This is a genomic window from Albimonas sp., assembly GCF_055129145.1.
In genome coordinates this window covers 1-49914 of sequence record NZ_JBSRTQ010000014.1, presented here as the reverse complement: position 1 = coordinate 49914, position 49914 = coordinate 1, and the positions used below count along the sequence as shown (strand labels likewise).

Genomic DNA, 49914 nt, shown 5'->3' with positions numbered 1-49914 from the left:
CCGTCTGCATCCTCTTCGCCGGCCTCAGCGGTGACTTCGGACGCTGGGTCCGCATCCGGGGGCGTACCACGGGCACTCGGATCCGGCACTTCGATCTCCACCAGCCCCTGTGCCGCTGCCCGGCCAAGTTGCATCATCAGATCCGCCTCTGCCTGCACGACCCGTGGATCCGGCAGGCTCGGCGCCAAGAGAGGCACCGTCGACGAGGGCGAGGGAGGCGACGCAACGCCCAGCTGGTCGGACCAGAACACGTCCAGCCGCGGCGGCGGCTCGAGCGTCGGCCCCAACCACTGACCCCAGGCTTTCGAGCGTGCGGTGACCGACCGGCCGGACCTCCCAAGGGGGTCCGGCCTTTTCGTATCCGGGCGTCCCGATCCCGGCGAAGGAAGCCGCGCCATCTCCGGCGCGCCGGCGGCGAGGTCCCGCCCGCGCGGCCTGCGAGCGGCGGCGCGGGTCGGACCGGGGCGAGACGGCCGCGGCATGTCTCGTTCCAGCCCGCGCCGACGGCCCGACCGCCGCGCGGGCGCGCGGGCGCAGTCGGCGGGACAGCCGTCGCGCGGCTCCCGCCCCCGCCGTCGCGCGCCGGCGGCAGGCTTGCGCGCCACGTCAACCGCCAAGCGGACGCGCCGCCGCGTTGACCCCGGCCGGGCGCGGGGCTAGCCCTTGTCCGGACCTCTCCACTGAGGAAACAGGCCATGAACGATCCTCTTTTCGTCGAGTCGGGCGCGCTCGCCTTTCTCGTCGACGTCGCGATCCTGCTGGCGCTGATCTATCCGGCGAACCTGATCGCCTATTTCGGCCTCGGCTTCGCGCTCTTGCGCCTCAACGACCGCAACCCCGATCGCCGCATCCAGAAACGCCGCGACGGGCTGAAACGCGCCTTGCCCGAGATGCGCGAAAGCTGCATCTCGATCCTGGTGACCTCGACCCTGCTGGCGCTGGCGCTGACCCTGCAGGGCCACGGGATGACCCTGTGGACGCCGTGGAGCGGGATCGTCGGCATCCTCGCCGGGACCGCGCTGATGGTGGTGGGCTACGACACCTACTACTACTTCGCCCATCGCGCGCTGCATTCGAAGCCGCTCTACCGCTTCCACCAGTGGCATCACCGCTCGGTCGCGCCGACGGCGTGGAGCTCGGACAGCCAGTCGATCGGCGAGACCTTCCTGATCCAGTCCTTCCAGGTGATCGCGGTGGTCCTGCTGCCGATCCCGGCCTGGGCGCTGATCCTGCATCGGGTCTACGACCATGTGAACGGCCAGCTCGGCCATATCGGCCACGAGTATTTCGCCGACCGCACCACCCGCTTCCCCTCGCCCATGGTGTGCACGACCTACCACGATCTCCACCACGAGAAGTTCAAGTGGAATTTCGGCAACTACTTCTCGTTCTGGGACCGGGTCATGGGGACGCTGGAGCCCGATTACGACGCCCGCGTGGCGGCGCTGGAACCCAAACCGACGAGGCCGGCCGAATGAGCGATGACCTGAAGGGCTCCGCCACGGAGACCCTGGATTTCTCCGACCCCATGCAGCGTCCGCGCTTCGCGGGGATCGCCACCTTCTTCCGCCTGCCCTGGCGCGAGGATTTCGAATCCGACGCCCCGGATATCGGGGTGATCGGCGTGCCCTACGATGGCGGCGTCACCAACCGGCCGGGCGCCCGGCACGGGCCCCGCGAAGTGCGCAACCAGTCGACCCTGATGCGCCGCATCAACCAGGCGACCGGGGCGAGCCCGTTCGAGGCGGCCCGCGCCGCGGATCTGGGCGACGTCATCATCCAGAAGCCCTACGAGCTGGTCGGCGCCCATGCCGAGATCGAGGCGTTCTACCATCGCGTGGTCGGGGCCGGCATCCGGCCGCTGAGCTGCGGGGGCGACCATTCGGTGGCGCTGCCGATCCTGCGGGCGGTGGCGAAGGACCGGCCCGTGGGGCTGATCCAGATCGACGCCCATGCCGACACCGGCGACAATTACATGGGGAGCCGGTTTCACCATGGCGCACCGTTCAAGGTGGCGGCGGATGAAGGCCTGATCGATCCCAAGCGCTGCGCGCAGATCGGGATCCGCGGGTCGCTCTATGACCGGGACATGTGGAAGTTCTCCCACGAGAGCGGCATGAAGGTCGCCTATATCGAGGAGGTCGAGGCCAAGGGCTGGGCCCAGGTGATGGACGAGGCGCTGGCCTTCGTCGGGCCCGGGCCGGTCTATGTTTCGGTCGACATCGACAGCCTCGATCCGGCCTTCGCGCCCGGCACCGGCACGCCCGAGGCGGGCGGGCTGACCATGCGCGAGCTGCAGGGGATGATCCGCAAGCTGAAGGGCGTGGAGATCGTGGGGGCGGACCTGGTCGAGGTCTCGCCCCCCTTCGACGCCGGCGGGCTGACCGCGATGAACGGGGCGACGGCGATGTTCGAGCTGCTCTGCGTGATGGCTTGAGCCCGGCCTGAGGGTCTGGCGCGGACGTTTCGGGACGCGATGGCCGGGCCAGCCGCCGAGCCCGGTCTCGAGACGCTTCGAAGGCGTCGGGGAAAGCCTCGGGCCCGGCGCACCGGGCCCGGCCGAAGCGGCTGGACCGAGGCCGTCCGGCCACGGCGCGGCCGGCTGATGCCTGCATTCGAACTAATTGCTTAATACGCGAAATAGCCGCCGGAAGACGCTTTTCGTGCGCGAATCGGTATTTTGCTCCTATAGTCGCGATGGGGAGCGAAGGGTGGTTGCAGTCACCTCGCGCCCTCACTAGAGAAGCGCGCAAAGCGCCCCCTTCTGCGGGCAAGGCAGAGCAGGCGATGGATAACGAGCACACCACCGCGCTTCGCGGTTTCGACTCTTACGAGATGAAACTCGGCGATGAGCTGCGTGGTCACAGGGCGACGCTCGGCAAATCGCTGCTTGATGTGCAGCGTGAGCTTCGCATCAAAGCGGCCTATATCGACGCGATCGAAAATTGCGACGCCTCCGTGGTCCCCAACAAGGGCTTCGTGCCGGGCTATGTCCGCGCCTATGCGCGCTATCTCGGGCTCGATCCGGTGCAGGTCTACGACCGCTTCCGGGCCGAAAGCGGCTTCGTCGGGCAAAACACCGCCGGAGCCTCGCAGCCGAGGGCGTCAGGCCTTGCGAGACTGGGACTCGGCGGTCTGGGCCTGAGCGCCGGGCTCGCCGGGCTCGCCTTCGGCGGCGCGGCGTCCGGCGGCCAGGGACGCGGCACGGCCCGGCCGGGGCGCGATTCGGCGCTGTCGCGATCGCATTTCGCCATGCCGGTCGGGCGTGCGCGCCCGGTGGGCCTCGGGGTGTCGCTGTCGGACATCGTCTCGGTCGTGGTGCTGGCGGGCCTGGTCTGCGGGCTCGGCTACGGCGCCTGGGCGCTGGTCGAGGACATTCAGCGCGTCGATTTCGCCCCCTCCAACGACCGTCCGGAACTGGCCGAAGCGCCGGCCACCGTCGCCCTGCCCGGCCTCGCCGTGCAGGCCGCGACCCGGGCCTGGCCGGGCTCCGCCGCGGTGAACGGCGCCGACGACGATGCGCAAGGCGGCGACGCCATGCGGCGAGAGGCGGCGCTGGCCGAGCTCTACGCCCCGCGCGAGATCGCGCCGCCGGCCATGGCGCTGCGCGACGGACCGATCGCTGCGATCGATCCGTCGAGCAGCGGGCTCTACGCCCGAGACCCGCGCATCGAGGATCCGCGCATCGAGACCGAAGCCGAACGCACCCGTCTGGCGCTGGCCGACACCGTCGCCGGGCCCATGGCGGGCGAGGCGCATCCGACGGGCGGACTGACCGCGCCCCGGCTGGACGGACTGATCGTGAGCCCGAAGGCCGGATCGAACATCGCCGGCGCGCAGCTGGCGGCGCTGGGCGACGCGGTGCTGCCCTCGGCGGCGCCGGCGTCGGGTGGGGCGGCTCCCCAGCCGCAGGCGGGCGCGACCGGGGTCTGGCTGGTGGCGACCGATCCGGCCTGGGTGCAGGTGAAGGCGCGCGACGGCTCGATCCTGGTGCAGCGGATCATGGAGCCGGGCGAGCGCTGGGCGGCGCCGGCCGACATGACCGGGGCCCGGCTGCGGGCGGGCAATGCCGGCGGCGTGTGGATCGAGGTCGACGGCGCGCTGCACGGCCCGCTGGGCCGTGCCGGCGCGGTGGTGAAGAACGTGCCGCTCGACCCCGAGCGCATCGTCGCAGCCTGGCCCGCGACGGAACCGGCCGCGCCGGGGACGGTCGCGAACTGAAGCGCCGCGCCCCCGGTCCGCCGGGGGCCGCGCGCCGACCGCAGCGCGGGTTTCGGCCGCCCGCCCGCGTGGCCGGTCCCCACACGCCCGTCCCCACACGCCCGAAGGATGTCGGCGCATCCGACGCCGTCTCCCCGCCGCCGGCGGCAGTGCTCCTGCGCCGTTCCTGATGCGCCGCATTCGCCGGCCACGCGCCGCCCGCCATCAAGGCCATCGGCGCGACCCGATCCCCCCCGATCCGCGCCGACGCCGCCCGCCGCAAGACCCCCGCCACCGGCGCTTTCGGCGCCCGGCCGCGCGGGCGCCCCGGCGCAACCCGAGAAACAGCTCTCGCGCGGCCCGACCAGGCTCCCAAGAGGTCCGCCCGCCGTTGCTCTCGCCGCCCCCCCCGGCTACAACACCCCCAGGCAGAAAACACCCGAGCAGGCGCATCCTTGACCGATCCCACCGACCCCCCCGAGACCGGCCCCGAAGAGGGGTCCGACGGCGGCCCCGAAAACGGAGGCGGCCCGCGCCGTCCCGTCTATGACGGGCCGGTGATCGCGGTCGAGGAGGAGATGAAACGCTCCTATCTCGACTATGCGATGAGCGTGATCGTCAGCCGCGCCCTGCCCGACCTGCGCGACGGCCTCAAGCCCGTGCACCGGCGCATCCTCTACGCGATGCACGAAACCGGAAACACCTTCGACAAGTCCTACCGCAAGTCGGCCCGCCCGGTCGGCGACGTGATGGGTCAGTACCATCCCCATGGCGACCAGGCGATCTACGACGCCCTGGTGCGCATGGCGCAGACCTTCTCGATGCGGCTGCCGCTGCTCGACGGTCAGGGCAATTTCGGGTCGATGGACGGGGACAGCCCCGCGGCCATGCGCTACACCGAAGTGCGCATGGCCAAGGTCGCCCATGCCCTGCTCGACGATATCGAGAAGGATACGGTCGACTTCGTCCCGAACTACGACGGCAAGGACCGCGAGCCCTCGGTTCTGCCCGCGCGCTATCCCAACCTGCTGGTCAACGGCGGCGGCGGCATCGCGGTCGGCATGGCGACCAACATCCCGCCGCATAACCTCGGCGAGGTCATCGACGCGACGCTGGCGCTGATCGAGAACCCGGATCTCGAGATCTCGGACCTGATCGAATACATCCCCGGCCCCGATTTCCCGACCGGCGCGCTGATCCTCGGCCGCGGCGGCGCGCGCAAGGCGTATCATACCGGCCGCGGCTCGGTGCTGATGCGGGCCAAGACCCGGATCGAGGAGACGCGCAAGGACCGCTTCGCGATCATCGTCGAAGAGATCCCCTACCAGGTCAACAAGTCGACGATGATCGAGCGGATCGCCGAGCTCGCCCGCGACAAGCGGATCGAGGGCATCGCCCATGTCGCCGACGAGAGCGACCGCCAGGGCATCCGCGTGGTGATCGACCTGAAGCGCGACGCGACCCCCGAAGTCGTGCTCAACCAGCTTTACCGCTACACGCCCCTGCAGACCTCGTTCGGCTGCAACATGCTGGCGCTGAACGGCGGCCGGCCCGAGCAGCTCGACCTCAAGCAATTCCTCAGCGCCTTCATCACCTTCCGCGAGGAAGTGGTGGCGCGGCGCGCGGCGTTCGAGCTGCGCAAGGCCCGGGACCGGGCGCATGTGTTGTGCGGTCTCGCGGTGGCGGTGTCGAATGTCGACGAGGTGGTGCGCACCATCCGCTCGTCCCCCGACCCGGCCACCGCCCGCGCCCGCCTGATGGACCGCGACTGGCCGGCCCATGACATCGCGGCCTATATCAGGCTGATCGACGATCCGCTGCACAAGGTGGCGGACGACGGCACGTATCGCCTCAGCGAACTTCAGGCCCGCGCCATCCTCGACCTGCGCCTGCAGCGCCTCACCGCGCTCGGCGTCTCCGAGGTGACGGAGGAGCTGGAGGAGCTGGCGGCCAAGATCACCGACCTGCTCGACCTGCTCGCCTCGCGGCCCCGGATCATGGCGGTGATCTCGGAGGAGCTGGCCGCGGTCCGCGACGAGTTCGCCACCCCCCGCCGCACCCAGTTCGTCGACTATGACGGCGACATGGACGACGAGGACCTGATCGAGCGTGAGGACATGGTGGTGACCATCACCGCCCAGGGCTACATCAAGCGCACGCCGCTCGAGGATTTCCGCGCCCAGGCGCGCGGCGGCAAGGGCCTCAGTGGGATGAGCACCAAGGACGAGGACGTGGTGACGACGCTCTTCGTCGCCAACACCCACACGCCGCTCCTGATCTTCACCACCGACGGCATGGTCTACAAGCTCAAGACCTGGCAGCTGCCCTCGGGCGGCCGCAACGCGCGCGGCAAGGCCATCGTCAACGTGCTGCCGATCGCGCCGGGGACCGGGATCGCGGCGGTGATGCCGGTGAACAAGCCCGAGGACGAGTGGGAGAGCCTGCAGATCGTCTTCGCCACGTCCGCCGGCGACGTTCGGCGCAACGCGCTGTCGGACTTCACCAACGTCAAGCGCAACGGCAAGATCGCCATGCGCCTGCCGGTCGCCGAGGACGGCAAGGGCGTCAGCCTGGTGCGCGCCCATATCTGCGACGAGACCTACGACGTGTTCCTGCTGACCGCGCTCGGCAAGGCGATCCGCTTCCCGGTGCCGGAGGTCCGCGTGTTCAAGGGCCGCGAATCCACCGGCGTGCGCGGGATCCGGCTGGCCGAGGGCGATGCGGTGGTCTCGATGGCGGTGCTTCGCCATTTCGACGCCTCGCCCGAGGAACGCGCCGGCTTCATCAAGTGGAAGCGCGCGACCGCCCAGACCGACGGCGCCGAGCCGGAGGAGGAGACGGACGAGGAGCCGGTCGACGCCGTGGTGAACCCCGAGCGGATCACCGAGATGTCGGCGGCCGAAGAGATCATCCTCACCATCACCGCGCGCGGTCAGGGGAAGCTGTCGTCTTCGATGGATTATCCCACCCGCGGTCGCGGCGGCCAGGGCGTGTTCGCCATGGACCGGGCGATGCGCGGCGGCCCGGTCGTGGCGGCCTTCCCGGTCAATATGGACGACCAGATCATGCTGGCGACCGACAAGGGCCAGTCGATCCGCTGCCCGGTGGCGGGGATCTCGCTGCGCTCGCGCTCGGCCGGCGGGGTGAAGGTGCTGAACGCGGCGGCCGATGAGACGGTCGTCTCCGTGGCCTGGATCGCCGACGATGGCGAAGCGCCCGACGCGCCGCCCGAGACGCCCGGCGCCGTTCCGGAGGCGGGGGGCCCTGATCTGGGCGGCCCGGATGCGGGCGATGCGCCGCCGGACGCGCCCGAGAACGGGACCGAAGACTGAGGTCTGGAATGGGGCGCCCGAATGGGCGCCCCTTCTGCATTCAGGCCGCGGGCCTCCGCGCCCGGCGTCGTCTCATCGTGGTCAGAACCGCAAGCCCCCCGGCCAGAAGCCCCAGCGGCGCGGGCGCCGGGACCGCCGGGACCTTCGGGCCCGTGCGCGCTGCGCGATGCCGAGCATTCGGCTCGCTCGTCGAGGCGGGACCGGTCTTTTGGGAGGCGGATCGACGCGGCCCCATGCCGGGCGAAAGCCGGAAGGCCGGGAATTCGGCGCCGCCTCAGATCCAGAAGGTCGTTTCCGTCGCCGGCAGGATCACGGTATCGGAAACGAAGGCTTTCGCATCCGCGGACTTCCCATCGCGGGACTTCGACCGATATGCCGACCAGACGGCGATCCGACCCCGGACGCCACGCCTGTCGAAGGACCCATCGCCATGATCTTCAACCTGCCCTGGCTTGCGCCCATCGCGCGCGTGCTGCTCGCCCTGATCTTCATCCTCGCCGGCTTCTCCAAGCTGATGGATCCCGCCGGAACCGCGGCCTACATGGAAAGCGGCGGCGTGCCGGGCATCCTGGTCTGGCCGACGATCCTGGTCGAGCTCGGCGGCGGCCTGATGGTGGCGCTCGGCCTTTATGCGCGGCCCGCGGCGCTGGCGCTGGCCGGCTTCTCGATCCTGTCGGGGATCCTGTTCCACTACCTGCCCGCCCAGTCGTTGGAGGGCTACGAGGCGATGGGTCAGATGATCAATTTCCAGAAGAACATCGGCCTCGCCGGCGGCATGCTGCTGCTGGTCGCGATGGGCCCGGGCGCCTATGCGGTGACGCCGGGGCGGTGACACCGCAACCGGCGCGCTTGCCGCTTGCCCCCTCGCCCCGCGGTCCTGTAAACCGCGGGGCATGACAGACCCCATCCATATCATCGGCGGCGGCATGGCCGGCTCCGAGGCCGCCTGGCAGGCGGCCTCGCTGGGCGTGCCCGTCATCCTGCACGAGATGCGTCCGGTGCGCGGCACCGACGCGCACAAGACCGAGGCGCTGGCCGAAATGGTCTGCTCCAACTCCTTCCGCTCCGACGACGACGAGACCAACGCGGTCGGGCTGCTGCATTGGGAAATGCGCCAGGCCGGCGGGTTGATCATGGAGATGGGGGACCGGCATGCCCTGCCCGCCGGCGGCGCCCTGGCGGTGGACCGGGACCTGTTCTCGGCCGACGTCACCGCGCGGCTGGAGGCGCATCCGCTGGTGACCATCGAGCGGGGGGAAGTGGCGGGGCTGCCGCCCGAAGACTGGTCCTCGGTGATCGTGGCGACCGGGCCGCTGACCTCGCCGGCGCTGGCCGAGGCGGTGCGCGGGCTGACCGGCGAGGACGGGCTGGCGTTTTTCGACGCCATCGCGCCCATCGTCTATTTCGACTCCGTGGACCTTTCGAAGGCGTGGTTCCAGTCGCGCTATGACAAGGGCGAGACGGAGGAGGAGCGGACCGCCTATCTGAACTGCCCGATGGACCGCGCGCAATACGAGGCCTTCATCGACGCGCTTCTGGCCGCCGAGAAGACCGAGTTCAAGGAATGGGAAGGCACGCCCTATTTCGAGGCCTGCCTGCCGATCGAGGTGATGGCCGAGCGCGGGCGCGAGACGCTGCGCTATGGCCCGCTGAAGCCGGTGGGGCTGACCAATCCGCATGATCCGACGGTGAAAGCCCATGCGGTGGTGCAGCTTCGCCGCGATAACGCGCTGGGAACGCTCTATAATATCGTCGGCTTCCAGACCAAGATGAAATACGGCGCGCAGGCCGACGTGTTCAGGAGCATTCCGGGGCTGGAGGGGGCGCGGTTCGCGCGGCTCGGCGGCATCCATCGGAATACTTTCCTGAACGCGCCCAAGGTGTTGGACGGCGAGATGCGGCTGCGGGCCGATCCGCGGCTGCGCTTCGCCGGCCAGGTCACCGGGGTCGAGGGCTATGTGGAGAGCGCGGCGATGGGGCTGCTCGCCGGACGGCTGGCGGCGGCGGAGCGCCTGGGCGGCAAACTGCCCGCGCCCCCCGTCACCACGGCCATCGGGGCGCTGCTCAACCACATCACCGGGGGCGCGGAGGCGGCGAGCTTCCAGCCGATGAACGTCAATTTCGGCCTGTTCCCGCCGCTCGACGGGGCCAAGGGCGGACGGCGCGGCAAGCGGGACCGGGCGAAGCTGTATTCGGACCGGGCCAAGGCCGACTGGCTGGACTGGCTTGGAAACAAGGCCGAAGCCGCGGCCTGAGCTACCAGCGGCCCGTGAGCACACGGGCCGCGAGCCCGGCCCGGCGGCGGAATTCCGACGGCGGGACCTGCCCGAACACCTCGAAGCCCGGTCGGGCGGCGGGGCGCAGGGTTTCTTCAGCCCGGAAGGCGGCGAAAAGCGCCGGGGTCGCCTTCGGGTCCACCCGACGGGCGCGGGCGGTCTTCAGGCGGGCGAGCGCGTCTTCCGCGATGTCTTTCAACGATTTGCGCAGGGTTTCGGGGGTTTTCCCCTCGGCCAGCGTGTTGCGCTCCAACGCCTCGTCGGTCGGGATCGGGTCGCCGCCGCGCGCGTAGAGCGCCGGCAGCGCCCGGATCAGCGCGGCGGCGCCGGCGGCGTGGCCGGCCTCGCGGGCGGCGCGGTCGGTCTCTTCATCCACCGCGCCCAGAGCCAGCGACGCCAGACGCATCAACCCGGCGGCGGTCCCGTCGAGATAGGCGTCGAAGAGCGCGCGGTCGGCGAAGGCGGGGCCGTGGGGATCGTAGGATCGGGCGTCGAACAGGGCCTCGAACAGATCGCGCGGCAGGTCGGCGGCCTCGATGGCCTCGGCCAGCGGCAGCGCCACTTCATGGCGGCGCGGCGGGCGACCCGCGAAGATCTCGTCGAGGGCGTCGCGCCACCATTGCAGGCGGATCTCGGCCAGCGCGGGCTCGGACACCACCGAGGGGATGCGCGCGATCTCCAGGTTGAAGGCGTAAAGCGCGTGGAGGCGGGGCGCGAGCGGTCCCGCCAGCCGCGCGGTCGCCCAGCGGTCGCGGTCGTGATCGTGGACGAGGGCGGCGCAGGCTTCGGCGGTCATCGGCGCCTCATTCGGATTCTTGGTGCGGCGCGCCCCGCCCTCTCCCGCGGCGGGAAAGGGCGGAGCGTTCGGGCCTCAGGCGGCGGGGACGGAGGCGGCGGGCGCCCTTCCCGGGATCGCCGCGGCGTCGGCGTCGTCGCGGATCAGCTTCCAGGTGATCGCGTCGAGCAGGGCCTGGAAGCTGGCGTCCACGATGTTGGGCGAAACGCCGACCGTGGACCAGCGCCGGCCCTCGGCGTCGGTGGAGTCGATGAGCACGCGGGTCACGGCCTCGGTCCCGCCCGAGGTGATGCGGACCTTGAAATCGACCAGCTTCATGTCCTGGATATAGGACTGGTAGCGGCCGAGATCCTTGGCGAGCGCCTTCGAGAGCGCGTTGACCGGGCCGTGATCGGCCTCCGCGGCGTCGTCGCGGCTCTCGGAGACCGACAGCAGCCGCTCCCCGTCCACCACGCAGACCACCACGGCCTCGGAGACGGTGATCGCCTCGCCCCGCGCGTTGATCCGCTTTTCGACGGTGACCCGGTAGCGCTCGATGTCGAAGAAGCGCGGCAGCAGGCCGAGCTCCCGCCGGGCGAGGAGCTCGAACGACGCCTGGGCACCGTCATAGGCGTAGCCCTGGTCCTCGCGCCGCTTCACCTCGTCGAGGATGTGGGCGAGACGGTCGTCTCCCTTCGCCACCGAGATGCCCATGTCGATCAGGCGGGAGCGGAGGTTGGACTGGCCGGCCTGGTTGGACATCGGCACCACGCGCTCGTTGCCCACGACCTCGGGCGGGACATGCTCGTAGGTCTTGGGGTCCTTGAGGATGGCGGAGGCGTGCAGGCCGGCTTTGTGGGTGAAGGCGGCGGAGCCGACATAGGGCGCATGGCGGTTGGGGGCGCGGTTCAGGATCTCGTCCAGCATCTTCGAGAGGCGGGCGAGTTTGGGCAGGTCGGTCACCTTCACGTTGGTCTGGAAGCGGTCCTTGTAGGGGGCTTTCAGCAGCAGCGTGGGGATCAGCGAGGTGAGGTTGGCGTTGCCGCAGCGCTCGCCCAACCCGTTCAACGTGCCCTGGATCTGGCGGGCGCCGGCGTCGATGGCGGCGAGGCTGCCGGCGACGGCCATGCCGGTGTCGTCATGGCAGTGGATGCCGACTTGGCGGCCCGGGATGCGGGCGCAGACCTTTGCGACGATCTCGCCGATTTCCGCCGGCAGCGTGCCGCCATTGGTGTCGCAGAGGACCACCCAACGCGCCCCGCCCTCCAGCGCCGCGTCGAGGCAGGACATGGCGTAGTCGGGATTGGCCTTGTAGCCGTCGAAGAAGTGCTCGGCGTCGAGCAGCGCCTCGCGGCCCATCGCGGTCAGATGGGCGAAGCTGTCGCGGATGGCGTCGCGGTTTTCGGAGAGCTCGACGCCGAGCGCGGTGCGCACATGGTAGTCGTAGGCCTTGCCGACGAGGCAGACGGTGGAGGTGCCGGCGTTGATGACCGCAGCCAGCACGTCGTCGTTTTCAGCGGATCGGCCGACCCGCTTGGTCATGCCGAAGGCGGTGAAGGCGGCGCGGGCGAGGCGGGGGGGCCTGGCGAAGAAGTCCGAATCCGTCGGGTTCGCGCCGGGCCAGCCGCCTTCGACATAGTCGAGGCCCAGCGCGTCGAGGGCGCGGGCGATGCGGGTCTTGTCCTCGGCCGAGAAATCCACGCCGGCGGTCTGCTGGCCGTCGCGCAGCGTGGTGTCGAAGAGACTGAGCGCTTCCCGGGTCATTTCAGGTCCTCCAGGCGGGTCCTGTCGAAAGCGGCGCCGCGCTCGGCGGTGGTGCCGGATTTGGTGGTCTGGACGACGAGGCCTGCGCCGTCGAGCAGCGCGCGGATGCGGTCGGCCTCGGCGTAGTCCTTGGCGGCGCGGGCGGCGTCGAGCCGGCCGCAGGCGGCGTCGATGATCGTGTCGTCGGAGGCGAGGTCGTCGCCCTGCCCGGTTTCGGCCGCGGCTTCGAGGCCGAGCGAGAAGCCCAGCCAGCGCGCGGTTTCGACCACCGGGCGGATCAGTTCGAAATCGGTTTCGGCCGGATTGATCGCTTCGGAGGCCAGCGCGTGCAGGGCGGCGAGGGCGCCGTGGGTGTCGAGGTCGTCATTCAGCCGCTCCAGCACGGACGCGTGCGGGATCAGCGCGGCGGGGGCGATCATCGCGGCGCGGCGATAGCGTTCGGCCAGGCGGTTGAGGCGGGTGACGGCGGCGCGGGCCTGCTCCACCCGGTCCTCTGTCCAGTCGAGCTCGTCGCGATAATGGGCGTTGAGCAGGATGTAGCGGATGACGTCGCCCGACATCTCGGCCCGCTTGTCCTGGACCGTGAAGAAATTGCCCAGCGATTTCGACATCTTGCGGCCGTCGACGCGGATCATGCCGTTGTGCAGCCAGATCTCGGCGAAGCCATGGCCGGGGTCGGCGCAGCAGGACTGGGCGCGCTCGTTCTCGTGATGCGGAAAGAGCAGGTCGGAGCCGCCGCCGTGGATGTCGAAATCGGTCCCCAGCAGGGCCTTGGCCATGGCGGAGCACTCGATATGCCAACCCGGACGGCCGCGGCCCCAGGGGGAGGGCCAGCCGGGCTGCGCGTCGGTCGACGGCTTCCACAGCACGAAATCCATGGGGTGTTTCTTGTAGGGCGCGACCTCGACGCGGGCGCCGGCGAGCATGTCTTCGGTGTCGCGACCCGAGAGCGCGCCGTATTCGGAGTAGGAATCGACGTCGAAAAGCACATGGCCCTCGGCCTCGTAGGCGTGGCCGTTGGCGATCAACGTCGCGATCATCTCGACCATTTCGCCGATATAGGCGGTGGCGCGGGGCTCGTCATCGGGCAGCGCCACGCCCAGCGCCGCCATGTCCTCGTGATACCAGCCGATGGTCTCCTCGGTGACGCGGGCGATGGCGTCGAGGGGGGCAAGGTCGGGGTAACGCTCGGCGGCGCGGTCGTTGATCTTGTCCTCGACGTCGGTGAAGTTGCGCACGAAGCGGACCTGGCCCGGATAGGTCAGGTTCAGCAGGCGGACGAGGACGTCGAAGACCACGGCGGGGCGGGCGTTGCCGATATGGGCGCGGTCGTAGACGGTGGGGCCGCAGAGATAGACGCCGACGCGGCGCTCGGGGTCCGGAATGGGGTCGGGGGCGCGCCAGTCGCGGGGAATGAACGCCGACAGGTCGCCGGTCGCGGAGTTCCGCAGGCGGATCGGGTGGCTGTCTTTGATCGGGGCGTTCATTTTTGGCTCGGCCTTCACAGAATGGGTCGCAGGCGGGCGCCGCGGGCGGGCCGGTCGACTTTTCCTGGGAATGGGAAAGGCAGAGCGCCGCCGCGGACAGGTGTCAGCGGGTAATGCAGATCCGGAGGATGATGCAGATCGGGGCGGTCATGCGCGGGCTTATGCCGGGTTCGGGGCCGCGTGGCAAGAGCGGGTTGCGGTGGCGGCGGGCGACGGGCGGCGCTTTCGACGCGGTGGTCGCGGTCGGGGCGCGGGGGCCGCGGCGCTCATCCCGCAGCCCTCGGTTCCGCAGCCCCTTCGCGGGGGCCGGCGCGGGCCTCCTCGCGCGCGATCAGCGCCGCCGTCTCGCGCGCCGGCAACGGGCGGCCGAAGAGATAGCCCTGGGCCTCGTCGCAGCCGAAGCGGCGCAGGGCGGCGAGGTGGGCGTCCATCGACACCCCCTCGGCCAGCACCGGGATGCCCATCGCGCGGGCCTGCAGCAGCGTCGCCTCGACCATCGCCGCAGCCTTGGGATCCGACAGCATCCCGTCGATGAAGGCCCGGTCGATCTTGAGCCGGTCGAAGGGGAAGCTGCGCAGCGCGTTCAACGAGGCGAGCCCGGCGCCGTAATCGTCCATCGCCACCCGCACGCCCAGATGCTTGAGCGCCAGCATCACCTCCAGCAACCGCTCATGATCGGCGATCAGGCTGGCCTCGGTCACCTCCAGCTCCAGCGCATGGGGGGCGAGGCCGGCGGCCATCAGCGCGTCCTGCACGGTCTCCACATAGTCGGATTGCGCGAGCTGCAGGGGCGAGACGTTGACCGACACCCGATAGCCCTCGGGCCAGCCCGCCGCCTCCCGGCAGGCCGCGCGCAGCACCCATTGCCCGAGGTCGCGGATCAGCCCGGTGGTTTCGGCCACCGGGATGAACTCGGCCGGCGGGACCAGCCCGCGCTGGGTATGGCGCCAGCGCACCAGCGCCTCGAACCCGGTCACCGCGCCGGTGTCGAGCACGGTCTGCGGCTGGAAGTAGAGCTCGAATTCGTTGCGATGCAGCGCCTCGCGCAGCTCCATCGCCAGGGCCGAGCGGTTGCGGTTCGCTTCGTCCATCCGGCCTTCGTAGAGCCGCACCGGATCCAGCGGGTCGGCCTTGGCGCGGTAGAGCGCGAGGTCGGCGCGGTTCATCAGCGTTTCGGCGTCCATCGCGTCGTCAGGCAGGAAGGCGACGCCGGCGGCGGCGTCGACGGCGAGCTCCAGCCCTTCCCACAGCACCGGGCCGGCGATCGAGACGCGCAGGCGGCGGGCGAAGTCGAGCGCGTCGTCCCGGTCGGAGATCCCGGACTTGAAGGCGACGAACTCGTCGCCGCCGGTGCGGGCGATGAACTCCCCTTTCCCCAGCGCCGCCTTCAGCCTCCCGGCGATTCCGCGCAGCAGCGCGTCGCCGGCGGCATGGCCGTGCACATCGTTGACCGGCTTGAACCGATTGAGATCGAGGCAGATCAGCGCCAGCCGCGCGTCCAGCGCGGCGGAGCCCGCGATCGCCTCCTCCAGCGCCTCGCGCAGATAGGCGCGGTTGGGCAGCCCGGTCAGCGTGTCGTGCAACGCCAGATGGCGGTAGCGGGCGCGGGCGTCGCGGGTCGCGGCCCGGTCGATGTAGAAGATGGCGAGGCCGAGCACCAGCTGGGTGGCGACCAGCGCCGCCACCAGCAGCGAGACGGCGCCGGCGTGGGACATGCCGTGCGGCAGCGGGATGGCGGGATCCGCGATCACGTCGAGCGCGCTCAGGCCCATCGGCACCTGCACGAGGATCGAGACCGCGTAAATTCCCGCCGCCTCGTAGCCCGCGCGAAGACGGGCGCCCTGGATGAGATGCGCCGTGGCGAGGGCCCCGGTGACCATGGTCCAGAGATAGGCGGCCGCCACGAGGTCGGGATGCCAGTGCAGAGTCCCGGCCGGGTGGGTGGCGAGCGCGGCGGCGAAATGGGTGCTGGTCGAAATCGCGCCGAGCAGCCCGCCGGCCAGTCCGCCGACCAGGCGCCCCGGCCAGACGCCGACGCGGGCCGCCATCATCCAGATCAGGCAGATGCAGGCGACGCAGGTGGCCAGCAGGGCCAGCAGCACGATGCCGGTGTCGTAGACCTTGGGGACGTCCGGCGCGACGGCGAGCCGGGCCAGCATGTGCAGCGCCCAGATCGTGCCCCCGGTGGCGATGCCGGTCAGCAGCAGCCACCAGCGGCGGCGGCCGTCCGGCTCGATCCAGATGCGCAGGTAGAACCGGACCACGAGCCCGCTGCACAGCATCCCGACCGCGATCGCCAGCCCGGCGAGGCCGAGGTCGAAGTCCATCCGCACCGCATGCTCGACCTGTGTCATGCCCGGTTCCGCGCGGGTGTCGTCGGGGTCCGGGTCGGCGTCGGATCAGGCGGCGACGTCGAGTAGTCCGCCCGGCCGGGCGCGTCGCCGCTCTCCACCCGCAAAATCTCGTCCGGCAGATCGGCGGCGGGCACGGGATGGCCGAAGAGGAAGCCCTGCCCCTCCAGGCAGCCCTCGTCCTGCAGGATGCGGCGGCCGGCCTCGGTGGTCACCCCCTCGGCCAGCACCGGGATCGACAGCGCCCGGCCCAGCATCAGGGTGGAACGCACGATGGCGGTGGATTGCGGGTCGACGCCCAGCGTCGCGATGAATTCGCGGTCGATCTTGATCTTGTCGAAGGGGAAGTTGCGCAGCGCGGCCAGCGAGGCGTAGCCGGCCCCGTAATCGTCCATCGCCACCCGCACGCCGAGCGCCTTGAGCGCGGTCATCACCGCGCGCAGCTGGGCGTGATCCTCGATCATGCTGGCTTCGGTGATCTCCAGCTCCAGCCGGTCGGGGGCGAGGCCGGTGGCCAGCAGCGCATCGCCGACCAGCTCGGTGAAATCGGATTGCGACAGCTGGCGAGGCGAGACATTGACCGCGATGCGCAGGTCCGGGCGCCATTTCGCCGCCTCCCGGCAGGCGGCGCAGAGCACCCAGCCCCCGATGTCGCGGATCAGGCCGGTGCGCTCGGCCACCGGGATGAAGGCGTCGGGGGCGAGCAGGCCGCGGGTCGGATGGCGCCAGCGGATCAGCGCCTCATACCCCGTCACCGCCCCGTCGGAGAGGCGGGTCTGCGGCTGGAAATGCAGCTCGTATTCCTCGCGTTCCAGCCCGGCGCGCAGCTCCATCGCCAGGGCCGAGCGGTCGCGCCGCGCCTCGTCCATGCGCCGGTCGTAGAGGCGCACGGCGTCGCCCGTCTCCTCCTTCGCGCGGTAGAGCGCGAGGTCCATGCGCCCGAGCAGCGTCTCGGCGTCGTCGCCGTCGCGCGGGCAGAGCGCGACCCCGAAGCTCGCCCCGACCGAGAGCTCCGAGCCCTGGAAGGCCACCGGCGCCGCGGTCGCCCGTCCCAGCCGCCGGGCGAAGTCCAGCGCCGCGTCCTGGTCGGCGCCGGCCTTGAGGGCGATGAACTCGTCGCCGCCGGTGCGCGCGAAAAGCTCCCCCGGCTGCAGCATCGCCGTCGCCGCGTCGGCGATGCCGCGCAAAAGCGCGTCGCCCGCGGCATGGCCGTGCACGTCGTTGACCGGCTTGAAGCGGTCGAGATCGACGCCGATGAGCGCGAGCCCCGGCGAGACGCCCGAGCGCGCCGCCGCCAGCGCCTCGTCCAGCGCGGCCAGCAGGTGGGTGCGGTTGGGCAGCCCGGTCAGCGGGTCATGCAGCGCCAGATGCCGGTAGCGCGATTCCGCCTCCCGCCTCATCGAGTCGCCGACCAGGCTGAACCCGTAGCTCGCCGCGGTCGCGATCACGGCCATCGCCATCACCAGGAAGCCCATCGGCGCGGGCGGCATGATCCCAGGCGGCAGCGTCGCGGAGGCATCCGGGACGACCGTGACCGAGGCGATGGACAGCAGGATGAGGCTGGCGATGGAGACGCCCAGCAGCGTCCGCCCGATCCCCGTCCGCCGGAACCGCGGCGGGCCGGTGTTGAACAGCCGGGCGAGGCCGGTTCCCGCCGTCGCCGAGACCAGGTTGACGGCGAGCAGCGTCGTGTCGACGATCACCTGCCCCTGCACGTGCAGGGCCTGGATGGTCATCACGTTGACCGCCACCGCCACCAGGCCGAGCGAGCCGCCCGCCGCCAGCGGCCGCCAGACCGAGGGCCGTTCGCCCGTGTTCAGGCGGAAGGTGACCGTCAGGATCCCCACGGCGAAGCCGAGCGAGGCGATCACCCTCGCCGGGTCGTAGCCGAAGCCGATCGGCGCGCCGCTGATCGGGTCGGTCCAGCGGAAGCCGAGCACGATCAGCGTCTGCACCGCCCAGACCGTGACCCCGGCGATCAGTCCGAGCAGCGACATCGACAGGCGGCGCCGCGCCGGCGGCTCATCCGCCAGACGGGTGACGAAGCGGCTGTTGACGAGGCCGTTGGCGAGGCCGATGGCCACCGCGACGCAGGCGATGCGAAGATCATAGTGATCGAGAATGCTCATGTCATTCAGCGCCCGCGCCCGTTGCCTCCGCCGATGCGCTACGCGGTTTGCGTGAACAAACCGCAAATCGCGGGGGTCGTCGGCCGCCGCCTCATCGGCGCGCGCGGCATTTGACAGGACCGCGCGCGCGTGACTGTCTTCTCTCCGACGCGCAGGGGCCGCCGCCAATCCGCCCCGACCCGACGCCGAACCCGCTCCCGACCCGCCCGCCTATTCGGAAGGAAGACCATGACGCCCTTCGATCTTCTCGCCCAGCCGCTGACCCTCGCCCGCGGCCCCGTCCTGCCCAACCGCTTCATGCTGGCCCCGCTGACCAACCGGCAGAGCCATGAAGACGGCCGGCTGTCGGACGAGGAATACCGCTGGCTGACGATGCGCGCCGAGGGCGGCTTCGGGCTGACCATGACCTGCGCGGCCCATGTGCTGGCCCAGGGCCAGGGGTTCGGCGGGCAGCTGGGCGTATTTTCGGATGACCATCTGGAGGGGCTGACCCGGCTCGCCGACGGGATCCGGGCGGCGGGCTCGGTGTCGTCCTTGCAGCTGCATCATGCCGGCATCCGCTCGCCGAAGGATCTGGTGGGCGAGGTCTTCGGCCCGTCCGACGACGCCGAGACCGGCGCCCGCGCGATGACCACCGCCGAGGTGGAGGCCGCGCGCGACGCCTATATCGCCGGCGCGCTGCGGGCGGAGAAGGCGGGCTTCGACGGGGTCGAGGTTCATGGCGCGCATGGCTACCTGATCTGCGCCTTCCTCAGCCCCGAGCTGAACCGGCGCGAGGACCGCTACGGCGGCTCCCCCGAAAACCGGGCCCGGCTGCTCTTCGAAGTGGTGAACGGCGTGCGCGCCGCCTGCGGGCCGGAGTTCCAGCTGGGCCTGCGCCTGTCGCTGGAGCGCTTCGGCCTCAGCTTCGGCGAGATGATGGACGTGACCGCCGAGGTGCTGCGCCAGGGCGTTGTCGACTATCTCGACATGTCGCTCTGGGATGTGCGCAAGGAGCCTTCGGACCCCGCCCACAAGGGTCGCACCATGCTGGAACGGATCGTGGAGCTGCCGCGCGGCAAGGTGCGGCTGGGGGCGGCGGGCAAGGTGATGAGCGCCAGGGACGCGGCCGATCTGCTGGAGGCGGGCTGCGACTTCGCGGTGATCGGGCGGGCCGCGATCCTGCGCCACGATTATCCCAGGCGGGCGATGGCGGATGCGGGCTATGCCTCGCCTCCCACGCCCGTCAGCGAGGCGCATCTCGCCGCCGAGGGCCTGTCGCCGGCCTTTGTGAAATACATGCGCGGCTGGGCGGGTTTCGTGGAAGAGCCGGCCGACGCCTCCGCCGGCTGAGGCGGGGCGGGAACGAGACCCCTCGGGGCGGCGCGTCCCGGCGCCGCTCCGGTTCCAGGCGGGGTTGCGAAAACGCTCGTCCGGGCTCCCCCAGCCGTAAGGCGTGAGCGGGGGCGACGCATCGCCGGTGGCACGACGGCGCACGCGCCCGTCATCCGTCGCAGGTTCGAGATCGCCGGCGCGGCCGCCAAAGCCGAAAGCGCCCGGCGGCCTGCGTCGATGGGCGGTCTCGGCCCGCCCCGCCGTCGCCGGGGACCGAACGTGGCCGGGGACGCGTTGCCGATGGCGATCGTCGTCCGGAGCATCCGCAAGCTCGCGACGACCCCGCCCCGCGGCGATGAGGAGCCGCCCGTCCGGTCCCGACCCTTTCCTCGGCCACGCCGCAGCATCGACGTCCGCAACGGCATCGGCATGACGCGGCCATGCCGCCCGCGACGCGTGCGCTGACGCGAAGGGGCGTCGTGCGACCGCCCCCAACGGGCCGTTGGCCAGGGCAGGAATCATGCCGGGCCGATACGGCCCGGGCCGGCGCGATGGGCAGGCTTCGGGACCGGCCCCAGGTCTCCGGGGTCGGACCGGATCGGGACCGGGCCCGCGATAACGGATTTTTAAAGGCGAACCACTACGGCTCTGCGGGCGAAACCCGCGTGAGGCGAGCGCGTGCGGATCCAAGTGTCGGATCCGCTTTGACCACGGACGTCTTCAAAGAGAGCAACGCAACCGCGCGTGGCGCGGACGGCGTGATTATGGAGCAACTCTCATGGATGGTGAGAGCATGTCGGTCATTCGCCTGAGCGGTGATCTGAACCTCAAGGATGGCAAGTCGATCATCGAGCGGTTGCGCGAGGCGATCGACCGGGACCCGACCGCGGTGGTGGATTGCGGCGACGCCGTCTCCATCGACGCAGGTGTGCTGCAGCTGCTGGTTTCGGCCCAGAAATCGGCCCGGCGCGTCGGAAAATCGCTGAGCATCCGCATTCCGGCCGGCGGCGTCGTCGCCGAGGGCCTGACCCGCAGCGGCATCGCGGCCGCGACGGATTTCGCCCTGATCTGGGACGACGAGTTATGGGTCGGCCTCGCCGACCGGACCGGGAGCGCGCCGCAATGAGCAAGACGATTCTGACGATCGACGATTCAGCCTCCGTCCGGCAGATGGTCCGGATGACCCTGTCGGCCGCCGGCTACAAGGTCGTCGAGGCGACGGATGGCGCGGATGGCTACGCGAAGGCCGTCGGCGGCCGGTTCGATGCGGTTCTGACCGACCTCAACATGCCCGTGATGAACGGGATCGAATTCATCCGGAAATACCGCACGCATCCCTCCTCCAAGGGGGTTCCGGTCGTGTTCCTCACCACCGAGTCGGGCGATGGCCTGAAACAGGAGGCGAAGGCCGCCGGGGCCACCGGATGGATCGTGAAGCCCTTCAAGCAGGAACAACTGCTGGCGGTGATCAAGAAGGTGGCAGGCGCATGACGACGTCCGATCTGATCGAGGTCTTCCGCCAGGAGGCGCGGGAGCTGCTCGAAGTCCTGGAGCAGGGACTTCTGGACCTGGAGCAGCAACCCGAGAACGGCGAGCTGATCGACAGCGTCTTCCGCGCGCTGCACACCCTCAAGGGCTCCGGCGCGATGTTCGGCTTCAACGCCGTGGCCGCCTTCGTCCACGACTTCGAAACCGCCTTCGACCGGGTCCGCAAGGGCGAGGCCAAGGCGAGCCAGGAGCTGATCAAGGTGGCGTTGGCCGCCCGCGACCACATCGCCGAGCTCGCCGGCGACCCCGGCATCGAAGAGCCGGGCGGCGAGGACATCCTGGCCGCCTTGCGCCGCGCCGTCAGCGATGACCGGGGGGGGACCGCGCCCGCCCCCGCGCAAGGCGACGCCGAGCCGGTCCCCCTGCCCGCGGCCGAAGATCCCGCGCCGGAGACGGTTGCGGCGGCGCGCGCCGGCTGGCGGATCCGGTTCAAGCTTCCGGCCGACGCGATGGTCTACGGCACCAACCCGCTTCTGCTCCTTGAGGAACTGGTCGACCTCGGCGATGCGGAGGTCACGGCGCTGATCGCGGAGGTTCCGGATCTCGACTCCCTCGATCCGGACGTCTGTCATTTCAGCTGGAACGTCCTGCTGCGCACCGAGGCGCCGCTCGAGGCGGTGGAGGACGTGTTCCTGTTCCTGCGCGACGGCATGACGCTCGAGATCGACGCGCTCGAGCCCGGCGCGCCCGTCGCCGCGCCGCGGCCCGTCGATGCCGCGTCCGAAACGGGCGGGCGCCCGGTCGAGCCGACCCCGCCGCCTTCGGCCGCCGCCGACGCGACGCCCGAAGCCGCGCCCCAGGCGGCGGTCGTCGTCACGGCGAAACCCCAGGCGGCGCCTGCCTCGCGCCGTCCCGCCGAGACGAGGCCGGCGCCGGAGAAGGCGTCGTCGCTGCGCGTCCCGGCGGAGCGGCTCGATGAGCTGATGGACCGGGTCGGGGAAATGGTGATCGCGCAGGCGCGGCTCAACCAGGTCGCCGCCGGCAGCGCCGATCCGGTCCTCAAGGCGGTCGCCGAGGATATGGAGCGTCTGTCGGCGGGTCTGCGCGACACGACGATGGGCATCCGCATGCTTCAGATCGGCACGCTCTTCGGGCGCTTCCGCCGGCTGGTGCACGATCTTTCCCACGAGCTCGGCAAGGAGATCGAGTTCATCACCTCCGGCGAGGAGACCGAGCTCGACAAGACCATGATCGAGCTGCTGGCCGACCCGCTGGTTCACCTCATCCGCAACGCCGTCGATCACGGGCTGGAAAGCGCCGAAGTCCGCCTCGCCGCGGGCAAATCCGCGAGGGGCACGGTGAAGCTCTCCGCGGCCTATGCCGGCGCCGAAGTGGCGATCACCATCGCCGACGACGGCGCGGGCCTCAATGCCGAGCGGATCCGCGCCCGCGCCGAGGAGGCGGGCCTGCTGCAGCCCGAGGAGAAGATCGAGGAAGGCAACCTCTTCAAGCTCATCTTCCAGCCCGGCTTCTCGACCGCGAAGGAAGTCACGTCGCTGTCGGGCCGCGGCGTCGGAATGGACGTCGTCAAGCGCGCCATCGACGGCATGCGCGGCGGCATCGACCTCACGAGCGCGCCGGGCCAGGGCTCCAGGGTGACGTTGCGCCTGCCGCTGACGCTCGCGATCGTCGAGGGGCTGCTGATCCGGGTCGGCGAGGAGCGCTACACCATCCCGCTCGCCGCGATAGAGGAATGCGTGGAGCTGCCCCGCTCCGCCGAAGCCGGCTCCAAACGGCGCAGCTTCCTGAACATCCGCGGCAATCTGGTGCCCTATCTGCGGCTGCGGGACCTGTTCCGCGTCAACGCCCCGCCCGAGGAGCATCAGAAGGTGGTGATCGTGTCGTCGGGCGACACCCGCGTCGGTCTCGTGGTCGATCAGATCCTCGGCAATCAGCAGACCGTCATCAAGCAGCTCTCGAAACTGCATGCCGATGTGAAGACCTTCTCGGGCGCGACCATCCTCGGCGACGGCGCGGTCGCGCTGATCCTCGACGTCATGAACCTGGTGGATTTCGGACAGGAGCTGGAGGCGCGCAGCCAGGGCGAGCTGGGGAGGGCGGCATGAGCGCGGTCGCGACGCATCCGACCGCGGTTTCGGGCGCCCAGGCGCAGGGCGCGGCCTTCCGCGCCGTGACCCTGCGGCTCGAGGACGAGCTCTTCGCCATCGAGGCGCAGAGCGTGCGCGAGATCCTCGACCTGACCCCGATCACCCGCGTGCCCAACGCCTCCGCTTTCGTCGGCGGGCTGATCAACGTGCGCGGCGCCGTGGTGCCGCTGGCCGATTTCCGGGTGATGTTCGGCATGGAACGCCGCGCGCCGAACCAGGAGACCCGCATCGTGGTGATCGAGGTCGAGGTGGATGGCGAGGCGATGGTCGCCGGCCTGCTCGCCGACAAGGTGCATGACGTGACCGATATCGAGATGGCTTCGGTGGAGATCGCGCCGAAGGTCGGGATGCGCTGGCCGGCGAGCTTCATCCGCGGGATCGGCCAGCACGGCGGCGAGTTCATCGTGATCCCGGACATGAGCCGCATCTTCGCGACCCGCGCGGGCCTGGCGCCGCCGATGGACGACGGCGGGGCCTGACCCCGGTCGTCCCGGCGCCGACCGCGTTCGTCGCGGCGCGCGCCGCCGCGGCGACGCCCGCATCCGACATCCGCATCCGACGAGCATGTCGTCGGGCGCCCCAAACCATATCGCGGATCCTCGAAACGCCGCGTCTCTCCGTCGAGTAGGAACAGGTCATGAAGATAAGCATGAAGACGAAACTAGGCATAGGGTTTGCGCTCGTCGTCGCGATGGCCGCCGCCATGGGCGTGTTCGCGCTCTGGCAGATGAGCATGATCAACAGCAAGTCGACGGAGATCGCGGAGAACTGGCTTCCCAGCATCGATCTGGTCAATCGCACCAACACGTTGACCTCCGACCTTCGGGTCGCCGAATTCCAGCATCTGACGCTGTCCGACGCCGCCGACATGGAGACGTGGACGGGCGAGATCGACCATATCCTGCAAAATCTGGCCACGACCCGCGCCGAATACGAGAAGCTCATCAGCTCTCCGGAAGAACGCAGCATTTACGAGGCGTTCTCGAAGAAGTTCGACGCGTATCTGGTCCATCATAACGAGGCCTTCGCGCTGTCCAACCGGAACGAGAACGACCGCGCCCTGGCCATCTACAACGGCGAGGCGCTGGCGCTCTTCAACGCCTTCTCGGCGGATGCGCTGGCGCTCGTCGACATGAACCGAAGCGGCGGCGACGCCGCGAGCACCGAAGGCGACGCCCTCTACGCTTCGGCGATGCGGCTGCTGTCCGGCGCGGTCGGCCTGTGCGCCCTGCTCGGCTTCGCGGTCAGCTGGTACGTCACCCGCGACGTGCTGCGCAGCATCGGCGGCGAGCCGGACTATGTGCAGTCCCTGGTGCGCGAGGTCGCCAACGGCAATCTGACCATGGACGTCGATCTTCGCAAAGGCGATCAGGACAGCGTTCTGGCCGGCATCGGCCTGATGGTCGGGAGCCTCAGGAAGATCGTGGCCGAAGTCGCCTCCGCCGCGCGCAATGTCGCGGACGGCAGCAACGAGATGTCGTCCACGGCGGAGCAGCTTTCCCAGGGGGCGACGGAGCAGGCTTCGGCGACGGAGCAGGCCTCCGCGTCGATGGAGCAGATGTCGGCCAACATCAAGCAGAGCGCCGACAACGCCTCCCAGACCGAAAGGATCGCCCGCCAGTCCGCCAAGGACGCCCAGGCCAGCGGCGATGCGGTGACCACCGCCGTCGACGCGATGCAGACCATCGCCGAAAAGATCATGGTGGTGCAGGAGATCGCCCGCCAGACCGACCTGCTGGCGCTCAACGCCGCGGTCGAGGCGGCGCGGGCCGGCGAGCATGGCCGCGGCTTCGCGGTGGTGGCCTCGGAAGTGCGCAAGCTCGCCGAACGCAGCCAGGCCGCCGCGGCGGAGATCTCGACGCTGTCGGGGGACACGGTGAAGGCGGCCCAGCGTGCGGGCGAGATGCTGATGAAGCTGGTGCCGGACATCCAGCGCACCTCGGAACTCGTCGAGGAGATCTCGGGGGCGAGCCGCGAGCAGTCGGTCGGCGCGGCTCAGGTGAACACCGCCATCCAGCAGCTCGATACGGTGACCCAGCAGAACACCATGGCGTCCGACTCGATGGCCGCGACCGCGGAAGAGCTCGCCGGTCAGGCCGGCCAGCTCCAGGAAGCGATCGGCTTCTTCCATATCGACGAAAGCGACCTGCGCGCCGCGTCGACCGGCCCGCGGAAGACGTCGAAGGTCGCCCGCGGCGCCCACCGCGCGGCGGCCCCGAAGAAAACCGGCCGAACCCCGTCCGCGGCGGCGAGCAAGCCGCCGGTCGACCGGGCCCCGGTCGGCGGCGGATTCGACTTCGACATGAACGGCGGCGAGGACGCTCTGGACCGCGAATTCGTGCGCGCCGGCCGGGGCGGCGCCGCCCGCGCCGGAGAGGCCGCATGAGCGGGAGGCTGCATGAGAGAGAGGCTGGGCGCATGATCGGAACCTCCCAATACGTGACCCTTGGGGTGGCGAGCGAGATCTTCGCCACGCCGGTGGACCGGGCCCGCGAGATCCTGGAGCTGCGCCCGATCGCGCGGCTGCCCCGGTCCCCCGAAAACCTGCTGGGCATGATCAACGTGCGCGGACTGAGCGTTCCGGTGCTGGATCTGCGCGCCACGCTCGGGATGCCGCCGCGCGAGGATGACGAGAACACGAGGATCATCGTGCTGAGCATCGGCGCGTCCGGGACGTCCGCGATGATCGGTCTCAAGACCGACCGGGTCTACGAGGTCACGGTGCTGGATTCCGAAGAGCTGGAGCCGGCGCCGGAGGTCACCCCGGGCTGGCGCGGCCACGCCATCGCCGGCATCGGCCGACGCAACGGCGCCTTCGTCACCGTCCTCGACCTCGACGCGCTGTTCGCGTCGGTTCCGGCCGGCGGCGCCGGCATGGCGCCGGCCGAACCGGCGCTGATCTGATCCGCAACGCCCCCGGCCGTGCGCCCCGACATGCCGTGGGGCGCCGGTCTCCTGCGACACGGAAGGGACATCATTTGTTCGGCGAACGGCGCATCGCGATCTTTGGCGCGCGACATCTGGAGACATGCCGGTGATGACGGAAATGGTCGACGACAACCTGAGCGCGTCCGACTTCGAGAAGCTGTCGGCGCTGATCGGACGCAACACCGGCATCAGCCTGGCGCCGGCCAAGCGGATGATGGTCGAGGGCCGGATCCGGCGCCGGGTCCAGTCGCTCGGGATGGGCACGCTCCACGGCTATTGCCGGTTCCTGTTCGACCAGGGCGGTCTCGACGCCGAGCTGCAGTATCTGATCGACGCGATCACCACCAACAAGACCGACTTCTTCCGCGAGAACGAGCATTTCAGGCTGCTGGAGGAGCGGCTGGTTCCCAACCTGCTGGCCCTGCCCGGCCGGCCGGCCCGGCCGCTCCTGAAGATCTGGAGCGCTGCGAGCTCCACCGGCGCCGAGGCCTTCACCATCGCGATGGTGCTGGCCGAGATGCAGCGGCGCAGCCAGGACTTCCGCTTCGCCATCCTCGGCACCGACATCTCCAGCCGGGTCCTCGATCAGGCCGAACGCGCCGTCTATTCGCAGGACATGACCGTCGCGGTGCCCGGCCCGCTTCAGGCGCGCTACCTGATGCGGTCGCAGCGCCGCCAGGGAGCGTCCGAGGCGCGGATCGTCCCCGAGCTTCGCCAGTTCGTCCGGTTCTCTCAACTGAACCTGATGGACAAGAGCTATCCGATCGACCGCGAACTGGACGTGATCTTCCTGCGCAACCTGCTGATCTATTTCGAGCGCGACGACCAGATCGCGGTGATCCGAAGGATGATCGGCCATCTCAGGCCGGGCGGCTATCTGATCCTCGGCCTCTCCGATCTGATCGTCGAGCGAATTGGCGAAATCCGCCAGATCGCCCCCTCCGTCTTCGAAAAGCTGTGAGGCGCCGATGCCGAGTCATCCCGCAACGAACATCCCCGCGCCTCCGCCCGGGAGCGCGCCGGTGCGCATTCTGATCGTGGACGATTCCGCCTCGGTCCGGATCGTGCTGAGCGACATCATCTCGCAGGAGCCCGGGCTCGAGGTCATGGCGACCGCGGCCGATCCCTATGTCGCGGTCGAACGGATCCGCCACGAAGTGCCCGACGTCATCATTCTCGACATCGAGATGCCGCGCATGGACGGGCTGACCTTCCTGCGCCGGATCATGGCGCAGCGGCCGATTCCGGTGGTGGTCTGCTCGTCGCTCACCGAAAGCGGCTCCGAGAAGATGATGGAGGCGTTCGAGGCCGGGGCGGTCGAGGTCATCACCAAGCCCGGCGCCGGCAACGCGCAGATGCTGCAGGAATCGCGGATGCTGGTCTGCGACGCGGTCCGCGCCGCAGCGCATGCGCGGTTCGGCAAGCGGCGCCATGCGCCCCCCGCCCCGCCGGTCGAAGCGAAGCTTTCCGCCGACGCGGTGATCCCGCCGCTCGCCGCCCATCGCATGGCCACGCTCCGGGCGAGCATGCCGGTCACCGAACCGCTGATCTGCATCGGCGCCTCAACCGGCGGGACCGAAGCGCTGAAGGAGGTGCTCGAAACCCTGTCGCCCGACGCGCCGGGCGTGGTGATCGTGCAGCACATGCCGCAGACCTTCACCGCCGCCTTCGCCCGCCGGCTCGATGGCTGCTGCGAGATCGAGGTGCGCGAGGCGGAAGATGGCGACGTGCCGCGCCAGGGCCTTGCGCTGATCGCGCCGGGGGGGCGGCACATGGCGCTGCGCCGGGTCGGCCGCGGCTATCGCGTCGACATCTTCGACGGGCCTTACGTGTCGCGGCACCGGCCCTCGGTCGATGTCCTGTTCCGCTCGGCGGCCTACGGGGCCGGGGCCAACGCGGTCGGCGTGATCATGACCGGCATGGGCGACGACGGCGCCAGCGGCCTGCTGGAGATGCGCGACATGGGCGCGACCACCATCGCCCAGGACGAGCGGAGCTGCGTGGTCTACGGCATGCCGAAGGAGGCGGTCGACCGCGGCGCCGCCATGTCCGTGGTCCCGCTCGGCAAGATCGCCCACGAGGCGCTGCGCGCCGCCCGGGCCGCGGGCGTCCATCACGGACGCCCGCGATGACCGCCTTGACCGGCGCGTCCGAGCTCGCCGACGTCGCCATGGCGCTGCGGGCCCCGCGCGAGCGGATCGAAACCGCCTTCGTCAAGGTCGGCGACGGCCTTTCGTCCTGCGTCGACGACCTGGTGGAAATCGCCGAGCTGTTCGAGCGGCTGACCCAGGATTTCGAGAGCGCCGAGATCCGCGAGGCGACGGCGAAGCTCGACGCCGTGGCCGAACAGGCGATGCGCATGGGCGCGTCCTTCGCCGACGAGCGCCCGGTGATGAACGAGCTGATCGGCGCGGTCGCGCGGGTGAGGCCGCCGATCGAGGATCTGATGGTGGGGATCCGGACCATCAGCATGGTGGCGCTGAACGCCCGGATCGCCGCGTCGAGCCTGCCGGGCGATGTGCAGGGCATCGATGTCTTCAAGACCGACATCGTGGCGGTTTCCGAAGAGGCGGCCGAGGTCGTCAAAGCCTTCGTCGCCCTTTACGAGCGCCTGTCGACGGATGTGAGCCGCGCCGCCCGGCAGCGGGCGCTGTTCGAGGCGGCGAACGAAACCCTGCTCGAGGACATGGCCGAGCGCATCCGCGTCCGCCTGGCGGGCCTCGCGCGGCGGAGGGAGCAGGCCGCGTCGGCCAGCATCGAGACGGTGAAGGCGTCGCGCCGCATCTCGGAGCGCATCTCGGCCGCGGTCTTCGCCCTGCAGGTCGGCGACAACACGCGTCAGCGCATCGAGCATGTCGAGACGGCGCTCGACCGGTTCGGCGCGACCGGCGGCCTGGATGCGCTGGATCCGGCGGCGCGCGAGGCGTTCATGACGATCCTGCGCAGCCTGCAGTCGTCCCAGCTCGAGGACGCCGCCGTCGTCTTCGATGCGGAGCTGACCCGTGCCGGCGGATCCATCCAGGGCCTCGAGCGCGAGACGAACGACCTCCTGACCGGCAGCCAGGCGCTCTACGGGTTCGAAAGCGGCGACGCCGCCTCGGTCGCCGCCCTCAACAAGGAGCTGCTCATGGTCGCCGCGGCGCTCGGCGATTGCGAGGCGCAGCGGTCGAAGATCGACACGCTGGCCAGGGACGTCGCCGGGGCCACCGGCGCGCTGCTCGACCATGTCGGGTCGGTCAACGCGACCAAGGACAAGATGCGTCTGCTCAGCCTCAACGCCACGGTGCAATGCGGTCGGCTGGGCGCCCAGGGTCGGGCGCTGACGGTGATCGCCGAGCAGATCCGGGAGCTGACGGTGGGAACCGCCCAGTCCGCGAAATCCGCGCTCGACGGGCTCGAGCGGATCGCCGAGCTGGCGCGCGGCCTGTCGGCGGACGATGAAGTGGAGGCGGCGGCCGCGGCGGGCGGCGCCCATCTCGAGCAGGACGCATCGTCGGCCGCGGCGTTGCTCGGGAAGGTCGAGCGGCGGCTGGAGTCGGCGGTCAAGACCCTGGCGGTCAAGAGCCCGCAGGTCGCCGCCCATCTCGAGCGGGCGTCCGACGCCCTGGCCGAGATGTCGTCGATCGGGGTCGATCTGCGGCGGGAGAACGCCCGGATCGCGTCGCGCACCGCGATGATTCTCACGCCCCACGCGCTGCCGGAGGCGGGGCTGGCGCTGCTGGCCGAGATCCGGGGCGGCTACACGATGGACAGCGAGCGCCGGCTTCACGACGCCCTGCTCGGCCTGCCGCCGCCCCGCGACGCCGCGCACGGATCGGGCGCCGATGCGGATCGCGACATCTTCGATGAGGCCGAGGAGGATGCCGGGGCCGACCCGCTCGAGGCCATGTTCTTTTAGGGTTTTCCGGCGGCGACGGGTCGCAGATCGTCCGGGGCGCCGAGCAGGATCCGGCGTCGGACGAAACGGGAGCCGGGCGCGCGCCCGGATCCGCGATGAGAGATGGACGGGCAACGCGCCCTTGGCGATCGAGAGCGGCCCGGGAGCGGCGCTGCAATGCAGCAATCAAGTAGCCGTGAATTATGGCGACCCCTCCAGGAATCGAACCCGGAACCTGCGGATTAGAAGTCCGAGGACAGGGTTTTCCGGCATCGTCTGAAATCGTCCGGGACAATCCACGAACACTGTTTTATGCCAGTGACTTACATGTTGAACGATTGTCCCCAATCATCTACCATAATCTGGATTAAATCGCCTCTGTCCGGGATTCCGCGGACCCCCAGCGGACCCCCAGCGCAGGCTTGACCCCGGAGGCCGGATGCCGAAGCTGACCGCGAAGAGCCTGGAAGCCCTCGCCCCGCCCGAGCGCGGACGCATCGAACTTGTCGACACCGAAGCCCGCGGGCTCCGCTACCGGCTGACCGCCGCGGGCGTCGCCAGTTGGTCGCTGCAAGTGAATGTTCATGGCGAGAAGCGGCGGTTCTCGATTGGCGAGTATCCGGCCGTCGGGCTCGCCAAGGCCCGCGAAGAGGCGCGACGGCTTCGGGCCGGGGCGCTGGGCGGGGCCGACCCGATCCGGGAACGCCGGGCCGCGAAGGTTCAGAAGGCGACGGAGCTGACCGTCGAGGAAGCGCTCGTCACCTATCGGGCGCTGCACCTGTCGGGCCTGCGAACGGGCGTCGAGCGCGAACGGCAATTGCGCGCCGCGCTGGCCTCCCGCCTGTCCCGACCCGTCGCCTCTCTGACCCGTCGGGAGGTTCAGGCGATGGTCGACGCGAAGGCGAGCGAAGGGCGGAGCATCGCGGCGAACCGGGTCCGCGCCGCCCTCTCGCATTTCACGAACTGGGCGTTCCAACGGGGCTACATGCCCGAGCCCGTCGGCAAGGCGACCGCCCGCCCAACGCGGGAACGCCCGCGCGAACGTGTGTTGTCACTGGCCGAGATCCGGGATGTCTTCGACGTGGCCGACATGCTGGGCGCGCCGTGGGCGCCCTATTTCCGGCTGCTGATGCTGACCGCGCAGCGCCGCGGCGATCTGGCGGGCGCAACATGGCCGGAGGTCGACTTGCAGGCCCGGCGGTGGACGGTTCCCGGAAGCCGGACGAAGAACGGCAAGGGCCATGTGGTGCACCTGTCCGAGCCGGCGGCGGCGATCTTCGCCGAGTTGCGGACGGAGGCCGGCGGCGACGACGCGCGCGGTCTGGTGTTCACGACCACGGGACGTTCGCCGATTTCGGGTTTCAGCCGCGCCAAGATCCGGCTCGACCAAGCCCTCGCCAAGCGGGCGCTGAAAGCGGCGGAGGCGCGAGGCCGCGATCCTGAGCCGGCCGAGACGTGGCGGCTACATGATTTCCGGACGGCTTTCGCGTCGCACATGGCCGATGCGGGCGAGTCCGAGGGCGTGGTCGACCGGGTGCTGAACCATGTGGCGAGCGCGTCGAGCGCCTCGGCCGTGGCGCGCGTCTATAACCGCGCGGGGCTTCTGTCGCAGCGGGCGCGGGTGCTGGATCGCTGGGCGGAAATGATTCGCGGGGAACGTGGTGTGGTGACGGAGTTGCGGGCATGAGCAAAGAATTGGAGAAGTTTCGCATCGTCATCGCCCAAGATGAAATGCACACAATTTCCAGCTACAGCTTGAAAACAGACGAGGCGACGCCCGAAGAAATTAGATTGATGCTCGATTACACTTTAGGTGTGAACGAGGTTAAATTTGAGGACGCGACTAGGAAATGGGCCGACGAGTTGAGCGTAGAATTTATTGAAGAGGGCTGGCCTGATCCTCGAAAGCGAATAGTTTTTAGAAGCAGATCGGAGTTTGCGACAACCGAGCCCGAGATGACCAAACTGGAAGAAACACTCCCTTGGAGAGGCTGTAGATACGCTATTGATTTCATTCTTGAATTTTGCGAGCCCCTATCGGACACCTTTTGGCGTGCTCGAATGCTCAGAAAGGCCCTTAGCTTCTCTGATTTGACCCGTGAAACCGCTAGACTTAGCGCTGCCTTTGAAATGGGGCGATTGCAAGAAATACGCAACTCGCGCCTTTCCTTTCGAGATGGCTTCAAAAGGGGCTTGGAGGCCAAGGCGGCACGCAGCAAGGGAGGACGGACTCGCGCGCGGCAAGACCGTGACCAAACGGTCGAATTCATGCGCGGTAAGATCAAAGAAGGGGCGAAGATAGCAGATGCCGCGAGATGGGCCTTTGCAAAAAAACTCGGCTCAAGCGCCAAAGCTAATGTCGCCACATGGAAACGCTACGGTGACGGCTTCAAATAGGCCAATGCTAGCATTGCGCCATGTATTGAAGGTTCAGTGCTAGCATTGGTCCTGCTTTCGCTGGCCCAAATATAGCCCCGAAACTTTGTCTGCCCCAAGCTTGCCTAGTTGAAGCAGCTTTAGGTAGACGACATGCAGCACAGCGACATCACCCCCGAACTACTCACCGACCGCTCGGCGGCCGAGGTTCTCGGCATCTCCCGAGCGACCCTCTGGAAACATGCGGGCGGACAACTGCCCGGCCCCGTCCGCATCGGCGGGGCGACTCGCTGGCGTCGTGACGAGATCTTCGCGGCCATCGCCAGGGCGACCGCCGCCCGCGACGGGGCCGCGGGCTCGGGCGAGGCAACGGCATGATGCGGGAAATGAAAAACCCCGGCGCGCTGGCGGGCGCGTCCGGGGCCTTCGGAATGTCTGTCTGGCTTGACGACACTTCCGAACCTACCCCCATCGCCCGGCGCCGGCAAGCTGAACGGCTTCGCCTCCGCCATCCCATGCCCCCCAGCGTCGCCCGTGTGGTGGCGGCGCTCGTCTATGCGGAGGGCGCAAAATGAGCGATGCGGATAGCATCACGCGGGCGCTCGGGGGCCGTTGGTTCGGCGGGGCCTCGGGCTACGGGGTCGCCTTCTGTCCGGCCCATGACAACCGCCGGACGCCGGCCCTTACGCTCGCCAACGGGCGCGAAGGCCGGTTGCTCGCGTCCTGCAAGGCGGGTTGCGATTTCGGCGACGTGCTGGATGCGCTGCGGGGGCGCGGGCTCGTCTCGGGCGAGGGGCGGGCTTTCGAGCCGGACCCCGCGGCCGAGGCGCAGCGCGCGGCGCTGGAACGGGCGGACCGCGCCCGCCGGCTGAGGCAGGCGGAACAGGCGTGGGCCGAAGCCGGTCCGGCTGAGGGAACCTTGGCCGAGGCCTATCTGCGCGCGAGGGCCATACGCAGCCCGATCCCTGCGACGCTCCGCTTCGCGCCCCAGGCCTGGCACGGGGCGCCCGCGCGCCGCCTGCCGGCCATGGTCGCCGCGGTGGCGCTGGGCGAGGCCTTCGTGGGCGTGCATCGCACCTACCTGGCCGAGCCGGGTCGGAAGGCCTCCGTCGACCCGCAAAGGGCGATGCTCGGCCCGATCCGCGGCGGCGCGGTGCGGCTGGCAGAGGGCGTCGGGCCGCTGGTGGTGGCCGAGGGCATCGAAACCGCCCTGAGCCTGCGCGACGCGCTCGCCGACCTGCGCCCGAGCATCTGGGCGGGCCTGTCGACCTCGGGCGTCGCCTCCCTTCGCCTGCCGCGCGAACCGGGCGAGCTGGTGCTGGCGCCCGATGGCGACGACGCGGGCAGGACCGCGGCGGCGCGTCTCGCCCGCGCCGCGGTCTCCTATGGCTGGCGGGTCCGGGTCATGGACCCGCCAGGGCCGGGGCTCGACTGGAACGATGCGGCGCAGGAGGCGGCCCGATGAACGCGCGCGACGCCTTCGCGGGCGCGAACCCCATCCACCCCGACGCCCCGGCGCCCCTGATGCGCGAGCCCTCGCCCGCGGCCCCCTATCCGGTGCAGGCCCTCGGCCCGCTTCGTGAGGCCGCGGAGGCTGCGCAGGACGTGTCGCAGGCCCCTATGGCGCTCGCCGCGCAATCGGCGTTGGGCGTGGCGTCCCTCGCCGCGCAGGCGCTGGGCGACGTCGAGACGCTGACCGGCGGGGCCGCGCCCTGTTCCCTCTTCGCCCTGAGCATTGCGCAGTCGGGCGAGCGCAAGTCGACCTGCGACCGGCTGCTGATGCGCCCGGTTCACGACTACTCGCGCGAACTGGCCGACGGCTACGCGGACGCCCTGCCCTCCTACCGCAACCGGCTCGACGCCTGGCAGGCGGCGCGAGCGGCGATCTTGAAGACCGCAAAGACCGATCCCGAGGGGGCGCGGGCGGATCTTGAGGTTTTAGGTCCTGAGCCGGAAGGGCCGTTGCTGCCTTTCATCATCGCGACCGATCCGACCTATGAGGGGCTGACCAAGGCGCTCGCCCTGTCGCGGCCGGCGCTGGGCATCTTCTCGGATGAAGGCGGGGCCTTCATCGGCGGACATGGCATGTCGCAGGACAACCGCTTGAAGACCGTCGCGGGGTTGTCGGGCCTGTGGGACGCGACGCCGGTCAACCGGACCCGCGCGGGCGACGGGGTGGCGACGTTCTTCGGGCGGCGGCTCGCCTGTCACCTGATGGCGCAGCCGGTGGCGGCGGCGGGGTTGCTGGCCGACCCCATCGCCTCGGGCCAGGGGTTTTTGGCTAGGTTCCTGATCGTCGAGCCGTCTTCGGTGATCGGCACGCGCCTGCGCCATGGCCACGCGCCCGCCAGCGACGCGGCGCTCGACCACTGGGCGTCGCGGGTTGGCGACCTCCTGCGCCGCCCCCTGCCGCTCCGTGATGGCACGCGCAACGAACTGGACCTGCGCGTGGTCCGGCTGACACCCGAGGCCCGCGCCTTGCTCCAAGCCTTCGCCGACGACGTGGAGCGGGCGCAGGCCGTGGGCGGCGACCTCGAAGCGGTCCGGCCCTTCGCCTCCAAGGCGGCGGAACACGCGGCGCGGCTGGCGGGCGTCCTGACGCTCTTCGGCGATCCCGAGGCGCGCGAGGTCGGGGCCGGGATCATGGCCGACGCGATCACGCTCGCCGACTTCTATCTCGGCGAGGCGGCCCGCCTTTCGGAAGGGGCCGCGGTCTCGGCCGAGGTGCGCGAGGCGGAGTCGCTGCGCCGCTGGCTGGCGGAGCGGTGGCCCGAGCCCTGCGTCTCGCCTTCCGACGTCGCGCAGTATGGCCCGCCGGCACTGAGGGACGCCCCCAAGGCGCGCAAGCTGCTGCGGTTCCTGGCGGGCTTCGGTCATCTGGCCGAGTTGCCCGACGGGGCCGAGATCCGGGGCGCCCGCCGGCGCGAGGCCTGGCGGATCGTCAGGGGGCCCGGCTGATGGCCTTTCTTTTCGACGCCCAAGCCGCGCTCGCCCGGATGCGAAACGCGGACGCGGCCCCTGCTACACCGGCTAAAGCTGCTATCGAATACGAGGCGCGAGGGCCGACTTTAGCAACTATCGCAGGAATAGCAGGGGCCGAGTGCGGAAATGCGCCGCCGCCAAAGGCCCGCCCGCCTGACCGCGACCGCTTCGAGGAAACCGCGGCCCTTCTCGAATTCGACCAAGGCTTGAGCCGTGATGCCGCGGAACAGGCCGCGGCCGAGGAACAGGGTTTTTCGTCCGCGCCCGCGTTGCTGACCGTCGCGGGGGCGGGGGGCCTCGGATCGTCAGAAGGTCAGGACTGCGGACCGGCGGGGGATCGTAAATCGCCACGTCCACAGTTTGAGACCTGGCCGGCGAGGTAGGAGGCCGCGCGCGGTTCCCGAATGATTTCGGAAAATCGGAGAATGAGCCCATGACCCGAGGACGCCCGGAGACCCGCGCCAAGGTTGAGGAATATCGAAGGATCGGCGCAGGCGCGTTCGCAAGGGCCGGGCTCTTCGCGCCGGGGGCCTGGAAGGGCAATTGGCAATGGACCTCGGAGGGCCGGCGGGTCGCCACGATAGACGTCTACGCCACGCGGCTGCGTGTCCGTCTCGACTACCGCCAGCGCTTCGGCGGCGGCGAGTGGCAGGACATGACCTCGACGGTTCAAGTCGATTGGACCGCCTGCGGCTATGGAGGCGAGCGCGCGTGGTTCCTCTGTCCCGCCTGCGGCTCGCGCTGCGCCCATGTCTACCTCGCCCAGCCCGGCCCCTGCTGTCGCCGCTGCGCCGGCCTCGCCTACCGCACGCAGGCCGAGGACCGGCTCGGCCGCGCCATCACTCGTCGAGACAAGGCCTTTCGCCGGCTTGGCGGCGAGACGCCGTGGCAGGCGCTTTCGGCCAAGCGGCCGGCGGGCCTGCACCACAAGACATGGAAGCGCTGGCGGGCGGCGGCATGGGACGCGGAGATAGAAGCGGACCGCTTGCTTGATGAGGCCTTGTCCCGGCTCGCGCGACGCCTCGCTGCGTCTCGATAGCCGATCAGCCTGCCGGGTCCTCGCCCGCCGCAGGCGGGAACGTGCAGCATGTCCGCGAACCGTACCGGAGAACCACCCGTTCCCGCGTTCCTGAAGGCAGCCCATTGCCCGCCCGCCCCGCTGCGGGTCCTTCCGGGAAAATCAGCATGCGGGCAATTTGGACCACGACGGCTCGCCCCATCCGAATCCGAAAAGGGGTTAACGAGCCGAGGCCGCGCCCCGCGTCGGCGCGAGACGAAACGCCGTCGTGAGATCGTCCGCGATTGACCCTCCGCGGGGCGGGTGCTCTTGATTGTCGCCCAAATTGATAGAGAGCGTGCCCGAGTGACCCCCGATCAATTCATCACCAAATGGCGCGCCTCCCCAAAGGACGAACGCCGCGATTCCCAACCGCATTTCCTCGACCTCTGCCGCCTTCTCGAAATCGAGGACCCCGCGACCGCCGACCCGAACCACGAATGGTTCACCTTCGAGCGCGGGGCCAACAAGACCTCCGGCGGCTCAGGCTGGGCCGACGTATGGCGGCGCGGTTGCTTCGGCTGGGAATACAAGGGCGTCGGCAAGGACCTCGACGGCGCTTATCGACAGTTGCTGAACTACTCCGTCGCGCTCGACAATCCGCCGCTGCTGATCGTCTCCGACATGGCGCGCTTCCGCATCCATACCAACTGGACCAACACGGTTCAGGAGAAGCACGAATTCGCCCTTGACGCCCTCGCCGACGCCAAATGGCGCGACCTGCTGCGCAATTGTTTCCTCGCCCCCGATGAACTGAAACCGAAAAAGACCCGCCAGGCCCTGACCGAAGAGGCCGCGACCAAATTCGCCGACCTCGCCCTGCGGCTCCGCGCCCGCGGACATGACGCGCAGTCGGTGGCGCATTTCGTCAACCGCATGGTGTTCTGCATGTTCGCCGAGGACGTGCGTCTGCTGCCGAACCATATGTTCCGCCGCATGATCGAAGCGTCCGTCGCCGCCCCCGACGAATTCCACGAACTGGCGACCTCGCTCTTCGAGCTGATGGCCAAGGGCGGCCGCTGGGGGATGGAAAAGGTCGAGTGGTTCAACGGCGGGCTCTTCGACGACGACGTCGCCTTCCCGCTCACCCGCGACGACCTGCGCGACGTGCTGGCGGCGGCGAAGCTGGATTGGTCCGACGTGGACCCGTCGATCATGGGGACCTTGTTCGAGCGCGGGCTCGACCCCGACAAACGCTCGCAACTCGGCGCCCACTACACCGACCGCGACAAGATCATGCAGATCGTCAACCCGGTGATCGTCGAGCCGCTGACCGCCGAGTGGACCGCCGCCAAAACCCGGATCGAGGACGCGCTCGCCCGCGAGAAATCCGCCAGATCCCCCGCCGCCGCCACCCGCGCCCATAACGAGGGCCTGCGCATCTTCGCGGAATTCGGCGAGCGGCTGCGCGGGTTCCGCGTGCTCGACCCCGCCTGCGGTTCGGGGAACTTTCTTTATCTGTCGCTGCTCGCGCTCAAGGACCTCGAGCATCTGGTGAACCTGGAGGGCGAGGCGCTGGGGTTCGGAAAGGGTTTTCCGACGGTCGGGCCGGAGGCGGTGAAGGGCATAGAGCTGAACCCCTACGCGGCGGAGCTGGCCCGCGTCTCCGTCTGGATCGGCGAGATTCAATGGATGCGGCGCAACGGCTTTGAAGCGGCGAAGAACCCGATCCTGAAGCCCTTGCAGACGATTGAGTGTCGGGACGCGGTTTTGAACGAGGATGGCACGCGGGCGGAGTGGCCTGCGGCCGACGTGGTTGTTGGGAACCCGCCGTTCCTCGGCACTAAGCGAATGTATGACGTATTGGGAGAGAGCTATTCAAAGAGTCTGCGCGACGCATACAAAGGAGATATCTCACCATTCTCGGATTTGGTGTGTTGGTGGTTTTACAAAGCCGGCGAACTGGTGCGAGCTGAAAGCTTAGAGCGAGCTGGCCTCGTCTCGACGAACTCAATTCGTGGCGGGAAAAATCGTGGCGTTCTTGACACGATATCAGAGACTTGTGAGATCTTTAATGCTCACTCAGACGATCCATGGATTCAGGATGGCGCGTCGGTTCGTGTTTCACTGATTTCATTTAGATCCCGCTCTCAAGCGGGCCCTATTCATCTAAACGGCATCGAATTTTCCGGTATCCTTTCAAATTTGACCGCCCGATCTAGTGATCCTGCCAACGACATCACAAAGTCAGTTAAACTAGCTTCCAACCGAAAAATTGGATTCGTTGGCACTGTGAAAGCCGGCAGCTTTGACATTGAAGGCAGAGCAGCACGAGCAATGCTTGTCTATAAGGGCAATCCAAATAACCGCCCAAATTCGGATGTGTTATTTCCGTATTCGAATGGTTTAGACATTGTTCGTCGCTCAAGAGACCAATGGGTTATCGATTTTGGGATAGATACTCCACTAGACGTCGCAACTCTATACGAGTCTCCGTTCGAGCACGTTAGAGAGCACGTCAAACCTAAGAGAGATTTTGTAAAGCGAGCAAAATATCGAGAAAATTGGTGGCTATTTGCTGAACCGTGCGCTGGAATGCGCAGGGCGCTAAGTGAATTAGATCGCTACGTCGCGACACCTGTTGTTGCCAAACATCGAATTTTTGTTTTTCTTAGCGCTAGATACAATCCCGATCATCAGCTTATAGCTATCGCACGCGATGACGATACGACCTTCGGCATCCTGCATTCCCGCTTCCACGAACTATGGTCGTTGCGAATGTGCACCTATCTCGGGATGGGCAACGACCCGCGCTATACCCCCTCCACAACCTTCGAGACCTTCCCCTTCCCCGAAGGCCTCACCCCCGACATTCCCGCCGCCGACTACGCCGACGACCCGCGCGCCCAGAAGATCGCCGCTGCCGCCGCGCGGCTCAACGAATTGCGCGAAAACTGGCTCAACCCGCCCGACCTGGTGCGGCGCGAACCCGAGGTGGTTCCGGGCTATCCCGACCGCATCCTTCCCGTCGACGACGCCGCCGCCGCGGTCCTGAAAAAGCGCACGCTCACCAACCTCTACAACGCCCGCCCCGCCTGGCTCGCCCACGCCCACGCCACGCTCGACGAAGCGGTGGCCGAGGCCTACGGCTGGGGCGACGACTGGCGCGCGGGGCTGCTGACCGAAGACGAGATCCTCGCCCGCCTGTTCCGGCTCAATCAGGAACGCGCGGCGACGCAATGATCCCGACGCCGCCCGATCCGCCGGTTCTCGACCGGGTGTTCCGGGCGCAGTTGAAAGCCTTCGTCACCGGCCTCGACCTCTCGCCCGTCCCCGACGTGCAGGATTTCCGGGCCGGGGCGCTGGCGATGATCGCGACCTTCGCGCCCGAGGCGCTGAGGATCGCGACGATCAGGCTGCTTTCGCAAACCTTGGTGGAACTGCGCGGCGGACCGAATTTTCTCGCCGACGATTGGTTCAAGGTCCCGTATCTCGCCGCCGCGGACGCCAACCTGTTCGGCTATGGCGAAGGCATGGGGCTTTGGGCGCGCAACCTCAGTCACGGGACCGCGTCGATCCGCGAAGCGCTTTATGCGCCGCTCGGGCTGGCGATCCGGCGAATGGACGTGTTCGAAAGCGGATTCGTGAACGCGATGCGCTGGAACTTCGAAATTCGCCACGGCGGGAACCAAGCCGGCATCTGCCTGTTGCTCGCGTCCCAGGCCTCCGAGGCCCGGAAGCGCGAGGCGCTGCGCCTGTGGCGGGACGTGGCCGGCGATCCCTCCGACCTCGCCGCGCTGGATGCGGCGGCGCGGGGCGCGCCGGTGCGGAATGATCTGATGCTTGTCGACTATCTCGACGTGAGCCTTCACCTGGCGCAGGCGATTGCGGAGGCGAGCGACATTCCCGACGGCGCGACTCGCGATGCGCCGTTGCTGGCCCGGATGATCCCGGACCTTGGCCGACGGGCGCGCCGTCACCCGCTGTTCTCCCCGACGATTTCATTGGTTTGAGGCCCGGAGTCGCGCAGGGTTTGCGGACCCCCAGCGGACCCCCAGCGAAAAGCGGCGAAAAACTTCGCGTGAAGAAAGCCCCGCAAGCCTTTGAATTTAAATGGCGACCCCTCCAGGAATCGAACCCGGAACCTGCGGATTAGAAGTCCGCTGCTCTATCCAGTTGAGCTAAGGGGCCGCGGCGCGCGGGCGCAGGTCGGGGTTTAGCCGGGGCGCGGGCGCGGGGTCAACGGGGAGCGGGCGAGGGGAACGGACGGGCTGCGACGGCCGCGCGAAGACCCATCGCCGCGCGGACCGGCTTCCCCTGCCCCTTCGCCCGCGATAAAGGAGGCGCGAAACCGCCCGCACGCCCCGCGCCCCAATCCGCTCGACGCCGATCCGAGGAACCGCCATGACCCGCCGCAACGGCCTGACCTATCGCGACGCCGGCGTGGATATCGACGCTGGAAACGACCTGGTGAAGCGCATCGGCCCGGCCGCCGCGCGCACCCGGCGCCCCGGCGTCGCCGACGCCTTGGGCGGGTTCGGGGGGCTCTTCGATCTGAAGGCCGCCGGCTATTCGGACCCGGTGCTGGTCGCGGCCACCGACGGGGTCGGCACCAAGCTGCGGGTCGCCATCGACACCGGGCTGCTGGACGGCGTGGGTATCGACCTCGTCGCCATGTGCGTCAACGATCTGATCTGCCAGGGGGCCGAGCCGCTCCTGTTCCTCGATTATTTCGCCACCGGCAAGCTCTCGGTCGACGAGGGGGCGCGGGTGGTCGAGGGCGTGGCCGAGGGCTGCCTGCGCGCCGGTTGCGCCCTGATCGGGGGCGAGACCGCCGAGATGCCGGGGATGTATGCGAAGGGCGACTTCGACCTCGCCGGTTTCGCGGTCGGCGCGGCGGAACGGGGGACCACCCTGCCCGTGGCCTGCGAGGCGGGCGACGTGGTGCTGGGGCTGGCATCCGACGGGGTGCATTCCAACGGGTTTTCGCTGGTCCGCCGGGTGGCGGAGGCGGCGGGGCTGGACTGGGCGTCTCCGTCCCCGTTCGGCGAGGGCTCCTTGGGCGAGGGCCTGCTGGTCCCGACGCGGATCTACGTGAAACCGGCGCTGGCGGCGATCCGGGGGGGGGGCGTGCGCGCGCTCGCCCATATCACCGGCGGCGGGCTGACCGAGAATCTGCCGCGGGTGCTGCCCGAGGGGTTGGGCGCCGAGATCGACCTCGGCGCCTGGACCCTGCCGCCGGTCTTCGCCTGGCTGCGCGATGCGGGCGGGCTCGACGAGGCGGAGCTGCTGCGCGTCTTCAACTGCGGCATCGGCCTTTGCGTGGTGGTCGAGGCCGGGGCGGCTGAGACGGTCGTCTCAAGCCTGACCGAGGCCGGGGAGACGGTGTTCCGGCTCGGAACCGTCATCGAGGGCGAGGGCGTCGCCTACCGGGGCCGGCTGGCGTGAGCGCGAAGCGGCGCGTCGCGATCCTGATCTCGGGGGGCGGGTCGAACATGCTGGCCCTGCTCGACGAGATGGCGAAGCCAGGGTCTCCGGCGGAAGCCGCGCTGGTCATGTCCAACGATCCTGACGCGGGGGGGCTTTCGAAAGCCGCGGCGCGGGGCATCCGGGTGGCGGCGGTCCCGCATCGGCCGTTCAAGGGCGACCGGGCGGCGCATGAGGCGGCGCTGATGGCGGAGCTGGAGGCGGCGGGGGCGGATCTGGTCTGCCTTGCCGGCTATATGCGGATCCTGACCGCGGGTTTCACGGGCGCCTGGGCGGGGCGGATGCTGAACATCCACCCCTCGCTCCTGCCCAAATACACCGGGCTGCATACCCATGCCCGCGCGCTGGAAGCCGGCGACGCGGAGCATGGCTGCACGGTGCACGAAGTGACGGCGGCGCTGGACGACGGGCCGATCCTCGGCCAGGCGCGGGTGAAGGTGGCGCCGGGGGATACGCCCGAGACGCTCGCCGCGCGGGTTCTGACGCAGGAGCATCGCTTGTATCCCGCCGTGCTGACGCGTTTCGCGGCCGGAGACCGCACGCCGGTGTTCCTGGACTGAGATGGGCGAGCCGGTCGCCTCGATCCGCAATCTCGGGCCCAAGACCGCGGAGATCTGCGCCAGGGCCGGCATTCCGGATGCGGAGACGCTGCGGGCGCTGGGGCCGGACGAGGGCTACAAGCGGATGCTGCTGGCAGGCGCCTCCCCGCATTTCGCGATGTTCTGGGCCCTGGTTCTGGGGCTGCAGGGGCGGCCGTGGAACGACATCACCCCGACCGAGAAGAAGGACCTGCGCAAACGCTTCACCGCGGTCAAGCGCAGCCTGCGCGAGGCGGAGAAACGCCGAAAAGCCAAGGAACCGACCGACGGGCTCAGCGATGACGAGGCCTGGCTGAAGCTGGAGACGGCATTGGATGCCCTGGGCGTGCGCGCGGTCCCGGAAGCCTGAGCCCGGCCCCCGGCGAGGGGAGCCGCGCGACGACGGGGGCGCGGGCTGTTCCGGCCCGCCCGCGCGGCGGGGTGACGGGGGCGCGGGCTGCGACGTCTCCCGGGCCCGGCCGGGGCTCGCCCCTTGCTCCGCGAGGCGGAACGCATAGGTTCGGAGGGTCGGCGGCGCCCGATCCTCTGCGCCCGCCCTGTCGGGAGAAACCCATGTCCACCTCGCTCAAGCAGATGATGGAGGCGGCCAACGCCGTCGCTCCGCGGATCACCTTCGCGGAGGCGCGCGCGCTGATCGAGACCGAAGGCGCGCTGTTGGTCGATGTGCGCGATGCGGCCGAGGTCGCGGCCACGGGCAAGGCGCCGGGCGCGGTGAACGTGCCGCGCGCCTTGCTGGAATTCCGCGCCGATCCCGAGAGCCCGTCCCATGTGGAGGGGTTCGACAAGGACCGCACGGTGATCGTCTATTGCGCCTCGGGCGGGCGATCCGCGCTGGCGGGGCGGACCCTGTCGGAGATGGGATTCGAGAAAATCCGCAATCTCGGCGGGTTCAAGGATTGGGTCGAGGGCGGCGGCGAGGTCGAGAAGGCCTGAGACGTCCCGAGGCCCGGACATGAAAAACCCCCGCGCGACTTCTCGTGCGGGGGTTTTCGTCTCAAAGCGCCCGGAGGCCAGGGCCGAAATCAGCCGACCAGCTCGAGGCCGGAGAAGAAGAAGGCGATCTCGATGGCGGCGTTCTCGGCCGAATCGGAACCGTGGACCGAGTTCTCGCCGATCGAGAGCGCGAAGGCCTTGCGAACGGTGCCCTCGGCGGCTTCGGCGGGGTTGGTGGCGCCCATCACTTCGCGGTTCTTCGCGACGGCGTTCTCGCCCTTGAGCACCTGCACGACGACGGGGCCCGACGCCATGAACTCGCAGAGCTCGCCGTAGAACGGGCGCTCGGCGTGGACTTCGTAGAATTTGCCGGCCTGGGCGGGCGTCAGGTGGATGCGCTTGGAGGCGACGATCCGCAGACCGGCGTCCTCGAACATCTTGGCGACGGCGCCGGTGAGGTTGCGGGCGGTGGCGTCCGGCTTGATGATGGACAGCGTGAGTTCGACGGCCATGGTCCGGTCCTCTCGAGATCGGGAATGTCAGGTTCGGTCGTCCGGGCGGCGCGGGGCCGCGGTCTCCGGGCGGGTAAGGCGCGCGCCCGATAGCACGGGATGGGAGAGGCATGAAAGCGCATTTCGAGAAACTGGCCGGATACAACGCCTGGGCCAATCGTCGCCTCTACCGCGCGGCGGGCGCCCTGCCCGACGCGGCGCGGCGCCGCGATGAGGGCGCGTTCTTCGGATCGCTGCATGCGACGCTCAATCATCTGCTGGTCACCGACGTGATCTGGCTCGCCCGGCTGCGGTCGATCCAGGGGCCGTCCTGGGGGCTCGACCATATCGCGCATGACGATTTCGACGATCTTCGCGCCGCGCGCGAGGCGTTGGACGACGACCTGGTGCGATATGTGCGCGACGAGTGCGACCCGGCCGGGTCCATCGCCTATCGCCGCGTGACCACCCCCGAGCCCTTCGTGCAGCCGGTGGCCGAGGCGCTGGCGCATCTGTTCAACCACCAGACCCACCACAGGGGGCAATGCCACATGCTGCTGACCCGACTGGCCGGGAAAGCCCCCGAGCTCGACCTGCTGTTCTTCCAGCGCGGGGCCCCGGCATGACCGGGCCCGCCCCGATCCGCCCGCCGGTGTGGTTCGAAGACCTGGTCCCCGGGGCCGAGGTGCGCACCGACGGGGCGACGATCACGGAGGCCTCGATCCTCGATTTCGCCGCGCGCTGGGATCCGCAGCCGTTCCATCTCGACGTGGAAGCGGCCAAGGGCTCGATCTTCGGCGGTCTGATCGCCTCGGGCTTCCAGACCATGCTGACCGCGTTCCGGCTGCTGCATGCGGAGAAGGTGATGAACCCGGCCTCCCAGGGCTCGCCGGGGATGGAACGCTTGCGCTGGCTGGCGCCGGTGCGGCCGGGCGACACCATCCGGATGGTGGCGACGGTGCTGGAGGCGCGGATCTCGGCCTCGCGCTCGCAGCTGGGGATCGTGCGCTGGCATTACAGCGTGCTGAACCAGCGCGACGAGCCGGTGATGGACTGGACCTCGTCGGTGCTCCACCTGCGCGCGCCGGAGCACCGGCCGAAGCCGGGCTGATTTCGCGGGCCGGCCTGCGACGGGACGCGACGCGGACGACGGGTCGGGGTCGCGTCCCCGCCGTCCCTGCGGCGCACCTGGGGGGCGCGCCGTTTACGCAAATCCTGGGCGGTCGCCTGCCGCGCCGCGTTCCGGGCGGCCTGGTCAAGGGACCGGGTTCAGGTTCGGGTGAGGCCGGGTTCCCGGAGCGTGAAGCGCGGCTTGAAATGCGTGATGTTGTGATCGTCGTCGACGCGGTGGCCGGATGCGCCGCGGTCACGCATTTCCGCCGCGGCTTGCGGCGCGCCCGCCTCGTCGGCCCATCGCGCCGCGGCGCGGGCGCGCCGGATCTCTCCGGCGAGTTCCTCGCAATCGCAGATCAGGTCGGACAGGGCCCGCTGCGCGCGCGTCATGTCGGCGGCGGAGGACGAGAGTTGCGCCATATCGGCGAGAAACGCCGCGATCTGGCCGGCGACGAGGCCGGCGGTGGCGATCGCATCTTCCGGCGGCAGGCGATAGACGCCGTCGAGGGCGTCGAACACCGCGGTCTCGAGCGTTTCGCGACAACACTCGGCGTGTTCGTCTGGTCGTTGGTTTCCGTTCAAGGCCCCGTTCCCCCTGGGCTGCGAACTTGCGACGTACGCGAACTTTATGCGACCGAATGTAGCAATCCCCTGACCGTTGGCAAGTTAGCATGAACTCAACGTGATCGAAAAGTTGCATGTTGCATCGCAAACGCCCCTAGCGCCGGTTTCGAACCGGGACGGACGCGCCTGCACGCGCGGCTTTCTCCGGGGAAGCGCAAGGATTCGCACCGAGCGGCGCCGCAGCCGCTTCCCTCTTGCGCTGCGCTGCGGTATCGCCCGGCGCATGATCACGCTGCGCGACATAGACTTCTCCATCGCCGGACGGCCGCTGCTCGTCGGCGCCTCCGCGGTGATTCCGCAAGGCCGCAAGGTCGGCGTCGTGGGCCGCAACGGCACGGGCAAGACCACGCTGTTCCGCCTGATCCGGGGCGAGCTTTCGCCCGACGGCGGGTCCATCGACGTGCAGCCCGGGCTGCGCCTCGGCGGCGTGGCGCAGGAGGCGCCGGGGACCGAGGACAGCCTGCTCGACACCGTGCTGATGGCGGACGAGGAGCGCGCGGCGCTGCTGGCCGAATCCGCCTCCACCACCGACCCGGTGCGCATCGCCGAAGCGCAGGAGCGGCTGGCCGCCATCGACAGCCACACCGCGGAGGCGCGGGCCTCCAACATCCTGCGGGGCCTCGGCTTCGATGCCGAGGCGCAGGCGCGCCCCTGTTCGGAATATTCCGGCGGGTGGCGGATGCGGGTGGCGCTGGCGGCGGTGCTGTTCTCGCGCCCCGACATCCTGCTGCTCGACGAGCCGACCAACTATCTCGACCTCGAAGGCTCGATCTGGCTGGAGAACTTTCTGGCCACCTGCCCGGCGACGGTGCTGGTGATTTCGCATGACCGCGGGCTTCTGAACCGGGCCGTGAACCACATCCTGCATCTGGATCGCAAGAAGCTGACGCTTTACGGCGGCGGCTACGACCAGTTCGAGGAAGTGCGCCGCCTGAAGATGGAGCAGACCCAGTCGGCCGCCGAGAAGCGGGCGAAGGCGCGCGCGCATATGCAGAGCTTCGTGGACCGGTTCCGCGCCAAGGCCTCGAAGGCCAAGCAGGCGCAGAGCCGGATCAAGATGCTGGAGAAGATGCAGCCGATCGACTTCCAGGCCGATTCGGAGGTGGCGCCGTTCTCCTTCCCCTCCCCGGCCGAACTGCCGCCCCCCCTGATGCAGGCCGAGGGCGTGGATCTGGGCTATGACGGGCGCGCGGTGCTGAAGAACCTGTCGTTCCGCATCGATCAGGATGACCGCATCGCGTTGCTGGGCGCCAACGGTCAGGGCAAGTCGACGCTCGCGAAACTGATCTCCGGCCGGCTGCCGCCGATGGATGGCGGCTGGCGGGTGTCGCCGCGGATGAAGGTCGGCTTCTTCGCCCAGCATCAGCTCGACGAGCTGATCGAGGGCGAGAACCCGATCCAGCACCTGATGCGCCACCGCCCCGACACGCCGCAGGCGAAGATCCGCGCGCTGCTGGCCGCGGGCGGGATCGGGGCGGACATCGCCTCGAACCCGGTCGAGAAGCTTTCGGGCGGGCAGAAGGCGCGGCTGCTGATGCTGCTGGCCGCGCGCGATGCGCCGCATACGCTGGTGCTCGACGAGCCGACCAACCATCTCGACATCGAAAGCCGCGAGGCGCTGGCCATGGCGCTGGCCGAGTATGAGGGGGCGGTGATCCTGATCAGCCACGACCCGCACTTGGTCGAGGCGGTCGCGGACCGGCTGTGGCTGGTCAAGGACGGCGGCGTGCAGCCCTTCGACGGGGACATGGAGGACTATCGCCGCCTGCTGCTGTCCGAGCGCGGCGGCGGCGGGCGGCTCGCCTCGCAGTCCGAGAAGGGCAAGACCAAGGCCGGCAAGCGCACCCAGACCGAGACCCGCAAGATCCTCGCGCCGCTGCGCGCCGAGGTGACCAAATGCGAGGAGCGGATGGCGAAGCTGGAGGGGATGCGCGCCCAGATCGACGCGATCCTGATGGCGCCGGACTATTATCAGAAGACCGCCAAGGGCAAGGCCGAGGCGCTGCAGAAGAAGCGCGCCGAGGTCGAGGCCGCGCTGGAGCGGGCCGAGGCGCTTTGGCTCGCGGCCCAGGAGAAGCTGGAGACGGAATCGGCGGATATGTGAGCCGGTCCGGGGCCGCCCCCTGTGCGGCGGCCCCGGAGGCGCTAGGTTTTTCCTCCGGGGGGCGTTCCGGACCGGAGGATCGCGTGATGAGCCGCGACAGAATCAAGAACCCAGACACCTACGAAGCCCTGCGCCGCGACGGGGCGAGCAAATCGAAGGCCGCGCGGATCGCCAATGCGCAGGCCGACCCGGATCGCCACCCGTCCGCCAAGGGCGGCGAGGCGGCCCCCTACGAAGAGCGGACCGTCGCCGACCTGCGCAAGCGCGCCGCCGAAATCGGCATCGAGGGCCGCAGCAAAATGCGCAAGGCCGAGCTGATCGAGGCGCTGCGCGGCAGCTGATTGAGCCCCCCACGTCCCACCCGCCCGGTCAGGCCGCCGCCACGGCGTCCAGCCCGGTGGTCTGCGAGGGCGGCGCGAAGACGTCGATGACCACGCTGTCCTCGAGCGCCTCGCCCCTGTGCACCACGTCGCCGGGAATGCGCAGCACCTCGCCGGGGACCAGCACGTAGTCGAGCGCCGAGGCGCCCTCGCCCAGCCGCAGGATCAGACGGCCCGAGAGGACCAGGGTGAACTGCTCGTTGGCATGGGAATGCGAGGGGATCTCGGCCCCCTTCTCCACCACCGCGTGCTGGATCATCGCCTGATCGCCCATCACCCGGCGCAGCGCGACGCCCGGCACGGGGGCGACCGGATCCAGTTCTTCGAACACGGTCTTCAGGTCGGTCATCGCGCATCCTCCCGGCGGTTTCTTCGGACCGACGATGGGCGGCGCGGCGGCCTGCGGCAAGAGCGTTGCGCGCCCGCCTCTTGCCCGGGGTCCGGATCGGACGACATGTAGGCCCATGTTCGAAAGCCTCTCCTCCGACGCCGTGACCCGGCTGGTCTATCTCGCGCTGCTCGGCGTCGCGGTGATCGCGGGCGTGGGGGCGGCTTATCGCGGGCGCGGGTCCTCGGGCCTGCGCGACGCGATGGTCTGGGGGCTGATCTTCCTCGGCTTCGTCGCGGCCTACGGGCTGCGCGACGACATCTCGGGCGCGCTGTCGCCGCAGATGGCGGCGGTGAGCGATGCGGGGGATCTGGTGGTCAGGCGCGGGCCGGACGGGCATTTCCATGTGCAGGCGCAGGTCAACGGGGCCGAGGTCAGCTTTCTGGTCGACACCGGGGCGAGCGGCGTGGTGCTGAGCGCCGAGGATGCGCGCCGGGCGGGCTACGACCCGGATGCGCTGGCCTTCACCGGGCGGGCGCGCACCGCCAACGGCGAAGTGCGGCTGGCGCCGGTGCGGCTCGACCGGATCTCGCTCGGGCCGATCACGGCGGTGGGGACGCGGGCCGCGGTCAGCGAGGGACAGCTGTTCTCGTCGCTGCTGGGGATGAGTTTTCTGGACCGCTTCGCCCGGGTGACGGTCGAAGGCGACCGGATGATCCTGACGCCCTGAGCCAGACCCCGCGGACGGGAGCGCGCCCTGCCCCGTCGCGGCGGCCGGGCCGCTGCGCCATGGCGCGCGGGGACCGTGGCCGCTTGGGGCGACGGGCGCCGGGCTGTCAGCCGCTCTCGGCCTTCTTCACCCATTTGCCGTCCGCCTGCGCCCAGTAGACGGCGCGGACCCCGCCGGCGACCGTCTCCCGCCACAGCGCGCGAGCCTGGTCGAGCCGCGGCTTGTCGGCCCCGTCGAAGATCACGATCACCCGCTCGAAGCCCTGCATCTCCGCCGGGGCGGCCGCGGCCCCGTCGACCAGCATCAGCACGGCGGCGCCGTTCGGGGATTCGGGCCCGGCGGTGATGTAGATCGCCTGGCCAGCCGGATCGCCGTCGGCGGCGGTCCCGTGGGGGAGGAACGACTCCTCGCGCCAGGTCCACAGCAGCCGGTCGAGCGTCGCGACCATCGGCCCCGAGCCGCAACGCGCCAGCACCCGCCAGCCCCGCCCGAGGCATTTTTCGATGAGGTCGGGGGCCGTCGCCTCCAGCGAGCCGTCGGTGAGGTGGTAGAACCAGGCCTCGGCCATGCGCGCGCGATCCTTCGGGTGGGGTGGGGGCGGGTTAGGTCGGGTGTGCAGACTGCGCTGACGGCCGGGCGGCGTCGAGCCCTGTCCGCCGGCGCCCCGCAGCGACCCGAAGG

Annotated in this window: 44 protein-coding genes and 1 tRNA gene; 33 read left to right on the top strand and 12 right to left on the bottom strand. The window is 69.6% G+C overall.

The window, feature by feature from the left end; all coding sequences use genetic code 11:
- Positions 1-188: hypothetical protein (locus tag ACTB72_RS04385; protein ID WP_463035770.1), on the bottom strand; the 188-nt coding region annotated here is incomplete at its 3' end.
- A gap of 507 nt (positions 189-695) precedes the next feature.
- On the opposite strand from ACTB72_RS04385, the gene ACTB72_RS04380 reads away from it, so the two are divergent.
- From ACTB72_RS04380 to gyrA, 4 genes are all read left to right on the top strand, one after another.
- Entirely contained in the window at positions 696-1478 is a 783-nt protein-coding gene (locus ACTB72_RS04380) for a sterol desaturase family protein (RefSeq protein WP_463035769.1), read from the top strand.
- Positions 1475-2437, top strand: a complete 963-nt coding sequence (gene speB, locus ACTB72_RS04375; protein WP_463035768.1) for an agmatinase — start codon at positions 1475-1477, stop codon at positions 2435-2437. The genes ACTB72_RS04380 and speB overlap by 4 nt, the downstream gene beginning before the upstream one ends.
- Positions 2438-2787: 350 nt before the next feature.
- A complete protein-coding gene (locus ACTB72_RS04370; protein WP_463035767.1) occupies positions 2788-4221 on the top strand; it encodes a helix-turn-helix domain-containing protein in 1434 nt (477 codons plus the stop codon).
- A gap of 557 nt (positions 4222-4778) precedes the next feature.
- The gene (gene gyrA, locus ACTB72_RS04365; RefSeq protein WP_463035771.1) at positions 4779-7532 is read left to right on the top strand and encodes a DNA gyrase subunit A; all 2754 of its coding nucleotides are present in this window, start codon (positions 4779-4781) and stop codon (positions 7530-7532) included.
- Between the two features lie 40 nt (positions 7533-7572).
- Here gyrA and ACTB72_RS04360 read toward each other — a convergent pair whose 3' ends face one another.
- Positions 7573-7767, bottom strand: a complete 195-nt coding sequence (locus ACTB72_RS04360) for a PEP-CTERM sorting domain-containing protein (protein ID WP_463035766.1) — start codon at positions 7765-7767, stop codon at positions 7573-7575.
- Positions 7768-7962: 195 nt separating this feature from the next.
- On the opposite strand from ACTB72_RS04360, the gene ACTB72_RS04355 reads away from it, so the two are divergent.
- Together ACTB72_RS04355 and trmFO are read left to right on the top strand one after the other, a co-directional pair.
- A complete protein-coding gene (locus ACTB72_RS04355) occupies positions 7963-8364 on the top strand; it encodes a DoxX family protein (protein WP_463035765.1) in 402 nt (133 codons plus the stop codon).
- Between the two features lie 61 nt (positions 8365-8425).
- Positions 8426-9787 carry a methylenetetrahydrofolate--tRNA-(uracil(54)-C(5))-methyltransferase (FADH(2)-oxidizing) TrmFO gene (gene trmFO, locus ACTB72_RS04350; protein WP_463035764.1) on the top strand — a complete coding sequence of 454 codons (1362 nt, stop codon included), beginning with the start codon at positions 8426-8428 and terminating at the stop codon, positions 9785-9787.
- Position 9788: 1 nt separating this feature from the next.
- Here trmFO and ACTB72_RS04345 read toward each other — a convergent pair whose 3' ends face one another.
- The 5 genes from ACTB72_RS04345 to ACTB72_RS04325 form a co-directional block, all read right to left on the bottom strand.
- Positions 9789-10604: a phytoene/squalene synthase family protein gene (locus ACTB72_RS04345; RefSeq protein ID WP_463035763.1), complete on the bottom strand. Its 816-nt coding sequence runs from the start codon at positions 10602-10604 to the stop codon at positions 9789-9791.
- Positions 10605-10679: 75 nt separating this feature from the next.
- Complete coding sequence (cimA, locus tag ACTB72_RS04340) at positions 10680-12347, bottom strand: citramalate synthase (protein WP_463035762.1); 1668 nt, start codon at positions 12345-12347, stop codon at positions 10680-10682.
- Complete coding sequence (gene cysS / locus ACTB72_RS04335; protein ID WP_463035761.1) at positions 12344-13834, bottom strand: cysteine--tRNA ligase; 1491 nt, start codon at positions 13832-13834, stop codon at positions 12344-12346. Before cysS ends, cimA begins: the two co-directional genes overlap by 4 nt.
- 266 nt (positions 13835-14100) lie before the next feature.
- Complete coding sequence (locus ACTB72_RS04330; protein ID WP_463035760.1) at positions 14101-16188, bottom strand: putative bifunctional diguanylate cyclase/phosphodiesterase; 2088 nt, start codon at positions 16186-16188, stop codon at positions 14101-14103.
- Positions 16185-18314 (bottom strand): putative bifunctional diguanylate cyclase/phosphodiesterase, encoded by a 2130-nt coding sequence (locus ACTB72_RS04325; RefSeq protein WP_463035759.1) that lies wholly within the window; start codon positions 18312-18314, stop codon positions 16185-16187. Before ACTB72_RS04325 ends, ACTB72_RS04330 begins: the two co-directional genes overlap by 4 nt.
- 228 nt (positions 18315-18542) lie before the next feature.
- On the opposite strand from ACTB72_RS04325, the gene ACTB72_RS04320 reads away from it, so the two are divergent.
- From ACTB72_RS04320 to ACTB72_RS04235, 18 genes are all read left to right on the top strand, one after another.
- On the top strand, positions 18543-19646 hold the full coding sequence (locus ACTB72_RS04320; RefSeq protein ID WP_463035758.1) for an NADH:flavin oxidoreductase: 1104 nt from the start codon (positions 18543-18545) through the stop codon (positions 19644-19646).
- Positions 19647-20421: 775 nt separating this feature from the next.
- Positions 20422-20754 carry an STAS domain-containing protein gene (locus ACTB72_RS04315; RefSeq protein ID WP_463035757.1) on the top strand — a complete coding sequence of 111 codons (333 nt, stop codon included), beginning with the start codon at positions 20422-20424 and terminating at the stop codon, positions 20752-20754.
- Entirely contained in the window at positions 20751-21119 is a 369-nt protein-coding gene (locus ACTB72_RS04310) for a response regulator (protein ID WP_463035756.1), read from the top strand. The genes ACTB72_RS04315 and ACTB72_RS04310 overlap by 4 nt, the downstream gene beginning before the upstream one ends.
- On the top strand, positions 21116-23242 hold the full coding sequence (locus tag ACTB72_RS04305) for a chemotaxis protein CheA (protein ID WP_463035755.1): 2127 nt from the start codon (positions 21116-21118) through the stop codon (positions 23240-23242). Before ACTB72_RS04310 ends, ACTB72_RS04305 begins: the two co-directional genes overlap by 4 nt.
- The gene (locus tag ACTB72_RS04300; protein WP_463035754.1) at positions 23239-23763 is read left to right on the top strand and encodes a chemotaxis protein CheW; all 525 of its coding nucleotides are present in this window, start codon (positions 23239-23241) and stop codon (positions 23761-23763) included. The genes ACTB72_RS04305 and ACTB72_RS04300 overlap by 4 nt, the downstream gene beginning before the upstream one ends.
- Before the next feature lie 158 nt (positions 23764-23921).
- Positions 23922-25670: a methyl-accepting chemotaxis protein gene (locus tag ACTB72_RS04295; protein ID WP_463035753.1), complete on the top strand. Its 1749-nt coding sequence runs from the start codon at positions 23922-23924 to the stop codon at positions 25668-25670.
- A 32-nt stretch (positions 25671-25702) separates the two neighbouring features.
- Entirely contained in the window at positions 25703-26188 is a 486-nt protein-coding gene (locus tag ACTB72_RS04290) for a chemotaxis protein CheW (RefSeq protein ID WP_463035752.1), read from the top strand.
- 133 nt (positions 26189-26321) lie between these two features.
- A complete protein-coding gene (locus ACTB72_RS04285) occupies positions 26322-27173 on the top strand; it encodes a CheR family methyltransferase (protein ID WP_463035751.1) in 852 nt (283 codons plus the stop codon).
- Between the two features lie 7 nt (positions 27174-27180).
- Entirely contained in the window at positions 27181-28344 is a 1164-nt protein-coding gene (locus ACTB72_RS04280; RefSeq protein ID WP_463035750.1) for a protein-glutamate methylesterase/protein-glutamine glutaminase, read from the top strand.
- Positions 28341-30110 carry a hypothetical protein gene (locus ACTB72_RS04275; protein ID WP_463035749.1) on the top strand — a complete coding sequence of 590 codons (1770 nt, stop codon included), beginning with the start codon at positions 28341-28343 and terminating at the stop codon, positions 30108-30110. The genes ACTB72_RS04280 and ACTB72_RS04275 overlap by 4 nt, the downstream gene beginning before the upstream one ends.
- A 418-nt stretch (positions 30111-30528) precedes the next feature.
- The gene (locus ACTB72_RS04270; protein WP_463035748.1) at positions 30529-31776 is read left to right on the top strand and encodes a tyrosine-type recombinase/integrase; all 1248 of its coding nucleotides are present in this window, start codon (positions 30529-30531) and stop codon (positions 31774-31776) included.
- Positions 31773-32486, top strand: coding sequence for a hypothetical protein (locus tag ACTB72_RS04265; RefSeq protein ID WP_463035747.1), 714 nt, complete (start codon positions 31773-31775; stop codon positions 32484-32486). Before ACTB72_RS04270 ends, ACTB72_RS04265 begins: the two co-directional genes overlap by 4 nt.
- Positions 32487-32618: 132 nt before the next feature.
- Positions 32619-32843, top strand: a complete 225-nt coding sequence (locus ACTB72_RS04260) for a helix-turn-helix transcriptional regulator (protein WP_463035746.1) — start codon at positions 32619-32621, stop codon at positions 32841-32843.
- A 193-nt stretch (positions 32844-33036) separates the two neighbouring features.
- Positions 33037-33930: a DUF7146 domain-containing protein gene (locus ACTB72_RS04255; RefSeq protein ID WP_463035745.1), complete on the top strand. Its 894-nt coding sequence runs from the start codon at positions 33037-33039 to the stop codon at positions 33928-33930.
- Positions 33927-35423: a YfjI family protein gene (locus ACTB72_RS04250; protein WP_463035744.1), complete on the top strand. Its 1497-nt coding sequence runs from the start codon at positions 33927-33929 to the stop codon at positions 35421-35423. The genes ACTB72_RS04255 and ACTB72_RS04250 overlap by 4 nt, the downstream gene beginning before the upstream one ends.
- Before the next feature lie 457 nt (positions 35424-35880).
- Positions 35881-36486: a hypothetical protein gene (locus ACTB72_RS04245; protein WP_463035743.1), complete on the top strand. Its 606-nt coding sequence runs from the start codon at positions 35881-35883 to the stop codon at positions 36484-36486.
- Positions 36487-36810: 324 nt separating this feature from the next.
- On the top strand, positions 36811-39687 hold the full coding sequence (locus ACTB72_RS04240; protein WP_463035742.1) for a class I SAM-dependent DNA methyltransferase: 2877 nt from the start codon (positions 36811-36813) through the stop codon (positions 39685-39687).
- Positions 39684-40457: a hypothetical protein gene (locus ACTB72_RS04235; RefSeq protein ID WP_463035741.1), complete on the top strand. Its 774-nt coding sequence runs from the start codon at positions 39684-39686 to the stop codon at positions 40455-40457. The genes ACTB72_RS04240 and ACTB72_RS04235 overlap by 4 nt, the downstream gene beginning before the upstream one ends.
- 101 nt (positions 40458-40558) lie before the next feature.
- On the opposite strand, the gene ACTB72_RS04230 is transcribed toward ACTB72_RS04235, so the two are convergent.
- Positions 40559-40635: transfer RNA gene (locus ACTB72_RS04230), tRNA-Arg, on the bottom strand.
- A 213-nt stretch (positions 40636-40848) separates the two neighbouring features.
- On the opposite strand from ACTB72_RS04230, the gene purM reads away from it, so the two are divergent.
- The 4 genes from purM to ACTB72_RS04210 all read left to right on the top strand — a co-directional run bounded on the left by purM (position 40849) and on the right by ACTB72_RS04210 (position 43463).
- Complete coding sequence (gene purM / locus ACTB72_RS04225; protein ID WP_463035740.1) at positions 40849-41892, top strand: phosphoribosylformylglycinamidine cyclo-ligase; 1044 nt, start codon at positions 40849-40851, stop codon at positions 41890-41892.
- Positions 41889-42491 carry a phosphoribosylglycinamide formyltransferase gene (gene purN / locus ACTB72_RS04220; RefSeq protein ID WP_463035739.1) on the top strand — a complete coding sequence of 201 codons (603 nt, stop codon included), beginning with the start codon at positions 41889-41891 and terminating at the stop codon, positions 42489-42491. The genes purM and purN overlap by 4 nt, the downstream gene beginning before the upstream one ends.
- A gap of 1 nt (position 42492) precedes the next feature.
- On the top strand, positions 42493-42879 hold the full coding sequence (locus tag ACTB72_RS04215; protein WP_463035738.1) for a TfoX/Sxy family DNA transformation protein: 387 nt from the start codon (positions 42493-42495) through the stop codon (positions 42877-42879).
- Between the two features lie 203 nt (positions 42880-43082).
- Positions 43083-43463 (top strand): rhodanese-like domain-containing protein, encoded by a 381-nt coding sequence (locus ACTB72_RS04210; RefSeq protein ID WP_463035737.1) that lies wholly within the window; start codon positions 43083-43085, stop codon positions 43461-43463.
- Between the two features lie 89 nt (positions 43464-43552).
- Here the strand turns inward: ACTB72_RS04210 and ndk are convergent, their stop codons facing one another.
- On the bottom strand, positions 43553-43975 hold the full coding sequence (gene ndk, locus ACTB72_RS04205; RefSeq protein ID WP_463035736.1) for a nucleoside-diphosphate kinase: 423 nt from the start codon (positions 43973-43975) through the stop codon (positions 43553-43555).
- 110 nt (positions 43976-44085) lie between these two features.
- On the opposite strand from ndk, the gene ACTB72_RS04200 reads away from it, so the two are divergent.
- Both ACTB72_RS04200 and ACTB72_RS04195 read left to right on the top strand, forming a co-directional pair.
- On the top strand, positions 44086-44580 hold the full coding sequence (locus tag ACTB72_RS04200; RefSeq protein WP_463035735.1) for a DinB family protein: 495 nt from the start codon (positions 44086-44088) through the stop codon (positions 44578-44580).
- The gene (locus tag ACTB72_RS04195; RefSeq protein WP_463035734.1) at positions 44577-45065 is read left to right on the top strand and encodes a MaoC family dehydratase; all 489 of its coding nucleotides are present in this window, start codon (positions 44577-44579) and stop codon (positions 45063-45065) included. Before ACTB72_RS04200 ends, ACTB72_RS04195 begins: the two co-directional genes overlap by 4 nt.
- A 158-nt stretch (positions 45066-45223) precedes the next feature.
- Here the strand turns inward: ACTB72_RS04195 and ACTB72_RS04190 are convergent, their stop codons facing one another.
- Positions 45224-45586, bottom strand: coding sequence for a hypothetical protein (locus ACTB72_RS04190; RefSeq protein ID WP_463035733.1), 363 nt, complete (start codon positions 45584-45586; stop codon positions 45224-45226).
- Between the two features lie 328 nt (positions 45587-45914).
- Between ACTB72_RS04190 and ACTB72_RS04185 the strand changes: the two genes are divergently transcribed.
- Both ACTB72_RS04185 and ACTB72_RS04180 read left to right on the top strand, forming a co-directional pair.
- Positions 45915-47795, top strand: coding sequence for an ABC-F family ATP-binding cassette domain-containing protein (locus ACTB72_RS04185; RefSeq protein ID WP_463035732.1), 1881 nt, complete (start codon positions 45915-45917; stop codon positions 47793-47795).
- 86 nt (positions 47796-47881) lie between these two features.
- The gene (locus ACTB72_RS04180; RefSeq protein ID WP_463035731.1) at positions 47882-48136 is read left to right on the top strand and encodes a DUF7218 family protein; all 255 of its coding nucleotides are present in this window, start codon (positions 47882-47884) and stop codon (positions 48134-48136) included.
- 28 nt (positions 48137-48164) lie between these two features.
- Here ACTB72_RS04180 and ACTB72_RS04175 read toward each other — a convergent pair whose 3' ends face one another.
- Positions 48165-48524: a cupin domain-containing protein gene (locus ACTB72_RS04175; RefSeq protein WP_463035730.1), complete on the bottom strand. Its 360-nt coding sequence runs from the start codon at positions 48522-48524 to the stop codon at positions 48165-48167.
- Positions 48525-48639: 115 nt separating this feature from the next.
- On the opposite strand from ACTB72_RS04175, the gene ACTB72_RS04170 reads away from it, so the two are divergent.
- Complete coding sequence (locus ACTB72_RS04170) at positions 48640-49233, top strand: retropepsin-like aspartic protease family protein (RefSeq protein ID WP_463035729.1); 594 nt, start codon at positions 48640-48642, stop codon at positions 49231-49233.
- A 106-nt stretch (positions 49234-49339) separates the two neighbouring features.
- Here the strand turns inward: ACTB72_RS04170 and ACTB72_RS04165 are convergent, their stop codons facing one another.
- A complete protein-coding gene (locus ACTB72_RS04165; RefSeq protein ID WP_463035728.1) occupies positions 49340-49801 on the bottom strand; it encodes a DNA polymerase III subunit chi in 462 nt (153 codons plus the stop codon).
- Positions 49802-49914 lie beyond the last annotated feature (113 nt).

Excerpts from the sequence above, each read along its gene's own strand:
- ACTB72_RS04380 (WP_463035769.1), top strand. The coding sequence starts at position 696 with ATGAACGATCCTCTTTTCGTCGAGTCGGGCGCGCTCGCCTTTCTCGTC.
- speB (WP_463035768.1), top strand. The coding sequence starts at position 1,475 with ATGAGCGATGACCTGAAGGGCTCCGCCACGGAGACCCTGGATTTCTCC.
- ACTB72_RS04370 (WP_463035767.1), top strand. The coding sequence starts at position 2,788 with ATGGATAACGAGCACACCACCGCGCTTCGCGGTTTCGACTCTTACGAG.
- gyrA (WP_463035771.1), top strand. The coding sequence starts at position 4,779 with ATGAAACGCTCCTATCTCGACTATGCGATGAGCGTGATCGTCAGCCGC.
- ACTB72_RS04360 (WP_463035766.1), bottom strand. The coding sequence starts at position 7,767 with ATGGGGCCGCGTCGATCCGCCTCCCAAAAGACCGGTCCCGCCTCGACG.
- ACTB72_RS04355 (WP_463035765.1), top strand. The coding sequence starts at position 7,963 with ATGATCTTCAACCTGCCCTGGCTTGCGCCCATCGCGCGCGTGCTGCTC.
- trmFO (WP_463035764.1), top strand. The coding sequence starts at position 8,426 with ATGACAGACCCCATCCATATCATCGGCGGCGGCATGGCCGGCTCCGAG.
- ACTB72_RS04345 (WP_463035763.1), bottom strand. The coding sequence starts at position 10,604 with ATGACCGCCGAAGCCTGCGCCGCCCTCGTCCACGATCACGACCGCGAC.
- cimA (WP_463035762.1), bottom strand. The coding sequence starts at position 12,347 with ATGACCCGGGAAGCGCTCAGTCTCTTCGACACCACGCTGCGCGACGGC.
- cysS (WP_463035761.1), bottom strand. The coding sequence starts at position 13,834 with ATGAACGCCCCGATCAAAGACAGCCACCCGATCCGCCTGCGGAACTCC.
- ACTB72_RS04330 (WP_463035760.1), bottom strand. The coding sequence starts at position 16,188 with ATGACACAGGTCGAGCATGCGGTGCGGATGGACTTCGACCTCGGCCTC.
- ACTB72_RS04325 (WP_463035759.1), bottom strand. The coding sequence starts at position 18,314 with ATGAGCATTCTCGATCACTATGATCTTCGCATCGCCTGCGTCGCGGTG.
- ACTB72_RS04320 (WP_463035758.1), top strand. The coding sequence starts at position 18,543 with ATGACGCCCTTCGATCTTCTCGCCCAGCCGCTGACCCTCGCCCGCGGC.
- ACTB72_RS04315 (WP_463035757.1), top strand. The coding sequence starts at position 20,422 with ATGTCGGTCATTCGCCTGAGCGGTGATCTGAACCTCAAGGATGGCAAG.
- ACTB72_RS04310 (WP_463035756.1), top strand. The coding sequence starts at position 20,751 with ATGAGCAAGACGATTCTGACGATCGACGATTCAGCCTCCGTCCGGCAG.
- ACTB72_RS04305 (WP_463035755.1), top strand. The coding sequence starts at position 21,116 with ATGACGACGTCCGATCTGATCGAGGTCTTCCGCCAGGAGGCGCGGGAG.
- ACTB72_RS04300 (WP_463035754.1), top strand. The coding sequence starts at position 23,239 with ATGAGCGCGGTCGCGACGCATCCGACCGCGGTTTCGGGCGCCCAGGCG.
- ACTB72_RS04295 (WP_463035753.1), top strand. The coding sequence starts at position 23,922 with ATGAAGATAAGCATGAAGACGAAACTAGGCATAGGGTTTGCGCTCGTC.
- ACTB72_RS04290 (WP_463035752.1), top strand. The coding sequence starts at position 25,703 with ATGATCGGAACCTCCCAATACGTGACCCTTGGGGTGGCGAGCGAGATC.
- ACTB72_RS04285 (WP_463035751.1), top strand. The coding sequence starts at position 26,322 with ATGACGGAAATGGTCGACGACAACCTGAGCGCGTCCGACTTCGAGAAG.
- ACTB72_RS04280 (WP_463035750.1), top strand. The coding sequence starts at position 27,181 with ATGCCGAGTCATCCCGCAACGAACATCCCCGCGCCTCCGCCCGGGAGC.
- ACTB72_RS04275 (WP_463035749.1), top strand. The coding sequence starts at position 28,341 with ATGACCGCCTTGACCGGCGCGTCCGAGCTCGCCGACGTCGCCATGGCG.
- ACTB72_RS04270 (WP_463035748.1), top strand. The coding sequence starts at position 30,529 with ATGCCGAAGCTGACCGCGAAGAGCCTGGAAGCCCTCGCCCCGCCCGAG.
- ACTB72_RS04265 (WP_463035747.1), top strand. The coding sequence starts at position 31,773 with ATGAGCAAAGAATTGGAGAAGTTTCGCATCGTCATCGCCCAAGATGAA.
- ACTB72_RS04260 (WP_463035746.1), top strand. The coding sequence starts at position 32,619 with ATGCAGCACAGCGACATCACCCCCGAACTACTCACCGACCGCTCGGCG.
- ACTB72_RS04255 (WP_463035745.1), top strand. The coding sequence starts at position 33,037 with ATGAGCGATGCGGATAGCATCACGCGGGCGCTCGGGGGCCGTTGGTTC.
- ACTB72_RS04250 (WP_463035744.1), top strand. The coding sequence starts at position 33,927 with ATGAACGCGCGCGACGCCTTCGCGGGCGCGAACCCCATCCACCCCGAC.
- ACTB72_RS04245 (WP_463035743.1), top strand. The coding sequence starts at position 35,881 with ATGACCCGAGGACGCCCGGAGACCCGCGCCAAGGTTGAGGAATATCGA.
- ACTB72_RS04235 (WP_463035741.1), top strand. The coding sequence starts at position 39,684 with ATGATCCCGACGCCGCCCGATCCGCCGGTTCTCGACCGGGTGTTCCGG.
- purM (WP_463035740.1), top strand. The coding sequence starts at position 40,849 with ATGACCCGCCGCAACGGCCTGACCTATCGCGACGCCGGCGTGGATATC.
- ACTB72_RS04215 (WP_463035738.1), top strand. The coding sequence starts at position 42,493 with ATGGGCGAGCCGGTCGCCTCGATCCGCAATCTCGGGCCCAAGACCGCG.
- ACTB72_RS04210 (WP_463035737.1), top strand. The coding sequence starts at position 43,083 with ATGTCCACCTCGCTCAAGCAGATGATGGAGGCGGCCAACGCCGTCGCT.
- ndk (WP_463035736.1), bottom strand. The coding sequence starts at position 43,975 with ATGGCCGTCGAACTCACGCTGTCCATCATCAAGCCGGACGCCACCGCC.
- ACTB72_RS04200 (WP_463035735.1), top strand. The coding sequence starts at position 44,086 with ATGAAAGCGCATTTCGAGAAACTGGCCGGATACAACGCCTGGGCCAAT.
- ACTB72_RS04195 (WP_463035734.1), top strand. The coding sequence starts at position 44,577 with ATGACCGGGCCCGCCCCGATCCGCCCGCCGGTGTGGTTCGAAGACCTG.
- ACTB72_RS04185 (WP_463035732.1), top strand. The coding sequence starts at position 45,915 with ATGATCACGCTGCGCGACATAGACTTCTCCATCGCCGGACGGCCGCTG.
- ACTB72_RS04180 (WP_463035731.1), top strand. The coding sequence starts at position 47,882 with ATGAGCCGCGACAGAATCAAGAACCCAGACACCTACGAAGCCCTGCGC.
- ACTB72_RS04175 (WP_463035730.1), bottom strand. The coding sequence starts at position 48,524 with ATGACCGACCTGAAGACCGTGTTCGAAGAACTGGATCCGGTCGCCCCC.
- ACTB72_RS04170 (WP_463035729.1), top strand. The coding sequence starts at position 48,640 with ATGTTCGAAAGCCTCTCCTCCGACGCCGTGACCCGGCTGGTCTATCTC.
- ACTB72_RS04165 (WP_463035728.1), bottom strand. The coding sequence starts at position 49,801 with ATGGCCGAGGCCTGGTTCTACCACCTCACCGACGGCTCGCTGGAGGCG.